A 57671-nucleotide genomic window follows, 5' to 3' on the forward strand; every position below is an offset into this window, starting at 1 on the left:
AAGAATAATATAAGAATCAGATTTTTGTGATATTAATGAAAAAGATGACAGAAGTCCCAAAATTGCTTTCATCATACCGGCACCAGCAATAGCTGGAATAACCGGCAAGAAAACATTTGAAAAGATTTCAAGTAATTTGCTAAAAAAGCCTTTCTTTTCTTTCACATCAGTTTCTTGACTTTCTTCTTGACCAATACCTGTTAAATTCGAAATTTCGTCATACCAATCAGCGACTGCTGGTCCTATGACAATTTGTAATTGGCTATTTTGAAATTGAGTGTTTAATACTCCATTAATTTTGCTAATTGCATCTAGATCAGCTTTTTTATCATCAGCAAGATTAAATCTTAATCTTGTCATGCAATGGGTCATACGTTGAATATTATCAACTCCACCCACATCTTTAATGATTGAATTTATCTCATCTTTATGTTTCATATTTGTTCTCCCTTTACATCAGCCAGCCGGGCTAAATGTATTGTTATATACATTTGCTCCTCATCATTTATATCAACTTGAAAGTCGTGCAGTATTACTTTTCTTATTTTTTTAGCTAAAGAGTATTCGAAGGGATATTTCTCAAAAACAATCTTTGCAATGTCAGCATCGATTTCATTTGTTTCCTTATCATTTTCAAAAATTCTAATAATCATATACTGTATGTGACGAACGAAACGGCTATATGCCAAAGAATCTTTGCTGATATTTGGCATTTCTTTTTCAACTATGGCTAAAACTTTCTTTAATGCTTCAGTTAAGCGCAATATATTGTGAGTACTTTTATTATCTTTGATAGTTGCATCTACAAAATGCATTGCTATAAAGCCAGCTTCGTCTTCTTTTAATATCGTAAATTGATATTTTTTAACAACTTTTAATGCATACTCGCCAATTTTGTACTCTGTTGGATAAAACTTTTTAATATCTAAAGTTAAAGGATTCGGAGTATATATTCCATCACGCGCCTTAGAAATAGCGTAATCTAGGTGATCAGTAAGACTAATAATAATATTCTGGTTTAAATTTGTATCTAATAGCTTTTTCCCATAATTAATTATTTTGTTACTTGTCTCAATTAAGTCAGTTGAAACTGAAGTTAAAATGTTTTTAACTGATGGAAAAAGATTTTTATTTGTCATCACAAAAACTTCGTCACTATTCTCAATAGAGATAGTCTGGCCTCTTTTTTTATCATGACCTATTCCTCGACCAACTATAATAACTTGGTCACCATCTTCATTAATAACTTGAACAGCATTGTTATTTAGTATTTTAATAATATGCATACTATCCCCTTCAACCACTATTAAAATAAGCAATTACCGTTCGTTTCTATTATTTCTTTATAAACATTGAAACTATCTTTCTTTATTCTCCTCATCGTTCCCTTGCCGTCATTATCACGATCAACATAAATAAATCCGTAACGCTTATTCATTTCTCCCGTACCGGCAGAAACGATGTCAATTGGTCCCCACCAGGTATAGCCAATAATTTTACAACCATCCTTTATTGCTTCACCAATTTGTTTAAGATGTTTTTTAAGATAATCTGAACGTTCTTTATCATGAATTTTGCCATCTTTACTTATTTTATCTACAGCGCCAAGACCATTTTCTACTATAAACATAGGACAATCGTATCTGTCTTGAACCAAATTACACATCCAACGTAATCCCAGAGGATCTACTGGCCAACCCCAAGCTGAATTCTTTAAATAAGGATTTGGTTTTCCAACCACTCCACCAGTATCACCATAAATTTTCATTCCATCTTCAAAAGTACTAGAACGATAATAGCTAAATGCTAAAAATTCAGATTTATATTTTTTTATTAAGTCCAGTTCCTCGTCAGTAATGTCAAGCTTGACATTATATTCATCCCATATTCTCTTTACATATCCCGGATAACAGCCTTTTAATTGAACATCCGAACTTACAAATGTTCTTCGCTGTAATTGGAGAGCACCAAAAACATCCTCAGGTTTGGGGCTTGCTGGATAAACAGCTGCTTGACTTAAAGAAAGCATAATACCCATATGAGCATCAGGCATTATTTCTTTAGCCAATTTATTAGCTAAAGCATTGGCAACATACATATTATGCTGAGCCTGATAAATTTGAGAAAGTTGATGAGAATAACTACCCGATAAATCCATTGCTGCAGCCGCATATGGAATGGTTTGTGTATTGTTCATTTCATTAAATGTCATCCAATAGTGTACTTTATCGCCAAAACGTTCAAAAATTGTTTTGCAAAATTTAATATAAAGAGATATCAACTTTTTATTTTCCCAACCATTATATTTTTTATGTAATGCTAATGGTGTTTCATAATGCGATATTGTTACTACGGGCTGAATTCCTAAGGCCAGCATTTTATCAAACAAGCAATCATAAAAATGAAGTCCCTTTTCGTTTGGACTCTCTTCCTCTCCTGTAGGATAAATTCTCGTCCAGGCAATAGAAGTACGAAAACATTTAAAGCCCATTTCAGCCATTAATTCCAAGTCTCTTTCATAATTATGGTAAAAATCAATAGCTTCATGACTGGGATAAAAAGTATTTGGCAGAACTTCTTCGTCGTGCTCATTTTTCGCAATCCCATGTTGTGTAGTATCTGTAATTGCAACACCTTTTTCATCTATATTCCAAGCACCCTCTGCTTGATTTGCCGCTATCGCTCCACCCCATAAAAAGTCTTTCGGAAAAATAGACATATAATTTACCTCCAAAATAAAAAAGGCAATACCACTCGTTCTCTCGAACAAGAGGTATTGCCTGATCGTATCAGTTACAAACCGAATATTCAGTTACGGTTATTTTACCTCTTCTCTGTAAGCGGTGTCAACAGCAAAAATATTTTTTAAGCTGATTATAATTAAAATCTGCGCTAATTTTGATGAAACTTTTGTTTTTCCAATCGCCATTTTGAAGTGACTCTATAGCCTTTCTTTTTCATAATAGTGAAGTAAAATATACTTGATAAAGCGATTTCACAAAAAGGAGTGCTGTAAAATGTCAGAACCAGATTATCAAAAATTAGTTCAAGAAATGCGTAGCGAATTTAAAAAAGGTGACGACCAACGTGACGAAGGCTTACCAACACAAATTCCCGAAGTAGAAAGATTTGATAATATAGCTTATGGTAATGATCCCAAGTATCAGATACTTGATGTGTACTTACCACAAAAAAGAACTAATGGAAAACTACCGGTTATCGTCAATATCCACGGTGGCGGCTGGGTATATGGCACTAAGGAAACATACCAGTTCTATTGTTTAGCTCTTGCTAAAGCAGGCTTTGCAGTAGTTAACGCCAATTATCGGTTAGCACCGGATGTTGTATACCCGGGCGAGTTAGATGATATTAATCGGGTATTTCATTGGGTAGCCAAAAAAGAAAATGCCTCTAAATATCAGTTTGACTTAGACAACGTCTTTATAGTTGGAGACAGTGCTGGTGGTCAAATGGGTGAACAAATTTTAGCAGTTTATACCAACAATGAATATCGTAAATATTTCGGCTATTCTGTACCTGACTTAACTATTAAAGCTGCTGCTTTAAACTGTGGAGCTTACTTCTTAACGGAAATTAATTCAATTGCCGGTGCACCCGAAGCTTATTTCAGACCTGAAATTCGCATGGATAAGCATGATGAATTAAATGTAGAACAATTCCTAACACCGGCATTGCCACCCCTGTTTATCATGACTTCTACCGATGATTTTCTACGCGATAATGCCTACATGTTTTCAGGTTATCTCCACGCTAAAAACATTTACCATGAACTTCATTTTTATGGTGATAATGACCATCGCCGGGGACACGTCTTCCACGTTAACCAAAAAGACGATTTAGCCAAGCAGTGTAATGAAGATGAATTAAACTTTTTCCGCAAATATCTCAATTAAATAATATCTACCAAAACTGGTTGAACTAGTATAATTTAGTTCGACCATTTTTAGTAAAGGAGAAACATATCATGGTGCGTGATAAGCATGAATTGGTGCACTTAGATGAACTTCCTGTTTTTATCAAGGTTCATCAATACCCAGGCTCCTCAGAGGTACCTCCCCACTGGCATCAAAGTATTGAGCTGAGTTTTACACTAAGAGGGAAAATTGACCATTTTATTGTTGGCGGGGTAGATCATGAAACACATCCTGGTGAAGTTTTAATAATTAATACCTAAGTTGTTCATAGCGTGCGTAATCTTAACAGTTCTAAAAATGATCTGGCTTTAACCTTGCTTTTTCCTTATTCCCTAGTATTACAAATGTTTCCTGAAATGGATCATTATCAATTTGAAGTGCAGCCTCTTGAAAAATTAAGTTTAGAGCAGGCAGAACAATATCATTATTTACAAACTTTATTGAGTAAAATTATTGCAATAAAATCCGCGCCTGCTAAGCCTCTAAAAAATCTGGACTTAACTATTCTTAGCTATCAGGTTTTAAAAATTCTACTCAAATACTTTTTAAAGCAACGAGATAATAAGGGGCAAATATCACGTAACTTAATTATTACCGGACATTTGCGTCATGCTCTAGATTATATTCAAGATCATTACCAAGAGCCAATTACGCCCCAAGACATTGCAGATAGCTGCCATTTATCACGGCAATATCTGCAACGAATTTTTCATCAAAATATGGGAACTACTATCGGTAAATATCTTAAGAACTTTCGGGCACAAAAGGCGCATCAAGACTTATGTCATACTGCTATGACTCTCACAGCAATAGCAATGAATAATGGCTTTAGTGGTATCCGCTCTTTAAATAGAGCAATGCTTGATTATTATGGCCAAACCAGTATGCAAATCAGAAAAGGTTCCTCAGCGCCAGATTAAAGCTACTGAAAGCGCTATTTTAATTGCAAAAAGAGAGTAATATATTATTAAAACTAGTATTAAATAAAAAAGAGGCAATTAATATGAAAAAATTTAATCCAAAATCTGGATTATTCAAATGTGCTTTATTATCAATATCATTAATGTTAATGATAGCACCACAAATTTCTTCAGTACTGCCGTTAATGTACTCATCATTTCCACAAGTTTCACGGGCTGCTGTAGAAACATTAAGCACTATTCCTAACATTGGAATTGTTGTAGGTCTGATTATAAGTCCTTTTTTGATAAAACTGATCGGTACCAAGCCAACGGTTATTACTGGTTTAGCAATTGCTTTACTGGCAGGCACATACCCAATGTATGCAACAAGTTATACACCGATTTTAATTTCCCGCTTTTTTTTAGGAGCCGGAATTGGCCTCTTTAATTCTTTAGCAGTTAGCCTGCTGTCCAAATTCTACCAGGGAAACGAACTATCAACTATGCTAGGTTTTCAAAACTCAATGGGTAGTGTAGGTGCCGCTGTATTTTCATTTTGTGTTGGTCTCTTAGCCGTTCTGGGTTGGCATGCAACTTTTGCAATCTACTTAGTAGCACTGCCAATCATGTTATTATTCGGCTTTGTAGTGTCATTACCAAATGAGAAAAGTAACGAAACTGGTACTGGAAAGCCAGCAGTTAAAGAGGAAAACAAGATCAACGGCAGCGTCGTAGAAATCTCTCTTATCATGTTCTTCATGTATGTCTTCTTTATGCCAATGACTTTTAAATTGCCACAATTAGCCACTACGCAAAAAATCGCCAATGTCAGTCAAATTGCTTTTGTTTCAAGTGTAGCAACTCTGGTTGGGATACCTGTCGGAATGTGCTATGGCTATTTAAAAAAGAAACTCCAAGATTTAATTTTACCAATAGGTTTGTTGCTGCAAGTCGTCGGTCTGTTGGCTCTTGCCTATGCTTCTAATTTACCAGTATTGGTTATTGCTGTTATTGTCCTAGGCACTGGGTTTGGCCTGTCAGTTCCTTATATTTTTAACTGGCTAGATGAAGTAGCTCCTCAAAATTCGGTTAACTTTGCTACAACGATTACTTTAGTGCTTGTAAATGTTGGCTGCGCCGCTTCACCAACGATTATAGATTGGTTAGGCAGCAATTTAGGTAATGGTTCACCTCGTGCCGATATGACGATGGCTGGAGCTGGTATGATTATTTTATTCTGTTATAGCTTGATACATTATTTTAAAGTAAGAAAACACTAGAAAAATTTGGATTCAAAAAGAGTTGACGTGATTTTTCACGTTCAACTCTTTTTTACGTGGTAATTTATCTTTAGAAACTATTGCTGCTTGCTTCTTTCTTTTCTAGAGAACCAAAACATAAATAGCGGTAAAATTACGAAGCCAAAGATCATCATGAAAATTGCATACCAGTTAACACCAACGACTTTACCATTCTCAATAATACCAAATTGTGCTTGCCAGTTATATTTAACCAGCAAAAAAATCACTAAAACTATTGACAATATTGGTACAAATATATCAGTTATGACATTCTTAGGAGCTGGTAAAATTGGTTGCTTATTTTTACCATAGTAAAAGCAAATCACTGCCAGCGGAACGATGATAAAGCCTAAAAATCTGACCATAGCACTCAATGTAATTAAGTTAGTCATGTTATATTGAAAAGCTAAAGGTACTAAAATTGCTAATGCTTCAGAAATAAAAAATGTTTTAATAGGAAAGTTATTTTTAGTTCTTTCGGTTAAAGTACCTGGCAATTGATGTTCGCGAGCCATTGCTTCCAAAATACGTGGAGCATTAAAACTAGAAGCAACATTTATTCCCAGCATAGAAATAAGCGCACCAACTAAAATTACATCCCGCAATATTTCATTTTTGAAAATAGCACTGACTGCTACCACTTGTTTAGTCGTCATCAGTGCCTTAGGATCTAACACCATCGCTACGGCCACTACCCCAATATAAATTGCAGCAATAACTAAAATTGCTAGCGGGATAGCCTTTGGTAAGTTTTTTTCAGGCTCTTGCATATCTTCTGAACCAGAAGCAACAGATTCAAAACCTGTAAAAGCATAGAACGCCGAAACAACAGCCATTACAAGTCCTGTAGTAGTCAAAGTTGGCACTATTTTATGCCCATTTTGCGTTATTTGATCAACAGATGACAAACTATGTGTGGCTCCAGTTTTAATAAGTAAAACAACACCTGCCACAATAATTAAAATTAATGCAGCTAATTTACCTGCTGTAGCCAAATTCATAACAAGTTTCACAAACTTTTGTCCAAATAAGTTAATTACGGTAACAACTACCATTAATATAATAAAACCAATAGTAACGTTTAAAAATTTATCGGGATTACCACCAAAAATAGAAATAGTTGATTTAATTACACCAACAGCCATTACTCCCCAGGCAACACTGGCAGAAAAGTAACGCAAAATCCCAACGTAAAAACCAACGTTATCACCAAAAGCAGCTTTAGAATAGGCATAAGAAGCACCAGATTTAGTTACATATTTAGCCGCTGCGGAAAAAGAAATGGCTAAGATTGAGGCAAAAATTGCAGCAATGAAGTAGACAATTAAAGCTTTACTCCCTGCCTGACTAACTACACTACCAGGTGTTAAAAAAATACCGGAACCAATAATTGAGTTAATAGCTAAAAGAACAATCGACCAAAAGCCAAGTTTGTCTCCTGCGTTTTTGTTTTGAGTCATATTTACTCCCTACTTGGCATTTTCAACCACAAATTTAAACAAATTATTCATATACTTAGTATTAGGATTGTTGTGTAGCATTTCTGGGTGCCATTGAATCGCCAAAACAGTACCCTGTTTATTTTCAAGCCCTTCCGGTACGCCATCGCTTGCATCCGCAACCTCAAATAAATCTGGCGCTACGTCTTTAATTAATTGGTGGTGAAAAGAATTAACCATACATTCAGTCTTACCCAATGTTTTAGCTAACAAGCTGTTTTCCTTAATTGTTACTTTATGAGTAGGTAAATCAGGTGTATGACCTTGTTCGTGTTTTAAAGTTTGCTCTGAGCGATAACTAATATCCTGGTAGAGACTGCCACCATGTGCTACGTTAATAATTTGTGCCCCGCGGCAAACTCCCAGAACAGGTTTATTAGTTTCTTCAGCAATTTTTAATAAAAGCATATCAAAGTGATCTCTCTGAGGCCAAATGGGACCAATCTTAGGCATTAATTCTTCACCATATAAGTGAGGATCAACATCATGTCCACCGGATAAAATCAATCCTTGAACGTGATCCATTTGGCTTTTAATAACTTCATCATCTTCAGTAAAAGGAATTATAAAGGGAATTCCGCCATTTTTAACTACAGAATCCACATAATCCTCATTAACATAACTACGTCTGTATCCTGGAAACATTCCAGCAGAATCAATCATTTCAGATCCTGCTATGCCAATAACTGGTTTTATCATTTTTCCTCCTTAATTAAACTTATACTATTAGTTATTAACATTATAATAGTTATTAGCAATTTGCGTGTATCTTTTGTTCTTATATATTTCCGCTTAATTTGCTTTGGTAGTAAAATATTTAAGCTAAAAACAAGTCATCAATAAATTTTCAAAAGTGAGTTACCGTGAAAAGTATTAGTAAAAGCATTAAGCAACAAAAAATATTGTGGTTCACACTTATAGTTTTAGCTACAGTCTGTATAGTATGTCATTCATTGCCTAAAATATCTGATGTTAATTGGCAAACAATTTTATCATTATTCAGTTTAATGCTGGTAACTCAGTATCTAATTAATATCAATGCTCTGGCCTATCTTAGCCAAAAAATTATCAGTTTAGCTCACACACACCGCCAAATTACCCAACTATTAGTTTTACTAGCTGGATTTTTGGCAATGTTTTTAACAAATGATGTTGCAATTTTGAGTCTTATACCCTTATTTTTAGTAATTCATAAGCAAGTTCATGGGCCTTTTATTTTGCCCTTAACATTGATAACAATTACAGCAAATCTTGGAAGTGCATTAACCCCTTTCGGTAACCCACAGAATCTCTATATTTATAATCACTACCATTTATCTATTATTAACTTTTTAAAAATTTCTGTTCCATTAGCCATTATTAGTTTTGCCTTAATTTTATTAACTACATTTATAATTCCAGCAAGTTCCTTACCCGTTTTGAAACCTAAAAACTATAATGTTAAGCCAACTGCTTTATTTATCGCATTTACTTCACTCATGGTCACACTTGCGGGTGTCCTACATTTCGTACCGCTAATTTATACTACAATTGTTGTTGTGGCAGTCATTTTATTTACAAACCGCTTTATTTTTACACAAGTTGATTACGGTACTTTAATTACTTTTATCGGCTTTTTCCTGATAGTGGGCATTTTAGGAAGACAAAAATTTATCATTACAATTGTGGCCCAACTTTTAAAACAGAGTTCCTTTATCACCTATTTAACTGGTATATTATTGAGCCAAGTAATTAGCAATGTTCCAGCTACTTTCCTAATTACACGCTTCAGCATAGATATCACAGCAATCTTTCTTGGCGTTAATGTCGGTGGATTAGGGACTCCATTAGCATCATTTGCCAATTTATTAGCTTTAAAGCAAGCCCACGTACATAGCAGGCAAGTATTATTAGGCTTTTTGACAATTAATTTTATTTTTTTAATTGTTTTAGCTACAATAATTTCCCTGCTATTACCCCAATTAATAAAACTTAGTTCTTTTTAGAAATTCTATTTATTTCCCGGGAAATATTTTCAATGTCAGTAAATGAAGCGTTAGGATCAGAAATCAGTTGGTCTAATTTAAATTGTAATAAACTGATTTGATTAGTAGTCTTAGCATTTTCTTCACTGGAGAAATCACTAGGAGTTATTAACTTGTGATTTTTTATTTTCCAAGAAGTAAAGTTTAAGTTTTTTAACAGGTTCTGATCGTGAGAAACTACAATAACAGCAAACGGATAGTTTCTTAAAAATTCTTCTAAAGCATTAATAGATGAAATATCTAAAAAGTTGTCCGGCTCATCAAGTATTAGCAAGTTATGCTCACCTAAAAGCACTTTTGCCAATTTATAACAAATCAGCTGGCCTCCACTCAAAGCACTAACTTGGTTATCCAAAGACCTTTGCAAATGTAAGTCACCTAAAAGTTGCATTGTAGTAGTTTTATTAAAAATGCTGTTTTTATATATTACCTCTTTTACTGTAGCTGTTTCTTCAGTTTCCTGTGCCATATTCTGCTTGAAATAGCCTATTTTTAGCTGTGGATTAAGCCAGACAGCCAGTTTTTTGTGAAATAATTTTGCTAAAAAAACTGATTTTCCAGCACCATTTTTTCCAGTTAACGCTATTTTTTCTTTTCCTTTGATCTTCAGCTCTTTAGTTATTGCAAATAATTGCTTTTTATGAACAGCAACACTTTGAGTCTTGAATCTGACTATGCTGCTTTTCTGTGATAGCTCCAAGTTCTTGTTTTCAGTATTACCCAAAGTAATTGGATGATGAACTTGCGGCTTTTTCAGCGTCGTTTCTGCTTTAGCTATACGCCTTTTCAGTAAAGTACTTTCACGAAAAAGGCTTTTTTCTACACCGCTGCTATCTTTTATTTTCCAATCGGACCAAGAAATACTTTTCTTTTTCTTAGTAGATTTTTTAGCCCTAGTTTCGTACTCCCTTTGATCTTTTTTTAGTCTTTTAATTTCAATTCGTTTTTGATAATACTCAGTATTCCGCCTTTTTTCTTGTGTTCTAAGAAATTGCTGGTATTCGTCATAAGTACCTTTAAATTCATAAACTTGTTGGTTCTTGATCTGCCAGATAACATTGACAAGCTTACTTAAAAAAGCCTGATCATGACTTATTACTAAAAGTGGTTGTTTTAAGCCATTTAAGACTTTAATTAACCATTTCTGTTGCTCAATATCTAAATTAGATGTCGGCTCATCCAAAATTAGCAGAGAATTCTGAGTTTGATTTATCTGAAGTAATGCTCGAACAATATTTGCCTTTTCCTTTTCTCCACCACTTTGCTCACTGTTATTTAAAATTTGGGGTACTAAAATAGTATGACAATTTCGTTTAACTTGCCCTTCTATTCCAAAAATTATAGGCTTTTCAGCAATAATGTTGACTAACGTAGTTTTACCTACACCATTATCACCTATCAAACCAACTATTTGCCGGTCTTGAACATTTAAATGTGGAGCTTGAAATAAAACCTCACCTTGATACTCTACTTTCAGATTCGTTATTTTAATATATTCCATATTAACACCTGCTTTTTGCTAAAGAAAAAGCACTGATAACCAAATTGCCCATAATTTGATTAGCAGTGCACAAAAAGCCAGTGAAACTAAAAAATCACCACAAAGAGACAATACTAATTTCTGATTATCGGCAAAAAAGCATGACAAAAGCTTTGGCTATCAAACTTTTTGCTTACTAATAAAACCAGAAATTAATTCTCCATTTTGGCAATAACCTCTTTCTCTAAATTATTTTAACTATATCATATTCTTTTCATTTTGCAACGTCCCAATTAATCAATCTTTGCAAAAGTTTCACAAACCATTGGCGCTTGAGGATAAAATTTTTGCCCATTAGCTTTAAATTCTTCTTCAAAGAATTGATCATGAACCTTACGCCAATATTGATAACTGCGATCTCCTTCTCCTTCATGATAAGCATGCTCTGCGGAAATTTGATTATACGGAATAATTTCTACAACTTTGTCTTGGACAACACAGACGGGTTTACCTTGACTATCGAGAATTATGTTCCAATCGCCAACTTTAGGCATATCTTCATCACCTGGTACATATTCTGAAGTTGTGGCAGTTTTTATGCCTCTCCTAACTAACTCAGCCAATTCATCTGCATCTTTTTCACTATAACCAAAAGCCCAGGCGTCAACTATAGTGTCAGCAGCTAAATTGTGCTTTAGGCAAAAATCCTGCCAAAATTGTTTTACTTCTTTATTCATTATAGCCACCATTGCGGGGTTAGTTCACCCATTGTAGCGACTTTGGCCTTTTCATAGTCCAGCATAATTTCAACTTGCTGATAATCCTTTTCCATTAACTGAACAATAAATTCGCGACAAGCACCACAAGGAGCACCATTTTTACCATCTGCCATTAATGCTAAAACTCTGCTAATTTTAGTTTCACCATTTGTAATCATATTAAAAAGAGCGCTGCGTTCTGCGCAGACACCTAATCCACAGGCTGTGTCAATACAAACTCCCGTATAAATTTTTCCTGATTCAGCTAGAACAGCAGCAGCGACTCCACCAGCTTCCATATGAGGACCAATGGCAGTGAACCCTTGTACTTTTTTTGCTGCCTCATACATTTTTTGCCATGTTTTATCCATAATTTTCACCTTCAATTCTTTCATATAATATCTATAAAACTAAACTCAAATTTTCTTTGACATAATATTGAATTTATAGATGCCGCCATTTGAATGCACATTTTCTGTACCTGTTTGGACATAACCTGCTTTTTGATAGACTTTAATCGCACGCAAATTAAAGTCAGCAACCGCTAAAATAATCACTTGATAATCATAGTTATTTTTAACGTAATTTTCAATAACTGACATAAATTCGCTGCCCAAACCACGACCAGTTAAATTTGGAGCCAATCCCAATCCAACTTCAACTTGTTCTCTTTTCTCCTTATCTGGATCAAGACAAAAGAAGGCGACTAAATTATCGTTAGTATCCAAAACCTGAAAGTAATTATTTTTACGCAATTTGGGAGAAATTATTTCATCATAATCTTCTTGATCATTTTTCATATCGTAAAAAGCATATTGGCCGTCGTAGTGCCACTCATCTGCAATAATCCTGGCATTTTTTTGCGACAGTATTGCTATTTTTTGAAAAATACTTTTATTCATTTCTTCACCTCTATTATTTGGATATTAAATACTAATTAATTATTTAATATACTGAAGCCCTATCCAAAAAGCAAATTTTGCATAAAAAAATCCGTTTTTACTTACACAGAGGCAAAAACGGAAATTAAATTTAATTTATTATCCTTTAGTTAATAGCTGGTCCACCTGTGGCACCATAAACTTGACCTGTTACATAACTCGCCAAGTTTGAAGCTAAGAAAATATAAACATGAGCTATTTCATCAGGCTGTCCTGCACGTTTCAACAGTACTTCCTGACCAAACTTGGAAAGAGCTGCAGTTGGTTGACCTCCACAAACTTGCAGAGGTGTCCAAACAGGACCAGGTGCAACACTGTTAACCCTAATTCCTTTAGGTGCAAGACTTTGAGCCAAATTAATAGAAAAGCTGACAATTGCTGCTTTGGTAGCTGCATAATCAAGCAATATTGGTGATGGACTGAAGCCTTCCAAAGAAGTCGAGGTCAGAATTACGCTGCCCGGCTTCATGTGTGGTACTGCAGCCTTAGCCATCTCAAACATTGAAATGATATTAACTTCAAAAGTATCGTGAACTTGATCAAGCGATAAGTTCTCAATGCCATCAACATTTTGTTGGATAGCTGCGTTCATTACCAGTAATTCTAAACTGCCCAATTCTTTGACAGTTTTCTCAACAACTTTTGCTGCTTCGCCACGTTTACGGAAATCAGCTGGCAGCAAAACTGCTTTACGTCCAGCCTTTTTAATCAATTCAGCTGTATCTTTAGCATCTGACTCTTCTTCTGGCAAATACTGAATGGCTACATCTGCTCCTTCTTTGGCAAAACCAATCGCTACAGCGCGGCCAATACCGGAATCACCACCTGTGACAAGGGCATTGCGGCCCTTTAACAATCCATGTCCTTCATAGTCGGCCATGTCACCAGCAGGTGCAGGATCCATTTTACTTTGCAGTCCAGGATATTCCTGTGATTGCTTAGGAAAATCATCGTGATGATAGCGTTTTAACGGATCTGATAAATTATTGTCCATTTGTACTTTCTCCCTTCAATAAATTCAAGTTCAAGATACCGCTTTTATAATAATAAAACAAAAATAATGCTTATTAATTCACATAAAGCCTTTATCTTTGCCCATTCTCTTGCAATGCACTATGATGAATTTATTAGGTAAAAGTAGGAGGAAATATTTAATGATTAAATCATATAAAAAGTTCTGGCAGAATATTTTTAATTTTTCTGGCACTGCTAATCGTTCAGAATATTGGTGGCCGGTGATTATTAATTGGATATTAGCTTTTATTTTGATGAATTTAGTTGAGAGCATATTAGGTCACTCAATTAATGATATTTATAATTGGGGCGATTGGAGCATCAAGACGAGCTCTCTCATCATATCCTTTGTTGTCTGGATTGCAATGTTATCTTTGCGCTTTCGCCGTTTACATGACAGTAATCATTCTGCTTGGTGGATTTTAATCATGATAGTCCCAATCATTGGCGACATTTGGTTCATCATTCTAATGTTATTACCATCCAAAGCAAATAATTACGATTAAAAAGTATTTCCGTTTCAATAAAAACTTAGCTTTATTTAAAGCAATATAAACCAGGTGCAATAATTTACCTTTAGTGTCATTATTGCACTTTTTCTTTGCCAGCTAATATTTCTCCTGACTATTTTTACGCTCATCCATGCTCTGCTTTTTGATAGCTTCATTGGAAAAAGTGAGTTTGCGGTCAATTACTTTTATTAATTTATCCAGCTTTATCATTTATGCAATGATTCTTTTAAATTATGAACCTTGTCTCTATCATCAAGTCACCCGTAATAATGTTTCACATGAAAAAAGGAAATTTTAATTTAAGCATATAAAGATTGTATAATTTCCAACCTTGCTATAATTAGGAAAAGGAAGTATATCTTATGCATATTAAAAATCAGTTAGTAAATTGGCAAAAAAGTATATTGCCAACAAAAATGACACAGAAATTATTCAGCCAATTTAATCAAAAAATTGCACAGATACCAGAATTATGGGAAAGAATTAATTCAAATAATTATTCATGGAATTTATCTGGACTACAACAAATTCAAAATTTATTGCAGGTTTGCGCTAAGCATAATAAACATATTGCAGAACAACTAAAACAATTATCCACAGAAGCAAATGATCAATTAGTCTCTGTCTTTAAAAATAGCACCTTTTTAAAAATTCTTGCTCAGAAAATGCAACTATCACCACAAACAACAAAAAAGATTCAAACTTTATTAGATAAGTTCACAAGTAGTAATGGCAAAATTTCTCCGGGTAAACTTTTGATCATAGTTCTGTTTATTGCAATGGGCGCTCAACTACCGCTAATTTTTGAGGACTCGGTTAATTTCAAAGGCATCATATTAGCTGTCTCAACTATTCTTGACTACATCACCACTGCCATTCAACTTGCTCAGCACTTTCAAAAAAATAAATCTAAAAATTAATTTTTTACAACTTAAAAACGACAAATAAAACGGTTGTTTCAATAAACAATATATAAATAATCAATTAAATATTTGTATATTTAGCAAATTAATTATATAAATTAAGAGTCATGGTAAATTTGTGATGTGAACCCTAAAATTGGGACACTTTATTAATTACTAATTGAGGACTAACTTCTGATATTCAATCGGAGTTAGTCTTTTAGTTTGATTTCTATTCTTTTCTGATTGTAATACTCAATGTAGTCTCTGATTGCATCTTCTAGTTCAGTGAAATTTTTAAACTGCTTCTCAAAGCCAAAAAACTTTTCTCGTTTGAATATTCCGAAGAAGCTTTCCACTAACATCATCAAGGGAATCGACCTTACGTGCTATTAACTGTGACTTAATGCAATGACATCAAAGCCGCTTACTTAAATTCTAATTTAATTAATATTGGTTTTGGCAACATTTCCCGGGAAATACCACTGACTCAACTATATAATCTGCCATATTTATTACCTTTTTGTTTTTAAGTTTCACATGAAACATTAATTTCGGTTTATAACACTAATTAGCTTTTTTGATTACTTTCTAATCAAAAAACGACTATGCTAATTGCCATAGTCGTCTTTTTAACAAATTTAAGCAGAATATTCTGTCAGTCCTGTCTTTAACCTTTCTAAGCCATCTTTAACCATTGTTAACGGGCAAGCAAGGTTCATGCGTAAAAAGTTGTGACCGTTACCGCGATAAATACTCCCCGGTGATAAAACCAGACCTGTTTTCTTTTCTAAGTAGTCAGCTAATTCTTGCGAGTCGGTACTAATCCGTTCAACATCAAGCCAAATTAAATATGTTGCCTTGCCTGAGACCACTTTTACTTGGGGAAGATTATTGCTGATAAATTCTTGAGCATATCTAAAATTAACATTTAGCTGCTTAATCAATGCTTGCAGCCAATCATGACCATGTTCATACGCAGCAATTGTTCCCGGAATAGCCAACAAATTAGGTTCTGCTACTTCGTCACTATTGAGACCGCGATTAACCATAGCACGCAAGTTATTATTCGGTACGATAGCAGTTGCTGCATGTAAAGCTGCAACGTTAAAGGTCTTACTTGGCGAAACCAAGGAAATGACGTTGTCACGTGCAGGCCCATTTACTGAAAAGGCAGGAGTATAATCTGGCCCTTTGCGTATCAGATCACCATGAATTTCATCAGACAAAAGTACCACATGATGTTTAAAGCATAAATCAGCAATTTTTTGAACTTCTTCTTGAGTCCATACCTTTCCTACAGGATTATGCGGATTACAAAAAATCATTAGTGTCGTCAGAGGTAATGCTAATTTTTGTTCCAAGTCTTCCCAATTAATCTTATAATTTGAGCCATCAAACTGCAGATTATTACTTAAAACGTGTCGACCGTTATTTTCAATTGAATTATAAAAAACATTGTAAACAGGTGCTTGCACTAAAACATTGTCACCAATGTGAGAGATTCGACGCACAACTGAAGAAATTGCTGGTACTACACCCGTAGTAAAAATCAGCCATTCCTGCTCTGGCCGATGACCGTGCTCTTTTTCATACCAATCTGCGACAGCATTAAAATAATCATTTTCAGGCCACTCATAGCCAAAAACACCGAGACTAATTTTTCCTTTCATTGCAGCAATAATTTCCGGTGCGGTTTTAAAGTCCATGTCGGCAATTGACATTGGTAAGTCGCCTTTTTTAACATGCCACTTGACTGAGTCCGTCGTACTTCTATCCGGTGCATTAACAAAATCATATTTATTCATTATATTTAATCCCCTGGTTTCTGATTTTCATCTGAATAATCAATTTTCTCATCAATTTTAGCACAGATAATTTCCGTTTTAGCGGGAGTAATTTTTTGTGGATCTAGAATCAATTTACCAATTGCAGGAGCAGAAATTCTGCCGGAAATTGGATTCTTGACACTATCAATCTTACTTGAAACCGTAGCATCGATATCAGAAACATATTCAAAAGCTAAGTCTGTGTGAATTAAACTAGTATTTTTTAGTTCCAAATGGTCAATGTAATTAAGTCCTTGATTACTTTCAATCTGACAATTAATGAACTTAATATTGTGGCTATTCCATGCTAAATATTCCCCATCAATTGTTGAGTCATAAACACTAACATTTTTGCAATTCCAAAAGGCATCTTTAGAAACAAAAGTAGAATTATGTACTTCAACATTTTGAGCACCATCAAAAACATAGTTGCCAACCACACTGACGTGGTCAAGATAAATATTTTGACTATCTTTGCCAAAATAATCACCGTTAATTTGACTATTGGTAATGCGAATGTCCTTGCATGTCCACATTGTCTCTTCAGCATTTGCAAAATGAACATGGTCTAAATTTATTTTTTCTGCTCTTCTAAATAGCTTTGGTGCTTGTAAAGCCGAATTTTTAATCGCAATATTTTTGGTATACCAGATACCACTACGAGCCATAGTTTCAAAAACAGTATTATCGACAGTGATGTCATTGTCATACCACAAAGGATATTTCCACTTAAAAACAGAGTCTTTAATGCTAATTTTACTGGCTTCCTTTAGTGGTGACTCACCCTCTCCAAAAGTTATTCCTTCCAGCTGTGCATCTTTTAGTCCAAAAAGAATTCTTTCACCTGCAAAAAAATGATTTTTGATAATGCTCATTCTGATCTCTTTTCTTTGATATAATTGGTGGGCTTTAATTTTTCATTATTAAAATAATCAAATTGCCTTATTTTATTATCCACTGAAAAGTATTCAACTTAAAATACCAATTAATTAGGTCTTACTATTACAAAAAGTTATACTAAATTACTTTTCAATTATATAAATATTTTACCATTCTGCTAAAAGCTTACTGTATATTTTTTAAAAGCATGAAGGACTTTTTAAATAATTATTTTACTGTAGCTAAAGATAGGCCATCTAATACGAAAACCATTAAATATAGTAAAATTGTATACTATTTATAAAACATGATGTTTTCAAATAGATGTAGAGTACAATGAAGAAACCAGAAATTTTGGCTGTTACCTGTGCTCAAAAAAACGTGGTTCTATTATCGTAGCAGAATCACGTTTTTAATTTATCATTTATAAATACCTAGCGTGGCACCCTTTCCGGTTGGGGAGCAATAGCTGGTAAATCACTTGCTTTTTCTGCTGAGTACCAATAAGCAACGGCAGCAACATCATCTGAACGCTCAAACAATTGAATATCATTATTACCGATTTGCTGGACAGTTACCTTTAAATCGTGTTTAAACCGAATTGGATCTAATAAGTGAAAGCGATATAACCCATGCATTGGCAAAGCATCATTGCCAAATGCGTGTAAAGGCATTAACTCACCATTATTAAATTCATCCCGAGTATGATCTACCTTTGACATAAATGGATATCCCATAAAAGGCCTTTGAAAAGTTTGGGCATATGTCTTACCATTTTTGTCTTTTTGATGAAATGCCCAAGCTCCACCAAAATAATCTTCAGTACCTGTAGAAGTAACTGTTGGGTAATTGGTATCGCCATCAATATAAAATTTGAATTCTCCTTCACCCCACCAATAACGTTGTAAAGCACAGACTTCAAAATAGACTCCTACAAAATGTCCAGGACCTTTTATAGAAGGTAAAATTACAAAATCATTTTGTTTTTGAGTATATTCTTGTCTATTCCAAGCAGCGTGAAAGTATGCGGCATCTTCGGGCACATCTTTGATAACATAATCAATACCATAAAAGAAACCGTCAATATCACCTGGATGTTCGTTTGTGATTGTAATTTTAGCGGATTTTCTAAACGGCATTGGAAAATAAGTGTTAAAGCCACCTGTTGGGTTAACAGTAATTAAAGCAGAATTAATTTCACACCGTTCACCAAAACCATTGCAGAAAAAATCACCAATAGGAACTTCAACTGCCGGCTTGTCTGCTCCGTCCCAATACATTCTCAAAACTACATCCCGCAGTACAAAACTACCTGCTGGTGTTGCATCAGCAATTGTCATCCAAATATGTCTAATTTCTCCTGCAGAATGAATATCAGCTATGGTTACAGTTTTTCCTTGAGGTAATTTAATGGAGCCATTGCCTTTGCGGCTGGGACCCAAGTCACTGGCACTCATTGCGGCTTTTCCCTTAGCGCCAGATAAATTTTCAGGTGATATTGTCCGATTTTCTTCATTTAAGTTAATTCGAGTTAAATCTGAAATGTTCATTTTAATTCTCCTTATTAGTCATTTTTATTTGGTTATAAATTTTATCAAGATTATAAAAGTACATTACTACAATTGATAATACAATCATAGCTATCGGTAACAAAATAAAGTTAGCCTTAATGGCAAAGATTGCTTTACCGGATTGAACATGATGCGGTACATATTGGCTCCAACTTAGTAAAATATTAACTAAAGGCAGTGTTACAACTAAAAATGAGAAAAGTCATTCTAGTCGTTGACATATTAGTTCTTTCAACCATATCTTTAGTCAGATTACTAAGTTTGACGATATCGTAATCTTTACTATTATGAAGAAACTGTTTATCAGTTACTTTTTAAGCTAAAAAATTATTCGGTTAAAATTCCTGAAGAATTACAATTAATTGGTTATGATGGTTTTCAAATGATGCCAAGCATTACACCCAGTCTTTCTTCAATAGTCCAGCCTGTTAAAGAAATCGCTCGATTAGCAGTCGATAACTTAATTAAATTAATTTTGCATAGCCGTGAAGTCGACAACATCGTTGTTCCCATAGCCTTTCGAGCTGCTCAAACAACTAAAAACATACAGCAAAATGAATTAATTTAAAAAGCACCAGTATTAGTTGAAATACTAGTGCTTTTAAACATTTTAAGTAGTTAATAGCTAAAGCAATGACTTAGCCCCTAATAATATAAGCAAAATACCAATTGTGGGTTTCATGTAACGAGTAATTTTAGTTTTGGCTAAAATCTGGGCCAGTCTGGGTGCAGTTATTGCACCTAATATGGCACCAATCATTAAGGGCAAGCCAGCAGACCAGTCTACCCGACCGTCAGCAATATGAAAAATCACGCCCGTAATGGTCATAAAAACTAAAACGTAAGTTGAAGTTGCAGTAGCTTGAAAATCTTGTAATCCTAACAAAAATAAGCCACCGATGATAACAGCGCCACCGCTCATGCCGGCTACGCCAACCATTAAACCCCCTAAAATACCATAAATTCCAGCTTCCATTCTGGCAAACTGCGTTTTCTTAACTGTTTCAGCGGTTTGCACTTTTTTCTTAAATAACATGTTAATGCCAAGCACTATTAGGACAATTCCTATTAGCCATTTATAAATTTTAGCGGGAATAAATTTTGATAGTAATGCGCCTATTATCACAGCAGGGATTGCCGTCATTAACATTTGATTACCTATTTTAGTATTTATTTGTCTTTGATGATAATAGCTAATTGCACCGATAATTAATGAAGGTAAAGCAGTCACTAATGAAGTTGAAGAAGCTGCTGCTGCATTTAAGCCAAACAAACCGGTCAAAATTGCCAAATAAATGGCTGCACCGCCACCACCAAAAAGAATAACAAAAGTTCCTATTACTAACCCTATTACTCCCAATAAAAAAATCTTCATGATGCTTAAACCCCTTCAGTTTTGCCCTATCTTGTGTTATAGTTACAATATGTAATTTTAATTTACAAATTGTAAAAGTCAAGCAAATAGGAAATTTAGTATGCCACGTCAAATTTTATCCAAAGAATTAATTATAAAAACCAGCATTAAATTAATTGAAAATAAAAAAGAAAATAATTTTGCAACGATCGCCAGAGAACTTGGTATTCAATCACAGGCTTTATATAATTACTTTCCCAATCAGTTAGCACTAAATTATGCTATAGTTGCTTGGTTAATTAATTTAATGACAGATCAGCTGCGACGAAATTTATTTGGTAAAGCCGGCATGACAGCAATTATTGATTTTGCAATGGAATTTCGCCAAATAGCTCTTAACCATTTTCATTTAACACAATTTGTTTTAAAAATGCCGCGGACCAATATGTATCCTGAAACTACTGCAGCTTTTAATGATCTAAAATCTATTTTTAATCAAATGATAGCAACAGAGTTTACTGACCCCAAAAGGCAACTACTAGCAAGCAGATGTATCAGAGATTTGGCAATAGGAGATATTGTCAATGTCGGAACAGGTTGGTTTGCGGATAAATCGTTACCTGCCGATAAAAGCTTTCGCAAATTGCTGAAGCAAAGTCTATACAAGATTGAAGAATAAAGATTCTTATAATTAAACTTTTACTTCAATACTATAGCAATAAAAAAGCGAGGCCTGAGCCTCGCTTTTGTGTTCCCGATATTTAAACTTATTCTACTGTTTGGACCCAGCCCTTTGGGCCTTTTTTATTACCGTACTGAATATCAACTAATTCATTGTAAAGCTTAGTTGTTACCGGGCCAGTTTCTGTTTCACTGTAGATAACGTGTTTTTCACCCTTGTAGGTAATTGAACCTACGGGGGAAATTACAGCAGCTGTACCCATAGCACCAGCTTCTTTCATGTTGAAAGCTTCTTCCAAAGTGATTTGACGTTCGACCGGGTTTAGGCCTTGCCACTTAGCGACTTCCAAAAGTGAGCGCTTGGTAATAGAAACCAAAATCGATTGTGATTTTGGTGTGACAAATTGACCTTCTTGGGTAATGCCGTAGAAGTTAGCACCACCAAATTCATCAATATATTTATGTTCACGTGGATCCAAGTAAAGACAATCGGCAAAGCCGTTCTTGTGTGCTTCAACGGATGGAAGCAAGCTACTGGCATAGTTACCTGATGTCTTTGCTTGACCAGTACCAGCATAAGCGGCACGGTCGTATTCACTAACAATGTAATCTGCAGGGTTCAATCCTTTAATATATGCACCAACTGGAACCGCAAAAATGCGGAAAGTATATTCGCTGGCTGCTTCGACACCTAAAACTTTAGATGTCCCCACCATAAGTGGCCGTAAATACAGGGTCGCACCACTGTCGTATGGTGGTACAAACTCTTCGTTAGCCTTAACAACTTGTTTTACTGCATCAACAAACCTATCTTCAGGGAAAGGCGGCATGGCTAACCGCTTCGCTGAAAGAGTAAAGCGGTGTGCGTTTTGATCAGGTCTAAACAGGTTGATTTTACCGTCTTTTCTACGATAAGCCTTTAAGCCCTCAAAAATTTCCTGACCATAATGCAGGACTTCTGCACCTTCAGAAAATGTCATGGTTGAATCTTCAGTCAGTTTTCCTTCCTGCCATTCACCATCTTTATATTTTGCCTCATAGCGATAAGGCAGATCTCGATACTTAAATCCCAGATTTTTCCAATCTAGGTCTTCTACTCGTTGTTTCATTTGAACTGTCCCCTATAAAAACTACATAAGCTAAAAATTTCTCTTTAGCTTTTAATATTAATTTAATTGTTAACTAATTTAAACTAATTTCTTTTTATTGTCAATAGTAAAACTTTTCTATCTTCCAATAAAATAATATGAATTTCTAATAATAAAACAAAAATGTATTTTTGTATGTGCATCTAGTTTCACGTGAAACTAATATATATACAAAAAAAGAGTCATCTCTTCATTGTGATATGACTCCCCAAATTTAACTTATTTCAGGGTTTATATCACTTTCGGAGGATGACTCTCGTTTTTAAAATTAGTCTTGTTTTACGTTATCTTTAGTTTCAGTATTTTGTTTTGCCGAAATATCCAAAACTGCGGCATCATTTAGGTAAACATGTTTATCATCTGCTGTAAACCTAACTGTCTTAGTGTCAGGCTCTTTCATCAATAATTTGGCAATTGGCGTTTCTAAATCTTGTTCAACGACTCTACGTAGAGGTCTTGCACCAAATTTCTTATCATAGCCTTTGTCTGCTAAGTAGGCTTTAGCTTCATTAGAGACTTCAACCTTAACACCTTTTTTAGCCAAAACATGTGCCATTTTATTCAAATAGATATCAATAATCTTATTCATATCATCTTTGGTCAATGAATTAAACGGGACAATAGCATCAAGTCTATTCAAAAATTCTGGTCTGAAGTAGGCCTCAAGAGCTTTAATCAGCTTATCATGATCAACTTTGCCGTCTTTTAATAATTGGTCAGAGTAGCCTGCATTAGAAGTCATGATTAAAATTGTGTCCTTAAAGGAAACCGTTCTGCCCTGAGCATCAGTTAAGCGACCATCGTCCATGATCTGAAGCAAGGCATTAAATACTTGTGGGTTAGCTTTTTCAATTTCATCAAACAAAATCAAACTGTATGGTTGATGACGAACTTTTTCAGTTAATTGGCCACCTTCACCATAACCAACATAACCAGGTGCCGAACCAATCAATTTATTAACCGCCATCTGATCTTGATATTCAGACATATCCAGTCTAATAAGATGATTTTCACCACCAAATAGTTGAATGGCTAATTGTTTAGCTAATTCCGTCTTACCTACGCCAGTAGATCCTGTTAGCAAGAATGTACCAGTAGGACGATCATTGTCTTTGAAAACTTGTTTACGGGCAATAGCATCTGTAATAACGTCAACAGCATTATCCTGATCAATAACTACTTTCTTTAATTTCTCAGCCAAGTCAAGATTCTTTTGTCCTTCACTTGCATGCAATTCACTCATTGGAATCTTAGTCTTAGCTTCGATTAAAGCGTAGATATCTTCATCAGTAACATGAGGAGTGGCAGCGTCATCCACATGACTAGCCTTATCACGCAAGTCTTCAATTTGCTTTTTCAACTCGCTTGCTCTACTATAATCTTCTTTTTTGGCAGCTGCTTCTTTCTCACTTTCAAGCTTTTTAATCCGTTTCTTTAAAGTTGCTTCGTCGCTTGGAATTGTATCAAGACCCTTTTTAGCACCTGCCTCATCCATTAAGTCAATGGCCTTGTCAGGCAAATAGCGTCCCTGAATATAACGTTGCGATAATTCAACTGCGAGTTTCAAAGCACTGTCATTATATTTTACGTGATGGAAAGACTCATATTTATCTTTTAATCCTTCCAAGATTTTAACGGTAACTTCAGCTGATGGTTCAGGAACCTGTACCGGTTGGAATCTACGTGCTAGTGCCGCATCATTTTCAATTCTGCGGTACTCACTTGTAGTCGTTGCACCAATTAAGTTTAAATCGCCACTAGCTAAAGCCGGTTTTAAAATATTAGCGGCATCACCGTTATTATTTTCAGAATCAGTAGAACCCGCACCAACTATATTATGTAATTCATCAATAAATAAAATAATGTTCGGATTCTTTTTTGCTTCGTCAATCACTTTCTTAAGGCGTTCTTCAAAACTGCCACGCAAGCTTGATCCTGCAACCATATCATTAATATTAATTGCAATAATATGCTTGTCCTTCATTTTATCAGGAACATCGCCTGCAGCAATCTTTTGTGCCAAACCTTCTACAATGGCTGTTTTACCAACCCCGGCAGGTCCAATTAATACAGGATTATTCTTCTTGCGCCGACTTAAAATTTCAATTACTTCTTGAATTTGTTCGTCACGCCCAATTACAGGATCATACTTATTCTTCTTAGCTTGCTCAACCAGATCAACACCAATTGGCTTTTGACCTTGTTTTTGTCCCACTTGTCCACCTTGATTCAAGTCTTGTGGAGAAATATTCATACTACTAGAGTAATGAATAGGAATAGCACCACCGTTGTCGTTAGTATTGTTGAAGAATGAATTGTTTAATTCGTTAAATAAATCGTCAAAATCGTTATCAAAATATGCCATATGCAAACACCCCTTTGATAGGTTATAAATTTGTAATTAGCACTCGCTGCGTTCGACTGCTAATTGCTTACATATAATATTATAGCAGGTTATCCACAGAAAGCAATAATTATGATTAACTTTTCCACAGATTTCCCGTTTTTTCCACAAAAGAAAAAAGCCTTGCTATAAAAGCACTAATGCTCTTTTTAAAGACTTTTCACTGCTATTTTTGATACAATTTAAATTGTTTTTGCAAATATTTACCAGTTAAACTATTAGATTTTTGCGAGATATCCACAGGTGTGCCACTTGCAATAATTTTCCCGCCTTGCATCCCACCTTTTGGTCCCATATCAATCATATAATCACTGTTAGCCATAATATCTAAATCGTGTGTGATTGTAATAATAGTTCCTTTTTGCTCAAGTAATCTTTGAAAAACATGCAAAAGAGTTCTGACATCTTGTGGATGTAGGCCAACGGTCGGTTCATCAAAAACAAATAATGTCCCTTTCTGTCTTTGATGGATATGACTGGTTAGTTTCAAGCGCTGTGCTTCTCCTCCAGACAAAGCTGGGGTAGATTCTCCCAAGTGTAGATATCCTAGACCCATATCATGCAAAGTTGTAATTGTTTTATTGATTTTTGGTTCGTTCTTAAAAAGTTTTTTGTCCAGCGCATCATCAACGGAATAATTTAAGACATCCGCAATACTTAAGTTATGCCATTTTACTTGTAAAACATCTTGGTTAAAACGGTGACCGCCACATACAGAGCATGTTTCAACCATGTCCGGTAGATATTGGATGTCAAGTGAAATGACACCGGTTCCGTTACATGCCGGACAGGCACCCTCTTTGTTATTGTAAGAAAAATGAGATGCGCGATATTTTAACTTTTTTGCTAATGGTTGTTTGGCAAAGAGTTTACGCAAATTATCCATAATATCAGTATAAGTTGCAACAGTTGACCTTTGATTTTTACCAACAGGTGTAGAGTCAACACTAATTACATTTTTAATAACATCATTCTTTAAATTTTTTACCCAATCAGGACCATTTTTAAGATTTTTTTGTGCTTTAAGTGCAGGAATGAGGGAATCAAGAATTAGGGTAGTCTTACCAGCACCAGAAAAGCCGGTAACAGAAGTTAAGCGATTAAGAGGAATTTGAGCATGAATATTCTTCAAGTTAAAGCGTTCGGTAACATCAAACTCAACTTTGCCATGTTTAAAAATTTGGTCAGCTTTTGCCTTGTGACGAACTAAAAGTGGTGCCTTACCAGTTAAGTAAGGACCAATCAGAGACTGCTCACTTTGCTCGATCTCACTGGGTATTCCCTGGGAAATAATCTCACCACCCCGGCTGCCTGAACCTGGACCAATTTCAATCACCCAATCAGCTGCCTTAATGATTGCAGTTTCATGATCAACTACAACTAAAGAGTTTCCTTGATTAACCAGTTCATGAAATATATCAATAAGTCCGGCCACATTATCAGGGTGCAAACCAACAGATGGTTCATCTAAGACGTAAAGCACACCAGTGGTTTCCGTACGCAAAGTTCTACCAAGCTGAATTCGTTGCAGTTCCCCAGTAGATAAACTGTCAGCCTGTCTATCTAGGCTCAGATAGTCTAGGCCTAATTTTAGCAGGGGCTTGACTTGATGCATCAATTCACCGGTTAAATTTTCTGCCAATTCTTGCATATCTTGTGGCAGGGAAGCTAAAATCTCACCCATATAATGGTTCAGTTCACCTAAAGTTAGCTGTTCAGCTTCAACAATATTTTTTCCAGCAACTAACTGCTGCCAGCGACTGGGATCAATGCGATAGCCTTGGCAGCGGGGACAGGTACTGAACTTATAAAAAGAGTTAATTCTTTGCAAGCCACGTTCGGATTTTGTAGTTTTGCGTGAATTAGCCACGGCATTATAAGCATTCTCATATAATGCATCTAAATGATATACGCGACCAGTGGAAGTTGGCAAATCAATCGGAACTTTACGCTCTTTTCCATGAAGTACAATTTCTTTTTCTTTAGCATTCAGCTCTTTATATGGAATATCAGTCCGTACCCCCAATTCCCGGGCAATACGCCACATCCAATTTCGTCCAGGAATTTGCCAAGTTGCCACTGCTCCATTTTCAAGAGATAAATTCTCATCTGCAATGATTTTACTATCATCAATTTTTTCAACTGTTCCCAATCCCTGGCATTTTTGACACGCACCATCAGAATTAAATGCAAAGTCTTCTGCACTAAAAGCATAAAATTGTATCCCGCATGTAGGACAAGTTAATCGCCCCATTGCTTCTCCAGTTAGATCCATGGCTTCAGCTATTTTAATGGTTGCTGGTACCCGGTGACCGTTTGGGCATACAGGTGAACCTAAACGGGAAAAAATCAACCGTAAGATGTTAAAAACTTCTGTTACTGTTCCTACCGTGGAACGAACTCCAGGCACAGCCGGCCTTTGCCTTAAAGCCAGTGCTGAAGGAATATGTTTCACTTCATCAACCTGTGCACGACCAACTTGACTAATACGTCTTCTGGTATAGGCTGCCAAAGAATCAAGATAGCGTCTTGCGCCCTCTGAGTACAAGATTCCCATCGCTAAGCTTGATTTGCCAGAACCACTTAATCCCGATATCGCTACAAATTTATGTAGGGGAATATCAACGTTGATGTTTTTTAAGTTATTCACCCTACCACCAATTACTTCAATTTTGGTCGGCTGTTTTTGATATTTCATTAATGCTTGCCCTTTCTTTTAGCCGGTTTTAACGGCTTTTCTGGCTTCTTTAATAAGTACTGCCGAATTGCCTGAATTACTTGCTTGTTCTGCGGCAAATCAGAGTGGTCTGCCTTTTCACCCGTAACTGTTATTGCAGTATAGTTTTTTACTTGTTTTTGAAAAATAAATTTACCTGCAGCTACACTTGATTCAGGTACAATACCATCAGATTCGTAGTTTTTACCACCAGAAAGAGAATAAACTTTTAGATTGGTTGGCAATGCTGAACGCTTTTTAATAAAATCAGCCAGCATTTGCGTTCTGTTATTAATGTTATTTTCAGTAAAATTATATGGTGTACCTAAAGTCATTAATTTCTTTATTTTGATATCGTTTGAATACTCAGAATAATAGTGTTCCAGCCAGTAAGTCCAAATTAAACCGCCGTTAGAATGACCAAACGCCTTAAAATTATTGAACTTATAATTTTGAATTAACGACTCAAATGCTACATTCAGCCACTCAGCTTGTTTTTTAATATTGGAATAGCCGTCTTTATTGTTATCAAATCCAATAATAATGAAGGGTTCTAGGTCATTTTTACCTATAGAGCCACTATAAGTTAATTTTGCTTCACGTGAAACTCTAATTTTTATTACACTATGCCGGTTAAGTGTCGTTTTATTAAGTTCATCAATTAACTGGTTAAAGCGCTCGGTAGTAGCACTTGAACCCGGAACCATAATTACAGGTGAAAGAAGCGATTTACTGAGTTCTGCTCGTGATTTATTATCTTTTTTCATCCAAAAAAAGCTGGGGACAGCAAGCATAATGATAATAATAATAACCAGGATTAACCATTTATAGTTAGGATTTTTATGCATTTTACTATTCCATCTCCTGATTTTTAATTCTTAATTCTATCTTTTCATTAATCTTAATTACAGGTAGTAATAAAAAGATATCCAATAAAAATAACAATAGTGTAAAGAACAGCGTCGCCCAGCTACCGTTGGTGCCAAAAAAGGAAACCAATAATCCCGGAGTCCCTTTTAAATTCTGGTAAACGCAAACTGGAATAATGTGTAAACTAATAACTGCTACTGCTATTGTCATATTAATAAGAGGAATTAAAACACTAGGTAATATAAAAACAGGATTTAAAATTAAAGGTAAGCCAACTGCAAATCCCAAGCTTGAACCAAAAGCAGCAGGCAACAAGTTAATTTTAGCATTTATTTCGTTTTCCCTGTTATCTCTTCTGATAAGTAGTAACACAATAACAGCCAAAACAACGCTCGCACCGCCCATTATGCCGTAACTGTTAATAAGTGAGCTGCCTAGGTATTTATACGGCACATTCCAAGAATTACCGTGTTTTAATGTATATGTTAAATTTTCTGCAGTAAAGGCGTTATTTACCATTCCTGTTAGAGAACGCAATGGGTACCCAATTCCAAGCCAATCCAAAAAAGTAATTACGGTTGTCAATAACAGCACCTCGCCAAAGTTATTAGTAGTCTGGACCCTGCTGACAATTTCATTAAAACTGGCGGAATTAAGTAATTTAAGCTGTAATTCATAAATTAAAATGCCTAAAAAAACACCTAATAATAATGAAACAGCGCTGGGTAAAACGGCATCCCCTGCTCTTTTTTGAATTACTTTTGTGCCCTCATATTCAACGTAAGAAAAGTCTTTCCCTAATAAATGAAATATTTGGCCCACACAGTATCCTACAATTAAGGCAATAAAAACTGCATTAATTTGTAACAAACTGGCTGTAAAAGGCATACGAGCATTACGGCCACTACTGGAAGCATATGAACAAAAAAGCATTATTAAGACTGCTGTTAGACCTGCCATGGTTGAATCCTTATGGTAAAGGCGTGCGGTGTAACGAGCCATAAAATAACTAGCATAGACTCCAAATACGCCAAAAGTAATTTCTACCATTCCTCGGCACACAAAAGAGCCACCATACCAAATGTGATCTGATAGAACTTTATCCAAATTGAAAATATTATAGATTAATCCGTTAGGTGTAAAGATCAAATCACCTAAAAGCTTAAAATAGGAGCCAACTACAGCAATTGGCATTAACATTGCCATAGTTCGTCTTGTTGCACGAAAAAAAGAAAATTCCTGCAGACGAGCTATAAAATTGATAGTAAATTTTGTCATTATTTCAAACCTTATTTTTAATTATTATATTTAAAAGAAAATAATACTCTAATTTTTTAATGCGAGCCATTTTTATCACCCATTATCTTTTTTATTATTAGTTATGAATAAAATGGTATAATGAAATTGTATTTTAAGAGGCGAGAACATGAGCAGAAAGAAAATCGAATTAACTGAAAAAGTGGCAAAACTAACAGATAAATATTTAGAAACTACTGATACAGAATTTAATGACCTAATCAATAAGGCATTAAAACTATATTTATTAGATCACTTAAGTTCCAGCCAAATCAAAGATGCGCTTAAAAAAACCGACAATTTCAATTCTGCGTATGCGGGAAAATGGTTTCAGGAAAGTATTGAGGATTTAAATAAATACTAAACTTTCTTAAAACAAAACTAAAAGAGCAAGACAGCTATTGCCTTGCTCTTTTAGTTTGTTACCAATTTACTTTTTTAAATAACGATCTCCGGCCAATTGACGGTAAAAATTAGCTTTAGTTGTTTGTTCATAAGGAATCAGCCAAATAAACCCAATACCTAAAGTAATAAGACATAATAGATACCAGCCAATAAAGCTTAAATTAAGTACGAACAATTCCCACTTATGACCAGCCATCAGCTGACGGCTTGCAGTAATTGCTGTTGTGGCATGTACCTCTTGTCCACTTTCCACCAAATCATTAACAATATATGGCGTCATAGCATAAGAATAGGATTTAATTAACCCGGGAATGAATAATAATAAAGTCCATAAAAATTGAAAAATAGAGCTAAAAAGAAAATTTAGAAATTCTGGAATAAAACGGCCATCAGTAAAAGTAGAAAAAATTCCCTTAAAAAAGCTTAACCTTTCTCCGCGAGCAAAATGCAAAAATGTTATCACCATGCTCAACATGAAAAAACTACCAATAAAAGTTAAACCATTATCAGGTCCTATTTGTCCTGCCCAAAATGCAGGCTTAAACAGTGAATCAATTGAGCCAGTTCCCATGACATCATTTACATTATTCGCAGTCTTAAGTGAACCATTTACTGCTGGTGCAGCAAAAAAGAAACCGACAAATAGTGTCATTACGATACCAATACTAATAGCCCAGCCCCAGTTATGACGAAGCCGATTTCTAGCTTCTAGTTTCAGTTCTGCTCTGTTCATAACTAATCTCCTTATCTAGTATATACTAATTACATTTTACTCTCGAATAATGGTATGTAGCAAAGAAAAGACAAAAAAAGCCTAGTTCCACCAACATCGGAACTAAGCTCACACAGTGTTTGTGTCACCACTACTGACCACATATAGAAATTTACATTTTCGCTACCGGAGAAAATGATTACTTCCCTATGGCGACACAACAGAATTTTAGCATGCAATTAACCAAAAAACAAGTTTTAGCCAATTATATTTGCACTGTAAGCCTTACGGCCAAGCAGTTCCAACATAATTTGATTTATTTGCCCTTTTAGTCGACCAAATCGACCTTCACGAGTTTTATTAGACTGAATAATCAGAATGGTTTTGGCATTATTAGTGCTACGCATGAAAGTATAATAGCCCTGTCCGGCTCCATTAGCCGTTTTGGTTTTCAGCTTAATATTGTTATAAAAGCCACCATTATAATAGGCCGGAGGGGCCGCTTGGTAAAGCAATTTGCGGCTCCTGCGGGTTAGTAAACTACCAGTCAGCAGATATCGTATTACTTTAGCCAAATCATGATTTGACATTACTACTGAGCCAGCACCTAACTCACTATGAGCATCCCTTAGGGCTGCTTTATGCTTAACTACATCATAGCGGCCTTTGCGATAAATCATACCCGGTACCAAATGACTGGCAATAATTTTGCCCGGCTTTGACCACAAAAATTCTGTTTGTTTCAACTTTAATGGTCTGACATAGGTGTCCTGGAATAACTGCTCATAGCTTTGGCCCGTTATTTTACTCATAATACCGCACAAGTAAACATAATTTAGCGAGCTATAGTGCCACTTATTTAACAAGGCGGGCTCAAAAACAGTGTTAACCGCATCATGTTGGATATTATCATTATCCGAAACAAAATGCTTTTGTCCCAGTCTTGCCCCTGGTTTAAGATCAAGACCAGCGGTCATTGCCAGCAGGTTTTTCAGCTTAACCTTCTTCGCTCCAGCAATTTGCGGATAAAATTTACTTAATTTATCCTGCAAACTTAACTTGCCCTCTTGCACTAGGTGCATGATAATTGCGGCAGTCATGGATTTTTGTACTGAATTAATTAGATAACTAGTGTCAGTGTTATTGCCTAAAGCATAGTTAAGCATTATCTTGTCATTTTTAATGACTAGAATTGAGCCCTTTATTCTGAGAGCATCAATTTGCTGGCGCACTATTTTCCTTTTAAAGATTCTTTTGAAGTGCCGTTTACCGGATTTTCATTTGTTAAACTAATCTGGTACGGCTTTTTTTGCCACTTTTTACTATAAAAATAGTTATGAATATTATAGTTATGCGGTACATTAGCTTGCGCCATAAACGGCTTTACTGCCCGGTCGACTGCTACCCAGCCGCGCCAACCTAGGTGAATCGTATCTTCCATGAAGTACTGTTCACCGCCGCGCTTAGACAAATCGGTGACGTTATCAAAGCCCTGACTGGCCAGCTGATACTTAATCTTGGAAACGGCCTTTTGATACATTTCCTGCGATAAGCCCGTATAATTAGACCACTTTTCATTGATCGGCGGGATAATGAATAACACATTGGTATGTTGCTTGGCAAACTGGTGCAACATCAGTTCAAAATCACTGTATTCTACTGATTTAGTGTAGTTAAAGTGCCGTTGACTGCCCTTCAATTTAACCAATAAACGTTTATTCAAGCGCCGCTTAAAAAAGCGGTTATTAATACCAAAGCTATTAGAATTAGTGTTAAGTTCAGCCTGCTCACTTGCTACCCGGTCTAAGGCCTTGACTGAATAAGTAGCCGGCAAAAGTTTAGCCTGCTTATTGATCTTTTTGATGCGGTCTCGTAATTGAAAGGTACTAAAGAACTTGTCTTCATTGTTAAGTATGCGCCGCTGGTTCTCCAAGTAGAAACGTTGAAACCCGGTCAGCTGCTCTCCTCGGGCAGCTCTTCTCATTCCCAGTTTAATAACGCCTTTCACTTCCGGCATCTGCAAGAAACGTTTAGCCGCATAGCGGTTAGTTATACTGGTTTTCTTGCTGTTTAAGAGAAAATTGCAGGCCTGCAGCGGTGAATAATACAAGGCAAAAGCATCTGGATTTTGCCCCTTCTTGGTAAACCATTGCGGTGAAACAATCACCACGGCTTTTTTACCCTTAAGCTGTTTTGACGTGCCCTGCATCTCTAAAAAATGTGCCAAAGACTGGCTACCCGGGCCACCTAACAAAAACGGCCGGTAATCGCGGTGATATTTTTGCGCAATTACACTCGGGTGCAGGGGATCAAGTCGTGACAGTTCACTTGACCCGTAAAAAGGCACGTAGTCATCTTTAAAGGCATCCTGTTTCATCAAAGAGCCTTTAAAAATGGTCGTGGTCTGGGAATTAGCTGCTTGATAAATGGCACCTTGCGAAAATGTCCGCTCCCACGGCATTAAAAAGATAACCAGTAACAAGATGGCGGCGCAGAGCACTGGGCCAAATATCTGCCACAGCCGGCGTTTGTTACTCATTTTCTAAATTTTCCACCTTTGCCACAATTTTATTAGGCGTATCCCATTCGTTTCTATCAAATTCAGAAACTGGTACATCAATTTGAAATTTTTCCTGTAAATTTAATAGCATTTGGACACTAGCCATTGAATCCATTAAGCCGTTGGCAAAAATATTTTCATCCATTCTGTCTGCTAAATCTTCACCAGTTAAATCTTGTAAAATTGCTAAAACTTCTTTTTTGGTATCCATTGTAAAAAACTCCTTAGATAAAATTCTTGCTTACTTCCAGCCAAACCATAGTTGACTGAGAAAACCTGAGAATATCAGGAAACTAAAACAAACTACATTGAAAGTGACAAAGATAGCCAGCCATTTGGTGTATTTATTTGATGGCAATTTGTCTTTGTGCTTCTTCTTAAACCGCAGCCAGCAATCATTGATGATAATGGCCACAGCATGAAACAATCCATAAACAATATAATACCAGGTCAGCCCGTGCCAGAAACCCATCACCAGAAACAAGAGCAAGTATGCTGCTTGTGACAGCCGAACAGGATTCTTGAACAGCTTTTTCTTCATGGCGAAGAAGGTAAACCGCATGTAGATGTAGTCCCGAAACCAAAAGGACAAAGTCATGTGCCAGCGGTTCCAGAATTCTTTAATATTTTGTGAAATAAACGGCTTATTAAAGTTCATTGGAGTGTGAATACCCATAAAATAGGAAATTGACACGGCAAATAAGGAATAACCGGCAAAGTCAAAGAACAAATACATACTGTAGCAGTACATATAAGCCACTAACCACCAAGAAAGTTTTAAACCGCCATTGGCAGTACCTGTGATCAAGGCAGCCCTGGTAATTCGCGGCAGCCAATATGTACCAAAGAACCAGCCCAGAACAAATTTATAGAGAAAGCCCTGAAACAAGTAACGGGTTGCAAGTTCCAAGTCATTTAAATATTGCTCACGCTTAGGAACAGCATCACACTCCTTGGCAAATCTGCGATAGCGATCAATTGGGCCTGAGGAAATGGTGGGAAAGAACAAGAGAAAGCGTAAATACGTTCCCAGATTAAGTTCTTTAATAGCACCATCACGCACTTCCATCACAACCTGCACGGTCTTGAAAGTAAGATAGGAAATACCCAGAAAGGCCAAGACTCCTGGAATTTTAGCTTGCGGGAAAGCAGTCTGCACTTTGACTAAAATCAGCGGCACAATTGCTAAAATTACCGCTAGGTAAAAGACCCAGGTTTTATTTGAACTGTTTTGGCGCTTGCGATAATAGAGATAGCCATAGGAAACCAGGAGCTGAAACAGAATATAAATGATCAGGCTAACGCCCTGTTGCCATTTTTCGCCATCAAAAATGAGAAATAAAAAAACTAACGAGAACACAACTTCATAGATTTTGAAGCGATGCCCCCAATACAGCCCGATGATAATGGGGATTAAGCCAATCATCAAATACACAAAGTAATGCGGATTGGAATAAGGCTGTAAGTTAATGAAGTTAAAGTTCACTACTCGTTGACCTCCTTAATGACGGCCTTAATGTCAACTTTGCCATTTTGTGAGACTGGTAATGTTTCACGGTAAACATAACGTTGCGGAATCATATATGGCATCAGATCCTTAGCTAAATCATCCCGAATCATTTTGGTAATTTCTGCTTCGGAATATTGTTCTTTAACACCATCTTTGAGTTTGATTTCCGCTACAATCTGCTTAACCGTATGGTCCTGATTATATTTAGGTGCAGCTACACCATGATCAACCAGTTTATTCATACCGATATAATGGTTGATTTCTTCCAGCTCGATGCGGTAGCCGTTGAATTTGATCTGGAAGTCAATCCGCCCGCGATAAAAGAGCATGTCCTGGTCGAAGAAACCTTCATCGCCTGAACGATGACTGAGATATTGGTCACCCGGCTTTTTAAAGAAAGCCTTAGCAGTCTTCTCCGGATTATTCATATAACCCTTAGATGTACTTGGGCCAGTAATAATGATTTCACCTTCATCAGGCTGATCACCTTTAGTTTTGTCAATAGTTATTTTGGTGTCCGCTTTAACCTTGCCAATTGGCAAGCGGTCATATTTCTTTAAAATTGCATCTGTAATTTCCACTTGGGTGACTGCAACTGTTGTTTCGGTAGGTCCATAGGTGTTAAAAATGCGTGCCTGAGGAAATTTCTTTTTTAGCATAACTACTTCATTGTGGGGCAATTCCTCACCACAGAACAAAAAGTGAGTCAAGTTTGGGTGATGATCAGCAGTAAAAGTTTTATCCAAAAAACACATTTGCGCAAATGACGGAGTTGAAACCCAAACGTTAAATTGTAATTGGGGCAGAGTCTGAAATAATTGAGCAAAATTTTGTGTTACTTCATGTGGTAAAGCCACTAACTTCCCTGCTCCAACTAAAGCCGGATAAAGACTCATCACTGAAAGATCAAATGAATACGGTGCTTGGGACAAAAATGCTGGATGCTGAGGCAGATCAAAGTCTGTCATTTCCCAGTTAATAAAGCTAAGCAGATTATTATGACTAATCTGCACGCCTTTAGGTTTGCCACTGGTGCCCGAAGTAAAAATAATGTAAAAGTTGTCATCACCTTGGACAAAATTTGCAGGATCGGGTTCATAATTTCCCTTTTCCACATCTTTAGGATGTACAACCTTAATAGGCGGTAAATCAATTTCTGGCAGATCATCAATTGCAAGAATTGCTTCAGATTGAGAAACTTCCTGAATCATGACTATTCGCTCTGCGTTGGAGTAACTGGCAATAGGAATATAGGCATGACCTGATTTAACACAGCCCAAGAAGCTGGCAATCATTTCAAAATCCTGACCGCCCCAGATCATAACGGGACTTTGCGGTGAAAGTCCTAAACCAGCAATTTTATGAGCCCATTCATCTGAGCGTTTTTTGAGATCACCATAGGTATTAGTTTGACCTAAATAGTCATAGGCAATACGTTCAGGATCCGCTTGAGCAACTTCATCAATTTTTTTTATTACATTTTCAATCATGATTTGTACCAGCTTAAAATTCGTTATAAATAAAGTGAACAGAAGTCAGCCCACTGTATTGATATAAATAAATTAACACCATTAAAATGACACAATAGATAACTGTTGTTAAAATGAACTTCCCAATACGTTTTCCACGTGAATCATTTTTCTCTTTTTTAGCCATAATTTCATATCTTTCTCAATATTAACAAAATGTACTATCGAATATAGTACTACTAAAGTTTTGTCACCCAAAAATCCACCTCAAATTTTTACCAAATTTAAATATTTTCCCATTTCGTCCGTTTATCGTTCGTCGTTCAACTTGCGACAATCATTATAAGCAAAACAAAGCGGAATTAAAATTATGAATGAGCCAAACAGTATAGTAATTATTAATAAGATAAAAAGATTAGTTGGCTTTAACCAACGCTCACTCTCTGCGGTAGTTAAAATATATGTGGCAAATAAAACAGTAAAAATTAGTTCCCCTAAAAACGTGTAGGCCAATGCACCTTGACCAATTAATTGATATAGTCGCAGCCAGACGCTTGCCGGAAGTAAACAAAGCCACCCAGAAAAGCGTAACCAGAAAGTGATTTTTTTACGATAATCTTGTCTACTCATTTTTCTCCTTAAAATCTCAATTATCCCTTTCAAATAGAGTAAACCTAATTATAACAATGAGTTTTGTAACAAACAATTTTGTAGCAACCGAAATTTGTATTTTGTCATTTTCGTCATACTTTTTTCACATTTTATAGTTATACTATAATTGTGATATAGAAAAGATATATATCTTTTCTATATCATACTCAACTTTTTGTTTTTCATTCATACTCCTCCAAGTATAATAATGAAAAAACCGAAATGACTTTACAGGTCATTTTCATATCTATCCCTTTCGACTCACGTGCATTACGTGAGTTTTTCTATACTCTTAAACAGTTCTAAAGAAATTCTTTACTCTTTTATAAGAGATTTTCTACCTTAACTTCATAATTTAGAGATATCATTTTAAATGTAGTAAGCAATAGCAATGCTTACTACCATACTCCCACTTTTTTATTTCATTCATTCTTACTCCTTCAAAGTAGATGAAAACTAACAGGCTCGCACACCTTGCGAGCCTTTTTTCTTTGTTATAGGATTAATTTAGTTATTTATTACTTATCAATATGAGAGGTCTATATCTAATGTTTTCACCCACAATAAAACACTTACTGGAAGAAAAATCAGGTTCATTCATTATTCCTGCTTCCCGTATTGCATTTGTCGAAGATGACAATCCTTTGTACCATGCCTTTATGATTTTAACTCGCGTTAAATATTCAAAAATTCCAGTCCTTGACCGCGAAAGCCGTGTAGTTGGCCTACTAAGTTTAGCAATGATCACAGATAAAATGATGGAAACAGATGATATTTCTCTTGAACCATTAAATCAATTACAAGTACGCGATGTAATGCAAACCGAGTTTGACAAAATCAACTTTGTGCAAACTACCCTGGAAACACAGCTTCATTTACTAGTTGACAATGCCTTTTTACCCGTCGTTGATGACTATGACGTTTTTCAAGGACTACTGACAAGACGCGAATGGATTAAAGCATTTAATTACATAGCGCACAACTTTGAAAAGGAATATAAAGTTACTCCAATTACTAAAAATAAGCAATTATGAGATATACTGTAAATTTATAATTATTTATTACATTTTTTAGTGTACTTTACTTCAAATTAAGCTATAATATAATTAGCTAGGGAAATCTAGGTTTTATTTGGTAATCCAGCTATTTAGTTAGTACAATGTGAAAAATTGATTTTGATTTTGTGTTATTTTGTAGACATATACGCAATTACAATATTGACATCCCTGATCTTAAAAAATTAAATAACGCTTTGCTAAATTAGTTAATAAAAATTAATAGATATTTCTTGAATAATTAGAAAAGAAGAGCACTAATATGGCAAGTAAAACAATTTCTGCGCAATTGACATTTTTGATAAGCGCAATTATAAAAAATTGGACTTACCCAAATGATCAAGAGCTATCACTAAAAGACAGAGCTGAGTTGGTTTCTCAACTAAAAAATTTGACAAAGAGCCCAGATAGTATGGACGAGGCTGCTAAAATCACTGATGCTTTTTACAAAGATAAAATAAATAAGCGGCTTAAATCAATAGATTCCAACTTTTCGTGGATTTTTATAATTTTGCAGCATGAATTGGTGTCTGCTTCGCGCTTACACGCTCTTCTCCTTGATTTAGCCAAAGAAGAACACTTTTCAGAAAAGGGAATTGCAAAAATTAACCAGTATTTTGCAGAAACTGATGATTATGGTGATAATGATGACTTTATTACAATGTCTTCCTCCGATTTGATTGACTCATTAGGACGGACTAAAATTTTCCACATTCATCCAGCTAAAGATGAATACAAAACTTTTAATGTTAAAAAGCACACAGCGAGAACTACACCCAAGTCAATTAAAGCAGAGAATCAAGCAAATAAGATCATTAAGTTAAAAAACCACTAATTAAAAGAAGCAGTCAGATGACTGGCTTTTTTTTTACCTAAAATTTAGCACTAATTTAGAATAAGTCTAAATTAGTGCTAAAATAGAGGTATATTTCTTTTTGTTGGAGGCATAATGCATGAGTTTTAAACGTCAGTGGAAGTTTTTTTGTGTTTTAGCTATCGGAATAGTAGCTTTTATTTGCCAGTTTGGCTTAAAAACAAAAAGTCTTTTTCAACTGGGAAGTTTACAATTTCCAATTGAAACTATCCTAATGGATTTAGTCGGTGTTATAATGGCATATTCCTTGATCACTGAAATAGTTGGCGACTTTAAATCGGGACGGTACGGTGTTGATATCTTAGCTGTAATAGCTGTCGTTTCTACTATTCTAATTGGTGACATTTGGGCTGAATGGATGATTCTAGTTATGATGACTGGTGGGCAAGCTTTAGAAGATTACGCCACTGGTCAAGCAGATAAGGAACTCCGTTCACTTTTAAACAATTCCCCTACTATTGCCAACAAAATCAGCAATCAAAAAATTATTTCGGTAAATGTAGAACAATTAGCAATTGGCGATCACATTCTAATTAAGCCTGGTGAACAGGTACCAGTAGATGGAAAAGTCATTAAAGGTGAATCCACTTTTGATCAATCTTCTTTAACCGGTGAATCGGTACCAGTTGCCAAAAATCCTGGGGATCAATTAATGTCCGGTTCAATTAATGGTAGTGTTGCTGTTGAAATGGCTGTTACTAAAAAAGCTAGTGATTCAGAATATCAAACAATCGTTTCATTAGTTAAATCTTCGCAAGCGCAGCCGGCTAAATTTGTCAAAATGGCTGATCGCTATGCTGTTCCTTTTACTATCATTTCCTTAGTAATAGGACTCGCGGCTTGGATTCATTCCGGTAATCCAATTAACTTCGCAGAAGTTATGGTTGTTGCTTCGCCTTGCCCATTATTAATAGCTGCGCCTGTGGCATTAGTATCTGGCATGAGTTCCATGTCTAAACACCATATTATTGTCAAATCTGGTCCCACATTGGAACAACTAGCAACAGCAAAAACTTTTGCCTTTGATAAAACTGGTACTTTGACGGAAAATCAACTGGTAATTGATGAAATCATTCCTGCTGATAATAGCAGTTATAGTGCAGAAACTCTACAAAGCTACGCCACTAGTGTCGAACAACAATCAAGCCATATTATTGCCAATTCACTAGTTAAAGTAGCGGATAAAAAGCTCTTAAAACCGGCTACACAAATAAAAGAGTCAACTGGTCAAGGAGTTAGTGGGATAGTTGAAAACCATTTAGTCAAGGTGGGCAAACTGAGCTACATTAAACCAGAAGATAATTTTCAAAAAGTGCAGGAAACCAATGCTACAGCTATTTACATCTCAATCGATAATAAATACGCCGGCTGTATCACATTTAAAGACCAAGTTAGACCAGAAAGTGCGCAGACAATTAAGCGTTTAAGGCGCCAAAGCAATGCTCATATTATGATGTTGACAGGAGATCATAAAGATGTTGCAACTAAAATTGGCAAGGCGCTTAATGTAAAAGATATCCGCTATGAATTATTACCAGCAGAAAAAATAGCTGCGATTAAAAATGTAAAGAAAGAAAATCGACCAGTTGTGATGACTGGTGACGGAATTAATGACGCACCTAGTCTGTCTGCTGCTGATGTTGGTATTGCAATGGGAGCCAAGGGAGCCTCAGCTGCCAGTGAAAGTGCAGATGCTATTATTATGGTAAATGATTTATCTAAAATTAATGATGCCGTAGCTATTTCTAAGCATACGATGAAAGTCGCTAATATTGATGTATTAACGGCTATCACAATAGTAATTATTATTGAATTAATTGCATTTACTGGTGCTATTCCCGCATTTTGGGGCGCTATTTTACAGGAAGTAGTAGATATGATTTCAATTAGCTTGGCACTTTTAGCTAAAACTACGCCTAAAAACCCAGAACAAACAGGAATCAGTAAAACTACGAATTAATGAAAAATTTTTCTATTTAAAAAGCCTGATAAATCTGCGTTTACATGAGACGCAATTTGTCAGGCTTTTTATATGAACCCCAAGGAATTAAAAATCATATGGGATAAAATTGAATAACGTAAATCCTTGCTGGTAGTGTAAACCCATGCTAACACACAACCTAAGGCCCAATAAACGAGTAAATATTTAGTTAATCCAGGATCGTGAGCGTAACCAAAAGTAAGTCCACTTAGCAGTATGCCCGACCATTTATTACTACTTGTGTTTTTATTGAAAAAAGCATTAAAAAAAAGTCCGCGAAAAATTATTTCCTCAAATATGGGTCCCACAATAATAACCATTACAGGAAAAAAGTAACCTGCCTGATAAGAAATTTGATCAAGAAGTTTCTGATTAGTAGAAGTTTGCTCCGTATTAAAGCCTAAAGCCAATTGAATAGTTGCACTGACAAAAATCAACATTACTGCCCCTAAAAGAGACAGCAATACTTTTTTAACCTGCCAGTGTGGTTTACTATTATAATTTCGCTCGTTACTACGCCTTAACTGCAAGCAATAAAAGTAAAATACTAATAGCAGAGCTATAACAGTAATCATAGCAGTCAACAGTACAAAAGGAATATTTCCTAAGCCCAATGATTTTCTCAACCTGTAAGGATAAAAATAAAACTGCTGTACAATCGTATAAAGTATAAAAGCGAGTATTATTGTAATTATATTGCCTAGAAAATAGAAAAACTTTTTCATCTATTACACCCCTTTCTGACTAGAATAAAAGTAAATCCTTAACTAATTTTACACAGTATCTCAGTAACAATAGAACTTACCTGTATTTGTCGTTAACGCGCACATATTACAATCAGATTGGCAGTTATTTCCCGGGAAATAACTTTTCTTATTCTAGCATACTTTAATTTACTAGGACTTTTTATACATATTTATTATAATAGACTTATCTCTAGAGCAAAGGCAGGGTATTATGATTAGACTTTTTGAGATCTTAAACCAGAATCGGTCATTTATAATTCTTTCACTTATTATGCTGGCAACACTCACCGTTTTTTTAGTTTCCTGGTTGAAAGAGCCTCGGAGATTACTTAACGGTATTCTTTTCACAGTCTTTTTGTTAACATTCGGTGTTTGGCTCACAGTAATGATTCTATCTACGAGCTTAAGGCCGCTCATTTTAACATATGAAATTCTAGTAGTTTTATTTGTAGCCGCAATTACTATGATGGCTGCCTTTTCCTGGCTGTTTTTCTTATGGAATGCATATATTGTCTGGAAACGCGAAAGTCACACACTGTCAAACTTATTAACACTCTTTATTGGTATCGGGATAATAGTCGTGTGGTTAATTGCACTAATTGGTCCGTTCAGAAACATGCCATCATGGGTTAGAATTCTCTTGTATGCACCAACAGCTGTTTTCGATTATCTGCTTTTTGTTGCTTATAACTTTTTAGTAAATTTGACTTTCTACCAAATTGTACCTAGACAATATAACCAAGACTATTTAATTGTTTTGGGTGCCGGTTTGTCGCAAGGTGAAACAGTTACACCACTTTTAGCTAGTCGTATCAATCGTGCAATTGAATATGCTCAAAAGCAGGTTACTAAGGGAAGAAAAAAGCCTAAGTTTATTATGTCCGGTGGTAAAGGCGGAGACGAAAAAGTTTCTGAAGCACAGGCAATGACTGAATATGCAATCGCTCGTGGAATTGAGCCTAGTGATATATTACTAGAAGATAACTCCAAGAATACCTACCAAAACATGAAATTTTCGGCTGAGGTTGCCGCAAAAGATTTTGGCAGTAAAAATTACAGAGCAAAATTTTTCAGTAATAATTATCACATTTTTAGGGCTTCTCTTTACGCTAAAGCTGCTGGGCTGAATGCCAACGGCGTAGGCTGCTATACCCGTTTTTATTTTCTGCCCAATGCAATCGTGCGTGAATTTGCTGCAGTTTTGCTTTTAAACAAGAAACGGCATATTATCGCTATCCTATTAATTGTGTTATTCTTTATTATCTATGCTTTATTTGATTTAACTGGACTTATTCATTAAAATAATTATCTTCTTTTGGCTTTGCTCTTTCATAAATGTTAAACTATCTGTTATTAATTAATTATTAAAAAGAAAGAGAAAAAGACATGTTACAATTAAAAGATTTGCACAAGTCATATCATGTCGGTGATACGGTTACGCATGCACTTGATGATGTTTCCATATCATTTCGTAACCAAGAATTTGTCGCAATTTTGGGACCTAGTGGGTCTGGTAAAACCACGCTATTAAATGTCATTGGCGGACTTGATCGCTATGATAGTGGAGACTTAATTATTAATGGTAAATCCACTAAAAATTTTAAGGAAACTGACCGGGACGCTTACAGAAATAATTCTGTCGGCTTTGTTTTCCAAAACTATAACTTAATTTCACATTTATCAATTATTGCTAACGTCGAATTGGGAATGAATTTATCCGGGGTTTCCGCTTCTGAGCGTCATAAGCGAGCTGTAGATGCTTTAACCCAAGTTGGCTTAAAGGATCATATTTCTAAAAATCCCAATCAACTATCTGGTGGTCAAATGCAGCGTGTCGCAATTGCACGAGCTTTGGCTAATGATCCTGATATCTTACTGTGTGACGAACCGACCGGTGCTCTTGACACTGAAACATCTGAGCAAATCATGAAGCTGATTAAAAAACTGTCAAAAGACCGCTTAGTAGTTATGGTTACACATAATCCCGATCTAGCTCAGGAATATGCCACCCGAATCGTCAATTTTCAGGATGGTAAAATTTTAAATGATTCCAATCCCTTTAATCAGGAAGAAGAAAAAGATACTTTTAAGCTGAAACGGACAAAAATGTCGTATTGGAATGCCATCAAGTTAAGTTTTACCAATATTATGACTAAAAAAGGCAGAACAACTTTGACAGCCTTTGCGTCAAGTATCGGGATTATATCTATCGCAGTTGTTTTAGCCTTATCTAATGGCTTTCAAAAGCAGATTGATACAACGATGAGTAAGGCACTAGCCAAATATCCCGTTACCATCAATCAAACCGCCACCGATGCTTCAAGTATCGAAGATCGTAACGAATCCGATAAGAATGTCAAAAATCGGGGCTATTTAACTGTTGAAAAAGATAAGATGCAGGAAGCAACTCATCAAAATAAAATTAGTCAGAAATACGTTAATTACGTCAAAAAAATAAATCCTGATTATGCTAACAATATTTCCTATCAGCGAGGGATTAACCTCAATTTGCTCACTCGCAGTAAAAATAAAATCAAACGTGTCCAGTTTTCCCCTATTTCAGCTAGTTCAGATAGTTCTCAAGCAGCTGCCCAAATGCGTATGCAAGCAATTAGTGCTACTGGGTTAGGCTCATCAGTATTTCCTACCACACTTAATTCTGGTAAAAGTAATTTTCTGAAAGAAAATTATCAACTTTTGTCTGGAGCGTGGCCGCATAAAGCTACCGATTTGGTCTTAGTAACAGATAATGAAAATAAACTAAATATTAATATTTTGAAAAATTTAGGTTTCAAAGTTAAAGCTGACGAAAAAATAAAGTATCCCAAATTCGTTGGTAAAACCTTCAAAATTGTCGCCAATAATGACTATTATCAAAAATTGCCGACCGGTATGTTTATTCCACAAAAAATCAGTAATTCTATGTACAATAATAGCAAAACTAAGCTTCGGATTGTAGGCATTATCAGGCCAAAAGACCAAAATTCTATGGCACTTTTGTCATCAGGAATTGCCTACAGTGACCAGTTAACACAAAATATTATCAATAAAAATAAAGCTTCAGAGATAGTAAAAGCACAAAAAAAGACTACTCAAAATGTCATGACTGGTCAAAGTATGAATTCCCAGGAAAAGAAACAAATGATACAGTCAATTGGTGGTTCCACCGTACCGACTAGCATGATGATTTATCCCAACGATTTTGATGCCAAAGATAAAGTACTTGATTATTTAGATAAGTGGAATCGTGGTAAAAAGAAAAAAGATAAGATTATCTATACTGATATGTCAAGCGCTGTTACTTCGATGACTGGCGGCTTGCTTAACGGTATCACTACTGTCTTAGTTGCCTTTGCCGCAATTTCTTTAGTAACATCAATGATTATGATTGGTATTTTAACTTATACTTCTGTTTTAGAAAGAACTAAGGAAATAGGAATCTTAAAGGCACTGGGTGCCCGTAAAAAAGACATCACCAGGGTATTCGATGCCGAAACATTTATTTTGGGTGTTTTTTCCGGTGTTTTAGGTGTATTCATTGCTTGGTTGCTGGTCTTCCCTATTAATAGTCTTCTTTACTCAATTACTGACTTAAGTAATGTGGCACAACTTAACCCTACGCACGCCCTGATATTAATTATTATCTCAACCATTCTAACTATGATTGGTGGCCACTTGCCAGCGCGGATGGCAGCTAAGAAAGATGCAGCAATTGCACTAAGAAGTGAATAAAAACAGTATTTTAGAGTTTACTTATTTTTTGTTACATGTGAAACAAATATAGGTAAGCTCTTTTTTTGCATAATTTTAAAGTAATATCTATTGCCGCATCCTGTTGACAAATTGGCATATACCAATTTATAATTAACTTAACTAATATGGAGGCGTAAATAAAAATGAAAATTATTATCACAGAAGATAAAGCCAGTGGCAGTAAGAAGGCTTTTGACTTATTTAAAGATAGCATTGCTAATGGCACTAAAGTAATCGGTTTGGCAACCGGCTCAACTCCCGTTACTTTATACCAGCAATGGACCGAAAGTGATTTGGATAACAGCAATTTAATTAGTATTAACCTTGATGAATACGTTGGCTTAACTCCCGATAATGACCAAAGTTATCATTATTTTATGCAAAAAAATTTGTTTGATAAAAAGCCTTTTAAACACTCATATGTTCCTGATGGAATCAAAGCCATTAAGGATCCCGAAGGCGCTTCAGCTGACTACAACAGAATAATTGCAGAAAACCCAATTGATCTTCAACTATTAGGACTAGGTCAAAATGGTCACATTGCTTTTAATGAGCCTGGAACTTCATTTGATTCTGTTACCCACGAAGTACAACTAACTGAGAATACCATCAAAGCTAATTCTCGCTTCTTCAACAACATTGACGATGTTCCTAAATCAGCTATTTGCATGGGCATTGCAAATATAATGTCTGCCAAAGAAATAGTGATTATGGCTTTTGGTGACAATAAGGCTGATGCTGTGCAAAAGATGGTTGAAGGTCCAGTTACAGAAGAAGTACCAGCTTCAATCTTACAAAAACACCAAAATGTTACTCTTATTGTTGATCAAGCAGCAGCAAGCAAATTAAGTTCAACAATACATAAGTAATTAACTGATATTAAGTTAAAAAGGGCGGTGCATTAAAACACCGCTCTTTTTGTGTGCAATTTTACAAACTGTTATTGTATACATATGGTGCATATTATTAGTCTGTTAAAATAATCAGTATTATTATTAAGATGAACCATGAGAGGATGGTGATAAGTTGAAGAGGAGTAAAAAATGGCTATTGGTATTAGGCATGTTATTACTATTACCTGTGCCTTGTTACTTAATATGGGAAACCAGTAGTTTTTGGCAAAAGTATTTAAAGATTAAATTGCCGCATTTAGGTGCTCTTAATCCGATATTTGCCTGGTATTTAATTGGTATTAATATAATTGTTTTTATAATACTAATTGTTAGTTTAATTGTCATCCTATTTTGGCCAGTCCAGAGAAGCTTTAATTTAATTCATAAAAGTGATGGTCAAGTTAAAGTTACTTCAAAAGCCATTAACGGCTATGTAATGAATTCACTTGCTGACTTGCCTTACTTAAACAATGCCAAAGTTAGTTCTAAGTTAACAGGCCACCGAATTAAAATTAAAATCGGTGGTGACTTGGGTCCTGGTGAAAACATTGCTGCCCTGCTTAACGACTATCTTGAAGAATTAAAAAAGAACCTGAAGCAGTTGCTAGGAATTGAACAAAAACCAAAAATTAAAATCAAGTTTATCAATTATCACAAAGGAGATAAACCTGAAAGGCGCGTTCAATAAAGGAGGTCAAAATGAAAGAAGAATATAAAAAATACCTCCCAGAAATAAGCGGTGCCGTAATTGGCGTGTTACTGGCATTTTGCTTTTTGGTACTGGGATTTTTCAAAACTATTTTCGTCATTGTAATGTTGGTCTGTGGCTTTTTAGTTGGACATTACTGGCCAGTATTCAAAAAAATGTTGCAGAATAAATAACTTATTTAAGGAGTATATATAATATGGTACAATCAAGTTCAAATCAAAGTAGTTCAAAGCCTGAAGTTAAAGGCGATTTAAAATATGATTCAAAAGTAATTCAAAAAATCGTTGGCATTGCTTTATCAGATATTAAAGGTTTATTAACTGTCAACGGCGGCTTTTTCTCAAATATTGCCGATAAAATTGTTAACAGTGATGATGTTACTTCAGGCGTAAATGTTGAAGTTGGTAAAAAGCAAGTAGCTGTTGATATTGAGATCGTTGCTGAATATGGCGTTGATATTACCAAGTTATACGATCAAATTAAGCAAAAGATCCAGGAAAAAGTCAAAGAAATGACTGGCTTAGATACTGTTGAAGTCAACGTTACTGTAGTTGACATTAAAACTAAAGAGCAACACGAAAAAGATTCTGTCAGCTTACAGGACCGTATCACCGGTGCTGCTCATGACACTAAGGATAAAATTACCGATCAAAAAGACAAGGTTCAAGATAAAGCTGAAGAAAAGAAAAAGGAAACTAAAGAATCTAGAGTTAAATAATAAACATAATTTTGATGTTAACCCTAAAATTTGGATACTTTATTAGTTGTTAACTAAGGATTAATTGCCGATATTCAATCGGAGTTAGTCCTTTTAGTTTGATTTTAATTTTATCTTGTTTAGATAATTTAGTCATAAAAATAACCTCCAAATTTGTCCTAAATTTGGGGGTCATTTCATAACTTTACTGCCTTTTATGAATTAATGAAATTAACCGTAATATTGATCCTGGTCTAAAGCAGTTTCATCAAAATTAACTATCATAAATTCATAGTTTGAAAAACACTCCATCCAATTGTTAAAATAGTCGTTCTCTTTTTTTAGCGACTTACTATTTTCTTCTCCTTCTATTATAAAAGGCTTTGAACGTATATTAAAATTTGCATGTATTGCACCCAGCAAATTCAATAAACACAAGAAATCCTTTGCTGAATCCACACTTACATGAAAAGATTTAAACGAGTTATTATTTTCGCCAAGATATCTTTTTGCTCTATTATACTCATCAGCAGATTCTGCCTTATAATTTTCAACGCTATTTACATTCTCTTCAATAATAGCTGTCGGAGCTTGTTTTTTAAAAAGATCTAGTATCTTTCTTAACTTAAAAAATTGTTCATCATTCATTTTTATCATTCCATTTAAAAGGCGGTGCGTGGAAACATTATATCTCCTGAGAAGCCATCAATTTTACCGCTTATTTCTGCAGAATATTAGGTAATAGCTACATTTGCATTTAAGAGTATCTTTATTGACTGTATCTGCATAAAACACTATGCCCATAATCTAAAAGACTAGAGTTTCACAACTTATTTAATTGGTCAATAAAAGATTTAGTATTCTATCATCCCAATTCGATTACTTGATCAAACTGCTTTTTAATTTCAGGTCGCAAGTGATGGGAAATGTAGACTAAAGTTATATCATTCAAATTGAGTAAACTCTGTTCGATTTTTTGTCCGTCCTTTTCATCAATTGCGGAAGTAATTTCATCGGCCAAAATAACCTGCGGGTTACCCAGCAATTGCCGTGCCAGTGCAATTCGCTGCTTTTGCCCACCTGAAATATTGTTACCGGCGTGTTTTAAAACAGTGTCAAGCCCGCTGGCGCTGTCAGCGACAAATTTTTCCAAACCTGCACGTCTAATCGCAGTCTTCAGCTCTTCTTCAGTTGTCTCACGATCTAAAGTGATGTTATAACGCAGGCTGCCATCAAAAATATAGGCTGACTGGTCAATATAAGCGATCTGCTTATGTAGCGACCGCAGACTAAGCTCGCGGTATTCATTGTTATCCCAGGTAAGTGATCCTTGGTAGCCGGTTAATAAACCACCAATTAATTTTACCAGGGTCGACTTACCGCAGCCTGACGGACCAACAATAGCTACCCGTTCGCCTCGCTTAATGCTGCCAGCAACATTCGTTAAAATCGGTCTATCACTATTGCGGTAGCTGAACGAAAGGTCGTTAAATGCAATTTGCTGGGTCAAAGGAGCAACATCCTTGTCCCCTGTCTTCTTCTGCACATTAGCTAGTTTATTGTACTTGTCAAAAATAGGCTGTACTGCCCGAATTGAAGTTAGATCAATACTGATTTCTGTCAAGCTGCCAAAAACGTTACCGGACATTGAACCAACAATTAAAATAGCACCGATAGGAAGTTGGTTGTGAAAGGCCAGATATCCGGATTCAATGGTTAAAATAGTTTGAGCAGATATACTTATCAGGTTAATCAGTGAATTAGAGAATGACATTTCCGTAATGTAATTAACCAGAGCCTGTCCAGTCTTATCTGATGCCGCAAGAACTATTTTATTGAGCAATTTTTGCTGACCAAGCGTGAGCAGATTTACAAAACCTTCAAGAGCATCGGTTGCTTTTGCCGTTAATACTTCATTTTGCCTGCTTTGTTTTTGCGATAGTTGTTCCAACTTTTTCTTAAAAAGACGGGGAAATAAAATCATAACAACAGCAAAAACCAAAGTGGTTACAAATAAGAGTGGATGGTAAGAAAACAGGATGACACTGGCAATAATGCCTAAGAGTGCACTGCTAAATGTTTGCTCTAAACTGAAAAAGCCATCTTGATTAATTTGGTTAATATCGTTAGTAAACCAGGAAACATAGTCAGCTTCCGTGTGCTTGTTGAAATCTTCATACTCTTGGCGACCAATTATATGGGCTAATGCGTTCCTAATGGAATTATCGACGGCCTTGATGATTACAGCGGAATACCGTGAACTACAAAAAAAGAAAATCAGAAAAAAGCCCCAGCTAAGCAAGTTTAAACCTGTATCAACAATAAAGCCGTTTAAATTATGCTGAGTCAAAGCAGTAAGTGCATTACCTTTAAAAATGCTGGCAGCAGTTTGTGCTAAATTCCGGCCAAAATAGAAAATGGCCAGAATTACATACATGCCTGAATTACGTTTAATGTAGGTCCAAAGCGAAAATTTTGTTATAGTATCGTCCATGATTTACTTCCTGTCTAAATCCCTATTTTTAGAGTTAATACTAAAATGATTTTGGTTTAATAAATAATATGGTTTTTGCATTACTTCTTCAAAAGACTCTTAACTGGTACTTACAGCAGGAGCTGTACTATCTAAAGATAAAAATCTTTTCAAGATATCAGTTATGCCCTCTTGCTTCCATCATTTACTAATAATTTTATAATTTACTTACTATCTTATATCTTTTTTAATATTAAAACAATTTGTTTTTAATTTTCATTCTTAGAATTTTCCCATAGCAGCAGTAATAAATATCAACTGCAACTTTTTCGAGCCTTTAAAAAATAATTCGTTCTACAATTGCAAAATCACTTATTATACTTAATGCAATCAAAACGAGCAATTATTGACTACTTTATTTATCACAGAATCGAAAGAATCAAAATACAGAATAAAAGGGCTTAACACCGAATGATATCGGCACCAATCCTCAGTAAAATAATTAATTAAGATTTATCAGTCAGATTTTTTAGTTTCACGTGTAACATCTAACTTTTACAACAAATTATTTACTTGAATACTTAATTTTTTATTCTGTATTATACAAAATTACTTGACTTTTTGATTAAAATTTTAATTTACTTTTTGCTTGTATACCACTATATCTCGTATTAAACTAAATAAGAATCTATATATTGTATTTATGAAAGAACGTGATCCAAGTTATTGTTTTAAGTGGGCCAATTGGAGCCGGTAAATCCAGTTTAACTAGTATTTTAGCTGAGCACTTAGGTACACAAGCCTTTTATGAGGGAGTTGATAATAATCCTGTTCTTCCTTTATATTACCAAGACATGAAACGCTATACCTTTTTGCTTAATATCTATCTGCTTAACCACCGTTTAGCACAAATCAACCAAGCAATTCGTGAAAAAAATAGTGTATCTGACCGTTCAATTTATGAAGATGCACTCTTTTTCAAAATGAACGCGGACAGTAAAGTAGCTGACCCTACTGAATTTAAGATATACGACAGCTTACTCGAAAACATGATGGAAGATACCCCAGGTAATCCCAGCAAAAAGCCAGATTTACTAATTTACATTCATGTTTCCCTGGATACAATGCTCAAACGCATTAAAAAGCGGGGCCGTTCATTTGAACAAATCAGTACAGATCCCAGTTTAAAAGATTACTACGCGCGGTTAATTAAGTATTATGAACCGTGGTATGAAAAATACGATGCTTCGCCAAAAATTAAAATTGATGGGGATAAATACGATTTTATCTGCGATGAAGATGCAAAAAAAGAAGTTTTAAATCAAATTGATAATAAATTGCATGCAATAGGCAATTTAGAATAGAGAAGGAACGTGATGACAGTTATTGTTTTAAGCGGGCCAATTGGAGCCGGTAAATCCAGTTTAACCAGTATATTAGCTAAGTATTTAGGAACCAAACCATTTTATGAGAGTGTCGATGACAATCCTGTTTTGCCACTTTTTTATGCCGATCCTAAAAAGTATGCATTCTTACTTCAGGTATTTTTTCTAAACACTCGTTTTCGTAGTATCAAGGATGCATTGACTGATGATAATAATGTTCTTGATCGTTCAATCTATGAGGACGCCCTTTTCTTCCAAATGAATGCGGACATTGGCCGTGCAACGAGTGAAGAAGTAGATACATATTACGAACTGCTTAATAATATGATGAGTGAGCTCAAACATATGCCTAAGAAAAATCCAGACTTGCTGGTTCATATTAAAGTTTCATACGACACCATGATTAAAAGAATTCAAAAGCGTGGTCGACCTTATGAACAATTGAGCTATGATGCAACGCTGGAAGATTATTATAAGCGGCTTTTACGCTACTATAAACCTTGGTATGAAAAATATGACTACTCACCCAAAATGGAGATAGATGGTGACAAACTAGACTTTATGACTGATAAGCAGGCAAGAGAAGTTGTACTTGATCAAATTGTTGCCAAATTAAAAGAAATGGGTAAATTACCCGAATCATGGAATAAGTCTACAAATATTCAAATAGATTAACAATAAATCACTCAAAAGGTCATTAGCACTATGTGCTAATGGCCTTTTTATGTTACTTATTGATATTTTAAAGTGTTGTTTAATTTATAATAAAAGCTCTAAAAGTAATAGATAGTAATTATATTACTAAAAGACAATTTAAATATTTTGTTACTTACTCAAATAAAAAATCAGAAAACTATGTTATTATTGAATCATATATTTTTCACATATTTTTTTAATTAATTTATCCAGCTTTAATTAGCTCGACCAGGCTAATTATTTTCCCACCTTACTAAATTAACTTCATAAGAAGGAGAAAAAATGAATTATATCCTTTCAATCATGCCCTCTCTCTTTGCAGGTGCAAAAATGACATTAATTTTATTCTTTTGGACTTTAATTACTGCTATTCCCTTAGGGATTATAGTTAGCTTAGGCTTACTGTCACATTTTAAGCCTCTACGATTAGTTCTAAAATTTTATATTTGGATTATGCGTGGCACCCCACTCTTGTTACAATTGATTTTTATTTTTTATGGTTTACCCATAGTCGGAATAATTTTTCAACGCTACGATGCAGCGCTTTTTGCTTTTATCTTAAACTACACAGCCTATTTCGCAGAAATTTTCCGTGGGGGCTTTCAGTCAATTCCAATAGGACAATATGAAAGTGCACGGGTTTTGAGGCTAAATTACTGGCAAACTTTGACGCATATTATAATTCCGCAAGTCAGCAAAATTGTTATACCGTCAATCGGAAACGAAGTTATTAACCTGGTTAAGGATACTTCGCTGGTTTATGTCATCGGTCTAGGTGAACTTTTACGTGCCGGCAATGTTGCTACTGCCAGAGACGTAACACTGATTCCTTTAGTAATAGTTGGGATAATCTATTTACTAATGACCGGTATTGCATCATTTTTACTAAAGAAGATTGAACGCAATTTCGCAAAGTGGAAGTAAATTAAAGGAAACAATATGCTAGAACTTAAAAACATTACCAAAAAATTTGGCTCACGCACTATCTTAAACAAATTAAACCTCACTATTCCTGACAGAGAGATTTTGGCCATTGTAGGACCTTCGGGAGCGGGAAAAACCACTTTATTGCGCTGTTTAAGTGGTTTGGAAAGAATTGATTCAGGTGAATTCTTATGGGATGGGCAAAAATTCGACCCGACTGCTCCTGATAGCAAAAGTCATATTATCGGAGTCGTTTTTCAAAACTACGAACTTTTTCCTAATTTAACTGTAATTGAAAACATTACTTTGGCACCAACTTTAGTTTTAAAAGAAAACGCAGAGCAGGCGCAAACTCACGCACAAAAGTTATTGCAGCAATTGGATTTAACTGGTAAAGAAGATCTTTATCCCTATCAGCTTTCTGGCGGCCAACAGCAAAGAGTAGCTATTGTGCGGGCACTGGCAATGGAACCCCATATTTTATGTTATGATGAGCCCACCTCTGCTTTGGACCCAGATTTAAGAACAAAAGTCGGGGAAATAATTTTAAAACTTAAAGATAATAATAAAATGACGCAAATTATTGTGACCCATGACATGGAATTCGCCAGTCAAGTTGCTGATCAAGTATTCAAAGTTAAAGCATTAGATGATAAGAAGGTAATATAAGTGAAAACTAAACGCCTCTTAATTCTTACAATAACGCTCGTCTGTTCTATCTTCTTTGCCTCTGGCTGTAGTGGTGTGTCAATTAATAGAAAAGCTAACGAAGTTGACAATTGGTCCCATATCAAGCAACGTGGTTACGTCACAGTTGGTGTAGATGATACTTTTGTGCCCATGGATTTCAGACAAAAAAATGGTCAGTTAATTGGTTATGACGTAGATCTCGCTAATGCAGTATTTAAGCAGTATGGCATTAATGTCAGCTTTCAAACTATTGACTGGTCTATGAACACTACAGAACTTAAAAATGGCACAATTGATCTAATATGGAATGGTTTTAGCAAGAATCCAGAACGTAAGGCCAAAGTTAATTTTAGTAAAACTTATTTGTATACTTCACAAGTGTTAGTAAGTCTCAAAAAGAATAAAATTAATACTATTGCTGCAATGAAAAATAAAACTTTAGGAGTACAAACCGGTTCTTCTGGCTATAACGATGTAATGAAATATCCTAAAGTTTTTAAAAACCATATTAAAAATCATGATCCAATTCTCTATGATTCCTTTACTAATGCTTTTATAGATTTAACTGCAGGCCGGATTGATGGACTATTAATCGACAGTTCTTATGCAGACTATTACATTTCCAAGCAAAAGCATCCGGAAAATTTTACCGAAATCGATAGTCCTTTCCCTAAAGAAGAATTTGGTGTCGGCATGAGAAAAAGTGACGTTACCATGAAGCGCAAAGTCAATCAAGCACTAGAAAAAGTAGCACGAAATGGTACTCTCACAAGAATTAATCACAAATGGTTTGGTAATAAAGCACGATCTCCCTTACTTGAAGCAAAATAAAATTCACTAATTTATTTTGTCAAGGACCGCTGCTATTCCATCATGATTGTTGTCTAAAGTAGTTGCAAATTTTCTTTTTAGATTCTCCGGCGCATTCCCCATTACTACTGGATGACCTACTGATTGCAGCATTTTTTCGTCATTATAATTGTCGCCAAATGCCCAGCATTTTTTTAGGTCTGCGCTCAAGGCCTGAGCCACTACTTTTGCACCCTGACCCTTAGAAACTCCCTTAACAACAACTTCCAATAAATTTGCAGCTGACTTTACGATATAAAATTCGGGATAAAGCTGTTGCAAGTCTTTTTGAGTAGCATCTAATAAATCGGGCGTGCCCATCAGCAAAATTTTATGAACATTTTCAAGTTGGCTGATTTCAGCAATTGAACTTGGCTGTGCCTTGAATTTAACTATTTTTTCCTCGTTCTTAACTAATTCATCATTATTACCTGGGAAATAATACCAGTTGTTACCGCTGTAGACATTCCAAACAACACCATTATTTTTATGTTCAATGTAGGTACATATTTTTGCAGCTTTTGCAGAAGGCATGGAACGTGAATCAAGCGTATGACCCATTTCATCCAAAACTAAAGCACCATTATATGCAACCATAGGACATACTTTAGTAATTTCACCGACAACTGACATAATTGCCTTGGGCATGCGGGCAGAAACTGGCACAAAAACATCACCCTTAATAATTTGTCTCTGAATAGCCATTTTAGTTTTAGGTGTTACTTCTTGTTTTGAATTAATTAAACTACCATCTATATCTGAAAAAATTAAATTTCCCATTTTTTCTCCTATCGAGCTTCATAAATTAATACCGATTTACCCTCATTTTACCGATTAAAGTATTAACAGGTCAATTTGTTCATAAATGTAACTATTAATAAATTATGCTTACTTCTCCTAATTGTAGCTAGTATTATTCGTGTTTGCATTATTTTAAATGAATGGTAAACTAGAATAGTCGTTAGTTTGATTTGAAACACGAACAATATATTTGGGAGAGGTTAGATGAATTTTATAAAGAGTTATTTTCAACTCGATAAGTACAAAACCAATGTTAAAATTGAGTTTCTTGCTGGGTTAACAACTTTTATCAGCATGTCATACATTTTATTTGTTAACCCAAGTGTCTTGGGAGCTAGTGGCATGGATAAAGGGGCAGTTTTTACAGCCACTGCTTTAGCCAGTGCTTTAGGTACTGCTATTATGGGTATCGTTGCTAACTATCCTATTGGAGAGGCTCCTGCCCTTGGTATTAATGCGTTTTTTGCTTATACCGTTTGTGTAGGTATGCATGTTTCATGGGAAACAGCCTTAGCCGCTGTCTTTGTTGCCTCTATTATCTTCATTTTAATTACTATGTTTAAGTTAAGGGAAAAAATTATCAATGCTATCCCTGCTGACTTAAAATTCGCAATTTCTTCCGGAATTGGCCTGTTCATCGCATTTTTGGGAATGCAAGATGGCGGCTTAATTGTAGCAAACAAATCAACATTGGTCGGTTTGGGTTCACTTCATGATCCGGCTGTCTGGATTACTATTTTCGGCCTTATTGTTACTGTTGTTTTAATGATTTTAAATGTACCGGGAGCTATTTTTATTGGTATGATCTTAGCAGCTATTTTTGGTGTAGTTACAGGACAAATCCCTTTACCAACTAAAATAGTTTCAGTAGCACCAAGTATTGCTCCATCATTCGGCCAAGCAATTTTCCATGTTAAAGATATTAATACTCTACAAATGTGGGTTGTGGTACTTACCTTCCTTTTAGTAACTTTCTTTGACACTGCCGGTACTTTAATTGGCTTAGCTCAACAAGCTGGCTTTATGAAAAACAACAAAATGCCACGTGTAGGTAAAGCTCTGGCATCAGATTCAACTGCTATGATGGTTGGCTCCGTTTTAGGAACTTCACCAGTCGGTGCTTTTGTTGAATCAAGTGCCGGTATTGCTGTTGGCGGCCGGACTGGTTTAACTGCCGTCTTTGTGGCTATTTTCTTCTTAATATCAATGATATTCAGTCCCCTGCTAGGCTTGTTTACCACACATGTTACAGCGCCAGCATTAATTATTGTTGGTGTTCTGATGGCACAAAACACAGCACATATTCAATGGGACAAGATGGAAATTGCAGTTCCTGCTTTTCTAATTTTAATTGGTATGCCTTTAACCTATTCAATATCCGATGGTTTGGCTTTAGGGTTAATAACCTACCCTATATGCATGGTTGCTGCCAAGAGAGTTAAAGAAATTACACCAATGATGTGGATTCTTTTCTTCGTCTTTATTGTCTTCTTATGGGTACTAAATTTCTAAGACTTACTAATTGTTAAAAAAATATAATATGATAAACTAAGCAAATATATTGATGTAAATCGTACTCATATATTTGCTTTTTGTTTTGGAAGAGGTTTTTATGAAAACAATAGATTACCAAAAATTTATATTGCCACTATTGTTTGGCCTTATATTCTGGTTTACGACGCCAATTCGTCCAGCCGGAGTATCAGTTCAAGCTTGGCATATGCTGGCAATATTTATTGGAACGATTATCGGCTGTATCACATTGCCAATAGCAATCAGCGGCGTCACTTTAATTGGCTTTACTTTAACCATTTGTCTTGGG

57 protein-coding genes and 1 pseudogene (2 of these 58 cut by a window edge) are annotated in these 57671 nt (G+C 35.4%); 26 read left to right on the forward strand and 32 right to left on the reverse strand.

Going from position 1 to position 57671, the window contains the following annotated elements; translation table 11 throughout:
* The 3 genes in view from AAA915_RS07775 to AAA915_RS07785 are tightly spaced (at most 20 nt apart) and all read right to left on the reverse strand, a layout consistent with a single transcriptional unit that may run on beyond the window.
* Window positions 1-438 carry the start of a beta-glucoside-specific PTS transporter subunit IIABC gene (locus AAA915_RS07775; protein ID WP_338201246.1) on the reverse strand. Its footprint begins 1425 nt before the window's first position, so the window shows 438 of its 1863 coding nt (coding positions 1-438); the start codon lies at window positions 436-438; the stop codon falls past the left edge of the window.
* Complete coding sequence (locus tag AAA915_RS07780) at window positions 435-1286, reverse strand: PRD domain-containing protein (protein WP_338201248.1); 852 nt, start codon at window positions 1284-1286, stop codon at window positions 435-437. Before AAA915_RS07780 ends, AAA915_RS07775 begins: the two co-directional genes overlap by 4 nt.
* Before the next feature lie 20 nt (window positions 1287-1306).
* Window positions 1307-2719, reverse strand: coding sequence for a glycoside hydrolase family 1 protein (locus AAA915_RS07785; RefSeq protein WP_338201250.1), 1413 nt, complete (start codon window positions 2717-2719; stop codon window positions 1307-1309).
* A gap of 298 nt (window positions 2720-3017) precedes the next feature.
* On the opposite strand from AAA915_RS07785, the gene AAA915_RS07790 reads away from it, so the two are divergent.
* The 4 genes from AAA915_RS07790 (at window position 3018) to AAA915_RS07805 (ending at window position 6117) form a co-directional block, all read left to right on the forward strand.
* Window positions 3018-3914, forward strand: coding sequence for an alpha/beta hydrolase (locus AAA915_RS07790; RefSeq protein ID WP_338201252.1), 897 nt, complete (start codon window positions 3018-3020; stop codon window positions 3912-3914).
* Window positions 3915-3985: 71 nt separating this feature from the next.
* The gene (locus AAA915_RS07795; RefSeq protein WP_338201254.1) at window positions 3986-4195 is read left to right on the forward strand and encodes a cupin domain-containing protein; all 210 of its coding nucleotides are present in this window, start codon (window positions 3986-3988) and stop codon (window positions 4193-4195) included.
* 12 nt (window positions 4196-4207) lie between these two features.
* Window positions 4208-4855: a helix-turn-helix transcriptional regulator gene (locus AAA915_RS07800; RefSeq protein ID WP_338201256.1), complete on the forward strand. Its 648-nt coding sequence runs from the start codon at window positions 4208-4210 to the stop codon at window positions 4853-4855.
* 83 nt (window positions 4856-4938) lie between these two features.
* Window positions 4939-6117 carry an MFS transporter gene (locus tag AAA915_RS07805; protein ID WP_338201258.1) on the forward strand — a complete coding sequence of 393 codons (1179 nt, stop codon included), beginning with the start codon at window positions 4939-4941 and terminating at the stop codon, window positions 6115-6117.
* Between the two features lie 77 nt (window positions 6118-6194).
* Here AAA915_RS07805 and AAA915_RS07810 read toward each other — a convergent pair whose 3' ends face one another.
* A complete protein-coding gene (locus tag AAA915_RS07810; protein ID WP_338201260.1) occupies window positions 6195-7598 on the reverse strand; it encodes an APC family permease in 1404 nt (467 codons plus the stop codon).
* Window positions 7599-7607: 9 nt separating this feature from the next.
* Window positions 7608-8336, reverse strand: coding sequence for a gamma-glutamyl-gamma-aminobutyrate hydrolase family protein (locus AAA915_RS07815; protein ID WP_338201262.1), 729 nt, complete (start codon window positions 8334-8336; stop codon window positions 7608-7610).
* Window positions 8337-8500: 164 nt separating this feature from the next.
* On the opposite strand from AAA915_RS07815, the gene AAA915_RS07820 reads away from it, so the two are divergent.
* On the forward strand, window positions 8501-9622 hold the full coding sequence (locus AAA915_RS07820) for an SLC13 family permease (protein WP_338201264.1): 1122 nt from the start codon (window positions 8501-8503) through the stop codon (window positions 9620-9622).
* Here AAA915_RS07820 and AAA915_RS07825 read toward each other — a convergent pair.
* From AAA915_RS07825 to AAA915_RS07845, 5 genes are all read right to left on the reverse strand, one after another.
* Complete coding sequence (locus AAA915_RS07825) at window positions 9609-11162, reverse strand: ATP-binding cassette domain-containing protein (protein ID WP_338201266.1); 1554 nt, start codon at window positions 11160-11162, stop codon at window positions 9609-9611. The two genes, AAA915_RS07820 and AAA915_RS07825, sit on opposite strands and share 14 nt — an antisense overlap.
* A gap of 272 nt (window positions 11163-11434) precedes the next feature.
* On the reverse strand, window positions 11435-11878 hold the full coding sequence (locus tag AAA915_RS07830) for an ASCH domain-containing protein (protein ID WP_174794629.1): 444 nt from the start codon (window positions 11876-11878) through the stop codon (window positions 11435-11437).
* Entirely contained in the window at window positions 11878-12270 is a 393-nt protein-coding gene (locus AAA915_RS07835) for a cytidine deaminase family protein (protein WP_338201268.1), read from the reverse strand. The genes AAA915_RS07830 and AAA915_RS07835 overlap by 1 nt, the downstream gene beginning before the upstream one ends.
* A 45-nt stretch (window positions 12271-12315) precedes the next feature.
* Window positions 12316-12801, reverse strand: coding sequence for a GNAT family N-acetyltransferase (locus tag AAA915_RS07840; RefSeq protein ID WP_338201270.1), 486 nt, complete (start codon window positions 12799-12801; stop codon window positions 12316-12318).
* 145 nt (window positions 12802-12946) lie between these two features.
* Window positions 12947-13834, reverse strand: coding sequence for an SDR family oxidoreductase (locus AAA915_RS07845; RefSeq protein WP_174794626.1), 888 nt, complete (start codon window positions 13832-13834; stop codon window positions 12947-12949).
* Window positions 13835-13994: 160 nt separating this feature from the next.
* On the opposite strand from AAA915_RS07845, the gene AAA915_RS07850 reads away from it, so the two are divergent.
* A complete protein-coding gene (locus AAA915_RS07850; protein WP_174794625.1) occupies window positions 13995-14360 on the forward strand; it encodes a DUF805 domain-containing protein in 366 nt (121 codons plus the stop codon).
* A 368-nt stretch (window positions 14361-14728) separates the two neighbouring features.
* Window positions 14729-15286, forward strand: coding sequence for a hypothetical protein (locus AAA915_RS07855; RefSeq protein ID WP_338201273.1), 558 nt, complete (start codon window positions 14729-14731; stop codon window positions 15284-15286).
* A gap of 194 nt (window positions 15287-15480) precedes the next feature.
* Here AAA915_RS07855 and AAA915_RS07860 read toward each other — a convergent pair whose 3' ends face one another.
* The 4 genes from AAA915_RS07860 to AAA915_RS07875 form a co-directional block, all read right to left on the reverse strand.
* Window positions 15481-15636, reverse strand: a complete 156-nt coding sequence (locus AAA915_RS07860) for an IS3 family transposase (RefSeq protein WP_420915121.1) — start codon at window positions 15634-15636, stop codon at window positions 15481-15483.
* Window positions 15637-15909: 273 nt separating this feature from the next.
* Window positions 15910-17076 carry a MalY/PatB family protein gene (locus AAA915_RS07865; protein ID WP_338201275.1) on the reverse strand — a complete coding sequence of 389 codons (1167 nt, stop codon included), beginning with the start codon at window positions 17074-17076 and terminating at the stop codon, window positions 15910-15912.
* Between the two features lie 5 nt (window positions 17077-17081).
* Entirely contained in the window at window positions 17082-17972 is an 891-nt protein-coding gene (locus AAA915_RS07870; protein WP_338201277.1) for a DUF3737 family protein, read from the reverse strand.
* Between the two features lie 438 nt (window positions 17973-18410).
* On the reverse strand, window positions 18411-19526 hold the full coding sequence (locus AAA915_RS07875) for a glycoside hydrolase family 172 protein (protein ID WP_338201278.1): 1116 nt from the start codon (window positions 19524-19526) through the stop codon (window positions 18411-18413).
* Window positions 19527-19845: 319 nt separating this feature from the next.
* On the opposite strand from AAA915_RS07875, the pseudogene AAA915_RS07880 reads away from it, so the two are divergent.
* Window positions 19846-20115, forward strand: a pseudogene (locus AAA915_RS07880) (substrate-binding domain-containing protein); the annotation flags it as partial.
* Window positions 20116-20172: 57 nt separating this feature from the next.
* Here AAA915_RS07880 and AAA915_RS07885 read toward each other — a convergent pair.
* Window positions 20173-20922, reverse strand: a complete 750-nt coding sequence (locus AAA915_RS07885; protein WP_338201280.1) for a sulfite exporter TauE/SafE family protein — start codon at window positions 20920-20922, stop codon at window positions 20173-20175.
* Window positions 20923-21022: 100 nt separating this feature from the next.
* On the opposite strand from AAA915_RS07885, the gene AAA915_RS07890 reads away from it, so the two are divergent.
* Window positions 21023-21580 (forward strand): TetR/AcrR family transcriptional regulator, encoded by a 558-nt coding sequence (locus AAA915_RS07890; protein ID WP_174794618.1) that lies wholly within the window; start codon window positions 21023-21025, stop codon window positions 21578-21580.
* Between the two features lie 88 nt (window positions 21581-21668).
* On the opposite strand, the gene AAA915_RS07895 is transcribed toward AAA915_RS07890, so the two are convergent.
* The 5 genes from AAA915_RS07895 to AAA915_RS07915 form a co-directional block, all read right to left on the reverse strand.
* A complete protein-coding gene (locus tag AAA915_RS07895; RefSeq protein WP_338201283.1) occupies window positions 21669-22691 on the reverse strand; it encodes a branched-chain amino acid aminotransferase in 1023 nt (340 codons plus the stop codon).
* A 307-nt stretch (window positions 22692-22998) separates the two neighbouring features.
* Window positions 22999-25095 carry an ATP-dependent Clp protease ATP-binding subunit gene (locus AAA915_RS07900; RefSeq protein ID WP_338201285.1) on the reverse strand — a complete coding sequence of 699 codons (2097 nt, stop codon included), beginning with the start codon at window positions 25093-25095 and terminating at the stop codon, window positions 22999-23001.
* Between the two features lie 205 nt (window positions 25096-25300).
* Window positions 25301-27832 (reverse strand): AAA family ATPase, encoded by a 2532-nt coding sequence (locus tag AAA915_RS07905; protein WP_338201287.1) that lies wholly within the window; start codon window positions 27830-27832, stop codon window positions 25301-25303.
* A complete protein-coding gene (locus AAA915_RS07910) occupies window positions 27832-28698 on the reverse strand; it encodes an alpha/beta hydrolase (protein WP_338201289.1) in 867 nt (288 codons plus the stop codon). The genes AAA915_RS07905 and AAA915_RS07910 overlap by 1 nt, the downstream gene beginning before the upstream one ends.
* A 4-nt stretch (window positions 28699-28702) precedes the next feature.
* Entirely contained in the window at window positions 28703-29998 is a 1296-nt protein-coding gene (locus tag AAA915_RS07915; RefSeq protein WP_338201291.1) for a PTS sugar transporter subunit IIC, read from the reverse strand.
* A 148-nt stretch (window positions 29999-30146) separates the two neighbouring features.
* Here AAA915_RS07915 and AAA915_RS07920 point away from each other — a divergent pair, with 148 nt between their 5' ends.
* The gene (locus AAA915_RS07920; RefSeq protein ID WP_174794613.1) at window positions 30147-30380 is read left to right on the forward strand and encodes a hypothetical protein; all 234 of its coding nucleotides are present in this window, start codon (window positions 30147-30149) and stop codon (window positions 30378-30380) included.
* Window positions 30381-30446: 66 nt separating this feature from the next.
* Here the strand turns inward: AAA915_RS07920 and AAA915_RS07925 are convergent, their stop codons facing one another.
* The 8 genes from AAA915_RS07925 to AAA915_RS07960 all read right to left on the reverse strand — a co-directional run bounded on the left by AAA915_RS07925 (window position 30447) and on the right by AAA915_RS07960 (window position 37302).
* Complete coding sequence (locus AAA915_RS07925; RefSeq protein WP_338201294.1) at window positions 30447-31154, reverse strand: DUF975 family protein; 708 nt, start codon at window positions 31152-31154, stop codon at window positions 30447-30449.
* A gap of 236 nt (window positions 31155-31390) precedes the next feature.
* Entirely contained in the window at window positions 31391-32365 is a 975-nt protein-coding gene (locus tag AAA915_RS07930) for a serine hydrolase domain-containing protein (protein ID WP_338201296.1), read from the reverse strand.
* Window positions 32365-33672, reverse strand: coding sequence for a D-alanyl-lipoteichoic acid biosynthesis protein DltD (dltD, locus tag AAA915_RS07935; protein WP_338201298.1), 1308 nt, complete (start codon window positions 33670-33672; stop codon window positions 32365-32367). The genes AAA915_RS07930 and dltD overlap by 1 nt, the downstream gene beginning before the upstream one ends.
* Complete coding sequence (dltC, locus tag AAA915_RS07940) at window positions 33665-33904, reverse strand: D-alanine--poly(phosphoribitol) ligase subunit DltC (protein ID WP_046325719.1); 240 nt, start codon at window positions 33902-33904, stop codon at window positions 33665-33667. The genes dltD and dltC overlap by 8 nt, the downstream gene beginning before the upstream one ends.
* Before the next feature lie 30 nt (window positions 33905-33934).
* Window positions 33935-35179 carry a D-alanyl-lipoteichoic acid biosynthesis protein DltB gene (gene dltB, locus AAA915_RS07945; RefSeq protein ID WP_174794609.1) on the reverse strand — a complete coding sequence of 415 codons (1245 nt, stop codon included), beginning with the start codon at window positions 35177-35179 and terminating at the stop codon, window positions 33935-33937.
* Window positions 35179-36693 (reverse strand): D-alanine--poly(phosphoribitol) ligase subunit DltA, encoded by a 1515-nt coding sequence (gene dltA / locus AAA915_RS07950; protein WP_338201301.1) that lies wholly within the window; start codon window positions 36691-36693, stop codon window positions 35179-35181. The genes dltB and dltA overlap by 1 nt, the downstream gene beginning before the upstream one ends.
* A gap of 13 nt (window positions 36694-36706) precedes the next feature.
* Window positions 36707-36859 (reverse strand): teichoic acid D-Ala incorporation-associated protein DltX, encoded by a 153-nt coding sequence (locus AAA915_RS07955; RefSeq protein WP_046325722.1) that lies wholly within the window; start codon window positions 36857-36859, stop codon window positions 36707-36709.
* A 122-nt stretch (window positions 36860-36981) separates the two neighbouring features.
* On the reverse strand, window positions 36982-37302 hold the full coding sequence (locus AAA915_RS07960; RefSeq protein ID WP_174794607.1) for a hypothetical protein: 321 nt from the start codon (window positions 37300-37302) through the stop codon (window positions 36982-36984).
* A gap of 569 nt (window positions 37303-37871) precedes the next feature.
* On the opposite strand from AAA915_RS07960, the gene cbpB reads away from it, so the two are divergent.
* From cbpB to AAA915_RS07975, 3 genes are all read left to right on the forward strand, one after another.
* Window positions 37872-38357: a cyclic-di-AMP-binding protein CbpB gene (gene cbpB / locus AAA915_RS07965; protein WP_338201305.1), complete on the forward strand. Its 486-nt coding sequence runs from the start codon at window positions 37872-37874 to the stop codon at window positions 38355-38357.
* A gap of 283 nt (window positions 38358-38640) precedes the next feature.
* Window positions 38641-39213 carry a hypothetical protein gene (locus tag AAA915_RS07970; RefSeq protein WP_338201307.1) on the forward strand — a complete coding sequence of 191 codons (573 nt, stop codon included), beginning with the start codon at window positions 38641-38643 and terminating at the stop codon, window positions 39211-39213.
* 118 nt (window positions 39214-39331) lie between these two features.
* Window positions 39332-41212, forward strand: coding sequence for a heavy metal translocating P-type ATPase (locus tag AAA915_RS07975; protein ID WP_294605138.1), 1881 nt, complete (start codon window positions 39332-39334; stop codon window positions 41210-41212).
* A gap of 68 nt (window positions 41213-41280) precedes the next feature.
* On the opposite strand, the gene AAA915_RS07980 is transcribed toward AAA915_RS07975, so the two are convergent.
* Complete coding sequence (locus AAA915_RS07980; protein WP_338201310.1) at window positions 41281-41847, reverse strand: CPBP family intramembrane glutamic endopeptidase; 567 nt, start codon at window positions 41845-41847, stop codon at window positions 41281-41283.
* Between the two features lie 340 nt (window positions 41848-42187).
* Here AAA915_RS07980 and AAA915_RS07985 point away from each other — a divergent pair, with 340 nt between their 5' ends.
* From AAA915_RS07985 to AAA915_RS08010, 6 genes are all read left to right on the forward strand, one after another.
* Window positions 42188-43279 carry a YdcF family protein gene (locus AAA915_RS07985; protein ID WP_420915122.1) on the forward strand — a complete coding sequence of 364 codons (1092 nt, stop codon included), beginning with the start codon at window positions 42188-42190 and terminating at the stop codon, window positions 43277-43279.
* Window positions 43280-43365: 86 nt separating this feature from the next.
* Complete coding sequence (locus AAA915_RS07990; RefSeq protein WP_338201314.1) at window positions 43366-45711, forward strand: ABC transporter ATP-binding protein/permease; 2346 nt, start codon at window positions 43366-43368, stop codon at window positions 45709-45711.
* Between the two features lie 164 nt (window positions 45712-45875).
* On the forward strand, window positions 45876-46601 hold the full coding sequence (locus AAA915_RS07995; RefSeq protein ID WP_338201316.1) for a glucosamine-6-phosphate deaminase: 726 nt from the start codon (window positions 45876-45878) through the stop codon (window positions 46599-46601).
* 157 nt (window positions 46602-46758) lie between these two features.
* Window positions 46759-47313 carry an alkaline shock response membrane anchor protein AmaP gene (gene amaP, locus AAA915_RS08000; RefSeq protein WP_338201318.1) on the forward strand — a complete coding sequence of 185 codons (555 nt, stop codon included), beginning with the start codon at window positions 46759-46761 and terminating at the stop codon, window positions 47311-47313.
* Between the two features lie 11 nt (window positions 47314-47324).
* Window positions 47325-47507: a DUF2273 domain-containing protein gene (locus tag AAA915_RS08005; RefSeq protein ID WP_034978562.1), complete on the forward strand. Its 183-nt coding sequence runs from the start codon at window positions 47325-47327 to the stop codon at window positions 47505-47507.
* A 14-nt stretch (window positions 47508-47521) separates the two neighbouring features.
* Window positions 47522-48052, forward strand: a complete 531-nt coding sequence (locus AAA915_RS08010) for an Asp23/Gls24 family envelope stress response protein (protein WP_420915123.1) — start codon at window positions 47522-47524, stop codon at window positions 48050-48052.
* A gap of 210 nt (window positions 48053-48262) precedes the next feature.
* Here AAA915_RS08010 and AAA915_RS08015 read toward each other — a convergent pair whose 3' ends face one another.
* Both AAA915_RS08015 and AAA915_RS08020 read right to left on the reverse strand, forming a co-directional pair.
* A complete protein-coding gene (locus AAA915_RS08015) occupies window positions 48263-48679 on the reverse strand; it encodes a hypothetical protein (protein WP_294831024.1) in 417 nt (138 codons plus the stop codon).
* Between the two features lie 217 nt (window positions 48680-48896).
* Window positions 48897-50525 carry an ABC transporter ATP-binding protein gene (locus tag AAA915_RS08020; protein WP_338201323.1) on the reverse strand — a complete coding sequence of 543 codons (1629 nt, stop codon included), beginning with the start codon at window positions 50523-50525 and terminating at the stop codon, window positions 48897-48899.
* A 692-nt stretch (window positions 50526-51217) separates the two neighbouring features.
* On the opposite strand from AAA915_RS08020, the gene AAA915_RS08025 reads away from it, so the two are divergent.
* The 5 genes from AAA915_RS08025 (at window position 51218) to AAA915_RS08045 (ending at window position 55030) form a co-directional block, all read left to right on the forward strand.
* Window positions 51218-51868: a deoxynucleoside kinase gene (locus AAA915_RS08025; protein ID WP_045928851.1), complete on the forward strand. Its 651-nt coding sequence runs from the start codon at window positions 51218-51220 to the stop codon at window positions 51866-51868.
* Between the two features lie 12 nt (window positions 51869-51880).
* The gene (locus AAA915_RS08030; protein WP_338201327.1) at window positions 51881-52564 is read left to right on the forward strand and encodes a deoxynucleoside kinase; all 684 of its coding nucleotides are present in this window, start codon (window positions 51881-51883) and stop codon (window positions 52562-52564) included.
* A gap of 303 nt (window positions 52565-52867) precedes the next feature.
* Entirely contained in the window at window positions 52868-53509 is a 642-nt protein-coding gene (locus AAA915_RS08035; protein WP_338201329.1) for an amino acid ABC transporter permease, read from the forward strand.
* 15 nt (window positions 53510-53524) lie between these two features.
* The gene (locus AAA915_RS08040; RefSeq protein ID WP_338201331.1) at window positions 53525-54178 is read left to right on the forward strand and encodes an amino acid ABC transporter ATP-binding protein; all 654 of its coding nucleotides are present in this window, start codon (window positions 53525-53527) and stop codon (window positions 54176-54178) included.
* Complete coding sequence (locus AAA915_RS08045; RefSeq protein WP_338201333.1) at window positions 54179-55030, forward strand: amino acid ABC transporter substrate-binding protein; 852 nt, start codon at window positions 54179-54181, stop codon at window positions 55028-55030.
* Window positions 55031-55036: 6 nt separating this feature from the next.
* Here the strand turns inward: AAA915_RS08045 and AAA915_RS08050 are convergent, their stop codons facing one another.
* Window positions 55037-55828: a Cof-type HAD-IIB family hydrolase gene (locus AAA915_RS08050; protein ID WP_338201335.1), complete on the reverse strand. Its 792-nt coding sequence runs from the start codon at window positions 55826-55828 to the stop codon at window positions 55037-55039.
* A gap of 225 nt (window positions 55829-56053) precedes the next feature.
* On the opposite strand from AAA915_RS08050, the gene AAA915_RS08055 reads away from it, so the two are divergent.
* On the forward strand, window positions 56054-57361 hold the full coding sequence (locus AAA915_RS08055) for an NCS2 family permease (protein WP_338201337.1): 1308 nt from the start codon (window positions 56054-56056) through the stop codon (window positions 57359-57361).
* 100 nt (window positions 57362-57461) lie between these two features.
* Window positions 57462-57671, forward strand: the 5' end (the start) of a protein-coding gene (locus tag AAA915_RS08060) for a DASS family sodium-coupled anion symporter (protein ID WP_338201338.1). It continues 1236 nt past the right edge of the window; only the first 210 of its 1446 coding nucleotides appear in the window; the start codon lies at window positions 57462-57464; the stop codon falls past the right edge of the window.

This window comes from Lactobacillus rizhaonensis, from assembly GCF_036246345.1.
Taxonomy (GTDB): domain Bacteria; phylum Bacillota; class Bacilli; order Lactobacillales; family Lactobacillaceae; genus Lactobacillus; species Lactobacillus rizhaonensis.

What these genes read in the sequence shown, in the direction of transcription:
- AAA915_RS07780 (WP_338201248.1), bottom strand. Translation starts at nt 1,286, where the DNA reads ATGCATATTATTAAAATACTAAATAACAATGCTGTTCAAGTTATTAAT.
- AAA915_RS07785 (WP_338201250.1), bottom strand. Translation starts at nt 2,719, where the DNA reads ATGTCTATTTTTCCGAAAGACTTTTTATGGGGTGGAGCGATAGCGGCA.
- AAA915_RS07790 (WP_338201252.1), top strand. Translation starts at nt 3,018, where the DNA reads ATGTCAGAACCAGATTATCAAAAATTAGTTCAAGAAATGCGTAGCGAA.
- AAA915_RS07795 (WP_338201254.1), top strand. Translation starts at nt 3,986, where the DNA reads ATGGTGCGTGATAAGCATGAATTGGTGCACTTAGATGAACTTCCTGTT.
- AAA915_RS07805 (WP_338201258.1), top strand. Translation starts at nt 4,939, where the DNA reads ATGAAAAAATTTAATCCAAAATCTGGATTATTCAAATGTGCTTTATTA.
- AAA915_RS07810 (WP_338201260.1), bottom strand. Translation starts at nt 7,598, where the DNA reads ATGACTCAAAACAAAAACGCAGGAGACAAACTTGGCTTTTGGTCGATT.
- AAA915_RS07815 (WP_338201262.1), bottom strand. Translation starts at nt 8,336, where the DNA reads ATGATAAAACCAGTTATTGGCATAGCAGGATCTGAAATGATTGATTCT.
- AAA915_RS07825 (WP_338201266.1), bottom strand. Translation starts at nt 11,162, where the DNA reads ATGGAATATATTAAAATAACGAATCTGAAAGTAGAGTATCAAGGTGAG.
- AAA915_RS07830 (WP_174794629.1), bottom strand. Translation starts at nt 11,878, where the DNA reads ATGAATAAAGAAGTAAAACAATTTTGGCAGGATTTTTGCCTAAAGCAC.
- AAA915_RS07835 (WP_338201268.1), bottom strand. Translation starts at nt 12,270, where the DNA reads ATGGATAAAACATGGCAAAAAATGTATGAGGCAGCAAAAAAAGTACAA.
- AAA915_RS07840 (WP_338201270.1), bottom strand. Translation starts at nt 12,801, where the DNA reads ATGAATAAAAGTATTTTTCAAAAAATAGCAATACTGTCGCAAAAAAAT.
- AAA915_RS07845 (WP_174794626.1), bottom strand. Translation starts at nt 13,834, where the DNA reads ATGGACAATAATTTATCAGATCCGTTAAAACGCTATCATCACGATGAT.
- AAA915_RS07850 (WP_174794625.1), top strand. Translation starts at nt 13,995, where the DNA reads ATGATTAAATCATATAAAAAGTTCTGGCAGAATATTTTTAATTTTTCT.
- AAA915_RS07855 (WP_338201273.1), top strand. Translation starts at nt 14,729, where the DNA reads ATGCATATTAAAAATCAGTTAGTAAATTGGCAAAAAAGTATATTGCCA.
- AAA915_RS07860 (WP_420915121.1), bottom strand. Translation starts at nt 15,636, where the DNA reads ATGATGTTAGTGGAAAGCTTCTTCGGAATATTCAAACGAGAAAAGTTT.
- AAA915_RS07865 (WP_338201275.1), bottom strand. Translation starts at nt 17,076, where the DNA reads ATGAATAAATATGATTTTGTTAATGCACCGGATAGAAGTACGACGGAC.
- AAA915_RS07870 (WP_338201277.1), bottom strand. Translation starts at nt 17,972, where the DNA reads ATGAGCATTATCAAAAATCATTTTTTTGCAGGTGAAAGAATTCTTTTT.
- AAA915_RS07875 (WP_338201278.1), bottom strand. Translation starts at nt 19,526, where the DNA reads ATGAACATTTCAGATTTAACTCGAATTAACTTAAATGAAGAAAATCGG.
- AAA915_RS07885 (WP_338201280.1), bottom strand. Translation starts at nt 20,922, where the DNA reads ATGAAGATTTTTTTATTGGGAGTAATAGGGTTAGTAATAGGAACTTTT.
- AAA915_RS07890 (WP_174794618.1), top strand. Translation starts at nt 21,023, where the DNA reads ATGCCACGTCAAATTTTATCCAAAGAATTAATTATAAAAACCAGCATT.
- AAA915_RS07895 (WP_338201283.1), bottom strand. Translation starts at nt 22,691, where the DNA reads ATGAAACAACGAGTAGAAGACCTAGATTGGAAAAATCTGGGATTTAAG.
- AAA915_RS07900 (WP_338201285.1), bottom strand. Translation starts at nt 25,095, where the DNA reads ATGGCATATTTTGATAACGATTTTGACGATTTATTTAACGAATTAAAC.
- AAA915_RS07905 (WP_338201287.1), bottom strand. Translation starts at nt 27,832, where the DNA reads ATGAAATATCAAAAACAGCCGACCAAAATTGAAGTAATTGGTGGTAGG.
- AAA915_RS07910 (WP_338201289.1), bottom strand. Translation starts at nt 28,698, where the DNA reads ATGCATAAAAATCCTAACTATAAATGGTTAATCCTGGTTATTATTATT.
- AAA915_RS07915 (WP_338201291.1), bottom strand. Translation starts at nt 29,998, where the DNA reads ATGACAAAATTTACTATCAATTTTATAGCTCGTCTGCAGGAATTTTCT.
- AAA915_RS07920 (WP_174794613.1), top strand. Translation starts at nt 30,147, where the DNA reads ATGAGCAGAAAGAAAATCGAATTAACTGAAAAAGTGGCAAAACTAACA.
- AAA915_RS07925 (WP_338201294.1), bottom strand. Translation starts at nt 31,154, where the DNA reads ATGAACAGAGCAGAACTGAAACTAGAAGCTAGAAATCGGCTTCGTCAT.
- dltD (WP_338201298.1), bottom strand. Translation starts at nt 33,672, where the DNA reads ATGAGTAACAAACGCCGGCTGTGGCAGATATTTGGCCCAGTGCTCTGC.
- dltC (WP_046325719.1), bottom strand. Translation starts at nt 33,904, where the DNA reads ATGGATACCAAAAAAGAAGTTTTAGCAATTTTACAAGATTTAACTGGT.
- dltA (WP_338201301.1), bottom strand. Translation starts at nt 36,693, where the DNA reads ATGATTGAAAATGTAATAAAAAAAATTGATGAAGTTGCTCAAGCGGAT.
- AAA915_RS07955 (WP_046325722.1), bottom strand. Translation starts at nt 36,859, where the DNA reads ATGGCTAAAAAAGAGAAAAATGATTCACGTGGAAAACGTATTGGGAAG.
- AAA915_RS07960 (WP_174794607.1), bottom strand. Translation starts at nt 37,302, where the DNA reads ATGAGTAGACAAGATTATCGTAAAAAAATCACTTTCTGGTTACGCTTT.
- cbpB (WP_338201305.1), top strand. Translation starts at nt 37,872, where the DNA reads ATGTTTTCACCCACAATAAAACACTTACTGGAAGAAAAATCAGGTTCA.
- AAA915_RS07970 (WP_338201307.1), top strand. Translation starts at nt 38,641, where the DNA reads ATGGCAAGTAAAACAATTTCTGCGCAATTGACATTTTTGATAAGCGCA.
- AAA915_RS07975 (WP_294605138.1), top strand. Translation starts at nt 39,332, where the DNA reads ATGAGTTTTAAACGTCAGTGGAAGTTTTTTTGTGTTTTAGCTATCGGA.
- AAA915_RS07990 (WP_338201314.1), top strand. Translation starts at nt 43,366, where the DNA reads ATGTTACAATTAAAAGATTTGCACAAGTCATATCATGTCGGTGATACG.
- AAA915_RS07995 (WP_338201316.1), top strand. Translation starts at nt 45,876, where the DNA reads ATGAAAATTATTATCACAGAAGATAAAGCCAGTGGCAGTAAGAAGGCT.
- AAA915_RS08005 (WP_034978562.1), top strand. Translation starts at nt 47,325, where the DNA reads ATGAAAGAAGAATATAAAAAATACCTCCCAGAAATAAGCGGTGCCGTA.
- AAA915_RS08015 (WP_294831024.1), bottom strand. Translation starts at nt 48,679, where the DNA reads ATGAATGATGAACAATTTTTTAAGTTAAGAAAGATACTAGATCTTTTT.
- AAA915_RS08020 (WP_338201323.1), bottom strand. Translation starts at nt 50,525, where the DNA reads ATGGACGATACTATAACAAAATTTTCGCTTTGGACCTACATTAAACGT.
- AAA915_RS08030 (WP_338201327.1), top strand. Translation starts at nt 51,881, where the DNA reads ATGACAGTTATTGTTTTAAGCGGGCCAATTGGAGCCGGTAAATCCAGT.
- AAA915_RS08035 (WP_338201329.1), top strand. Translation starts at nt 52,868, where the DNA reads ATGAATTATATCCTTTCAATCATGCCCTCTCTCTTTGCAGGTGCAAAA.
- AAA915_RS08040 (WP_338201331.1), top strand. Translation starts at nt 53,525, where the DNA reads ATGCTAGAACTTAAAAACATTACCAAAAAATTTGGCTCACGCACTATC.
- AAA915_RS08050 (WP_338201335.1), bottom strand. Translation starts at nt 55,828, where the DNA reads ATGGGAAATTTAATTTTTTCAGATATAGATGGTAGTTTAATTAATTCA.
- AAA915_RS08055 (WP_338201337.1), top strand. Translation starts at nt 56,054, where the DNA reads ATGAATTTTATAAAGAGTTATTTTCAACTCGATAAGTACAAAACCAAT.